The sequence below is a fragment of the Paenibacillus sp. FSL H7-0942 genome, from assembly GCF_045040715.1.
GTDB lineage: Bacteria > Bacillota > Bacilli > Paenibacillales > Paenibacillaceae > Paenibacillus > Paenibacillus amylolyticus.
Genome location: NZ_CP150279.1, coordinates 3,863,983 through 3,921,653, shown reverse-complemented (window position 1 = coordinate 3,921,653; position 57,671 = coordinate 3,863,983). Strand labels below are relative to the sequence as shown.

Below are 57,671 nucleotides of genomic sequence, written 5' to 3'. Positions count from 1 at the left end.
TGTCGACATATGGCGCGGATGCACAGGGCGGCGTTACAAGACTGTTGTATGACTCGGCTTGGTGTGAAGCACAAGGTGCCCTTGCAGCAAAAATGCAGGAGAAAGGGCTGTCTCCCGAATTTGACCAGTCCGGTAATCTGTATGGCACACTCAAGAGTGAGGGTAAGGAATCAGCGACTGGTGCTGAAGAATTGCCGATTGTGACCGGATCACATATTGATACGGTGGTTTATGGCGGCAAATATGATGGTGCTTACGGTGTGGTGGCGGGAGTCCTGGCATTGGAGTATTTGCAGAAGCATTTCGGAGCACCGAAGCGCACACTTCAAGTGGTATCGTTATGCGAAGAAGAAGGAAGTCGATTCCCTTTTGCGTATTGGGGTTCACGCAGTATAACAGGCATAACGGCTCTGGAAGACGTAGAACATTTGAAGGATCAAGACGGCGTTACCTTTACACAAGCGATCCGGGATGCGGGTTTTGGACCCGATAGTGCATATAGACCTGCCGCGAAAAATTACGGTGCCTTTATTGAGCTTCACATTGAGCAAGGTCAGGTTCTGGAACGTCTTGGACATTCGATTGGAGTTGTATCCGATATCGTAGGTCAGAAGCGGTTCAGTATTACCGTAAGCGGGGAAGCGAATCACGCAGGAACGACGCCGATGTCCTGGCGCAAAGACGCACTTGCCGGAGCAGCCGAGATGATTACTGTGGTAAGGAGTGTCGCATTGGATGCAGGAGAACCGCTTGTAGCCACGGTTGGGCGAATCACGGCCGATCCGGGTGTTGGGAATGTAGTTGCAGCACGGGCGGTGTTTTCACTCGATATCCGTCATATCCGGCAGGAGAGTATTGATCGCTGCTGGCAGGATATGCTCCAGGCATTTAGTCGTATCGCAGCCGAGCAGCAGCTTGTACTGGACTGGGAAGAGCATCTATCCGTCACACCTATTCCCATGAACGCACAGATGATCTCAGACATTCAGGATACCTGTGAGCAGGAGCAGTTGTCCTACTGGTTAATGCCAAGCGGCGCGGGACATGATTCGCAGATTTTTCAGCCGGCTTGTCCGACGGCCATGATCTTTGTGCCGAGTCAGGACGGTATTAGTCATAATCCACTTGAATATACAGCTGAAGCAGACCTGATGCACGGTTTTCAGGTTCTGGTCCGGCTACTCTATAAATACGGTTACGGGAGTTGAATGCAGATGTCCAACTATAAAGAGTTATCTCCGTCCTTGCGGACCATTATGACCCCGGGACCCGTTGAGGTTGATCCGCGTGTGCTAAGAGCATTATCCTTTCCGATCCTGGGGCAGTTTGACCCAGAGTTCACATCTTTGATGAATGAGACGATGGCGATGCTACGTGAGCTATATATGACAGATAACGAGTGGTGTTATCCAGTAGATGGCACATCCCGTTCAGGCATTGAAGCTGTGTTGGTCAGTCTAATTCAGCCTGGTGACAAAGTTCTCGTCCCGATCTACGGACGGTTCGGACATCTACTTGTTGAAATCTCGGAACGCTGTGGTGCCGAGGTTGTCTTTTTCGAAACGGAATGGGGAACGGTATTTGATCCGGAAGAGGTGATCAAGGCGATCCATACCCATAAACCAAGTCTGGTTGCGATGGTTCACGGTGAGACTTCTACCGGACAGATGCAGCCCCTTGCCGAGATTGGCAAAGCCTGTCGTGATCTTGATATTTTACTCGTTGTGGATGCTGTGGCTACCATTGGTGGGACTCCGGTGGAGACGGATGCGTGGCATCTGGATGCGGTAATGGGTGGTACGCAGAAATGCCTGTCTGTTCCTTCAGGGATGGCACCTCTCACATACAACAGTCGAGTGGAGCAGAAACTGATGAGCCGCAAAACAGTTGAACGCGGACTGCGAGATGCAACCAGTGCGAGGGCAGAAGGCCGCACGATTGCCAGCAATTATTTTGACCTGAGCCAATTGCAGGATTACTGGAGTTCAGCACGGTTGAACCACCATACAGAAGCTACCTCCATGCTCTACGGTCTTCACGAAGGTTTGCGTATTCTGCTGCAAGAAGGATTGGAGGCAAGGTTCCAGAGACATCTGGTGAATGAACGTGCGTTGGTCGCTGGAATTCAGGGAATGGGACTACAGTTGTATGGGGATATGTCCAGTAAACTTCCGGTAGTCACCTGTATCACGATTCCGGAGGGGATTGATGGTGAATCGGTGCGCAGCATGTTGCTGAACGATTTCAGCATTGAGATAGCCAGTTCATTTGGACCGTTGAAAGGACAGATCTGGCGGATTGGTACAATGGGATTCAGCTGCCAACGCAAAAACGTACTTCATGTGCTCGGAGCGCTGGAAGCTGTTCTATTACGTCATCGTCACATATTACCTGCCGGTGAAGCGGTGCAGGCCGCATTGGATGTGTATGCAGGGAAGGAGGGTGCCTTATGTTAAACCAGATGCCAATCTCCAGAGAGGTTATGGTCACCTCTCCTCATTATCTAGCGAGTGCAGTTGGAAGTTCTATCCTCCAGCAGGGCGGTAATGCTTATGATGCTGCTGTTGCGGTCAGTGCAGCTCTGGGTGTGGTATATCCGCATATGACCGGACTTGGAGGGGACGCCTTCTTCCTGATTCATGATGGAACGAGCGGTGAGATTACCGCTTATAACGGAAGTGGCCGCTCAGCCGCAGGCATTCATGCGGATACGTTCAAAGCGATGGGCATGAATGCCATCCCTCAGCGCGGTGTGCTTAGTGCCATCACGGTTCCGGGAATGGTGGATGCCTGGTGGGAAGTCTGGTCCCGGTACGGTAAGTTACCGTGGGAGCAGTTGCTTGAACCTGCCGCACAGTATGCGGAAAAAGGATGCCCTGTATCCCGGAATCTCCGCCTGTGGATGGAAAGGGATGAAGATTTCATTATGGGCCATACACCGCTGCGAGCGGTATTTGCGCCTTTGGGTACACTTTTGCAGGAAGGTGAACTGCTGATCCAGCCTGATCTTGCTGCCTCCATTCGTCTGATTCAGACGGAAGGGCGAGATACTTTTTATACAGGAGAACTCGCGGATCGTCTGACTTCAGCTATTCGTGAGGATGGGGGCATGCTTGCCCCAGCAGACTTTGCAGGCCATCGGGGCGAGTGGGTGAAACCGGTCAGTACGGGGTATCGTGGCTATGAAGTTCATCAGATGCCGCCCAACTCGCAGGGATTCTCGATGCTGATGATGTTAAATATGCTGGAGCATACGGATCTGTCCTCTGTAGCACGTACCTCACCGGAATTCTATCATCTGATGGCGGAAGTGGTGAAAAAGGCGTTTCGTGATCGTGACCGTTATCTGACGGACCCGGATTTCAGGGACATTCCGCTTGATCTTCTGTTGTCCAAGAGTTACGGAGACCATTTGTGGAATGAGATTCAGTCTGCTCCACCTGTGGCACAGCCTTTTTTGTCCAAAACGATAGGTCAGGACACGGCATATGCAGCGGTGGTTGATAGCGAAGGCAATGCCGTTTCATTCATCCAAAGCCTGTATTTTGACTTCGGTGCAGCCTATGTTCCAGGGGATACGGGGGTTATCATGCAGAACCGGGGGTCGTTTTTCTCCCTAGATCCGAGAGATGCCAACGTACTGGAACCGAACAAACGCTCATTCCATACCCTCATGCCGGGCCTTGTTACACGAGATGGAAAACCATATATGCTCGTGGGTACACAGGGAGGAGAAGGGCAGCCGCAGACACAATTATCGGTGCTTACCGGAGTGATTGATTACGGGCTCAACATTCAGGAAGCGATCAGCCTGCCGCGTTGGGTGTACGGACGTACCTGGGGCGAAGAAGGCGATACGATGCGTGTGGAGAACCGATATCATGATGACGTATGTGCAACCCTTGCCCAGTGGGGACATAACGTTGAAGCCAGAGCGCCGTGGGACGGAATTATGGGACAGTCGCAAGGCATTGTCATTCGTGAGGACGGCATGATTAGCGGCGCGGCAGACCCTAGGGGCGATGGTATGGCTATTGGATGGTAACAGACAGTGAGCGGAAGGTTAATCTGTCATTGGAGTGAAAGTGTAAATATGTATGAGTTGTACTATATAGACAGACACAGATAGGGGAGATTGGCATGGGAACGATCCTGCTGAAAGGCGCACAGCTTGTGACGATGAATGCAGAAGAGGAAGTGTTCATCGGAGATCTGTTGATCGAGGATAACAAAATCAAGGAGATCGCAGCGCACATCGACGTGCAAGCTGACCAAGTCATTGATGCTCGCGGCAAAGTACTGTTACCAGGCTTTATCCAGACGCATATTCATCTATGTCAGACCTTGTTCCGTGGACGTGCGGATGATCTGGAACTGATGGATTGGCTCCGTCAACGCATCTGGCCGCTGGAAGCAGCACATGATGAGGAGTCCGTGTATTATTCGGCAATGCTCGGTTTGGGCGAATTGATCTCCAGCGGAACCACGACCATTTTGGATATGGAGACGGTACATCACACGGACTCGGCGTTTCAGGCGATGGCACAGAGCGGCATCCGGGTCATCTCTGGCAAAGTGATGATGGATCATGGGGACGAGGTTCCGGAACCCCTACGTGAGGATACAGCAACTTCGCTGCAACAGAGTGTGGATCTGCTGGAGAAATGGAACGGGTTTGGCGGAGGTCGCATTCAATATGCTTTCTGTCCACGCTTCGTTGTATCGTGTACCGAAGAATTGCTGGTAGAGGTGCGCGACCTGTCGAATAAATATCATGTCAAAGTCCACACCCATGCCTCCGAGAATCGCGGAGAGATCGAACTGGTAGAACACGAACGCGGGATGCGTAACATCGTATACCTCGATCATATCGGTCTGGCAACCCCTAGACTGGTGCTTGCTCATTGTGTATGGCTGAGTGAGGAAGAGAAGGAGATCATCCGCAAGCGCGGTGTCAAAGTCACTCACTGTCCAGGATCAAATATGAAGCTTTCCTCCGGGGTAGCGGATATTCCTGATCTGCTGAATCGACAGATCGCGGTTGGAATCGGGGCAGATGGCGCCGCATGCAACAACAATCTGGATATGTTTCAGGAGATGCGCCTCACGGCCCTAATGCAGAAGATTCCTCATGGTCCAACGGTGATGGATGCCCGGACCGTATTGCGTATGGCTACCATGGGCGGTGCAGAGGTGCTTGGCTTGTCGAAGGAAATTGGCAGTCTCGAAGTGGGCAAAAAGGCAGATATGTTGCTGCTGGATCTGGATGATTTCCACACGTACCCTTCCTATGAGACGGATGTCTATTCCCGTGTGGTCTATTCTGCAACACGAAGTTGTGTGGACACCGTTATTATCGATGGCAGCATTGTCCTCAAGAATCGTAAGATCCAGACGATTGATCGTGGCATTGTGCTGCGTGAGTCGGATAAGAGTATTTCGAGATTGATGAAACGTATCTGATCGAAGGAAGTTTATGCAATTCCAGAAAGGATGGAGACCGCTATGGAAATGCATGATCTGTGTGCAATTGCAGCCCGTGAAACGCGCTGCGTGCTCGCAACAGCGATTAAGGTAGAGGGTCATGCTTACCGTAAGCAGGGAGTCTCTATGCTGTTGACTGAGGATGGCAAAATGGTTGGCAGTATCAGTCCGGGATGTCTGGAGAGTGATCTTCAGGCCCGGGTGAGCCATGTGCTGGATACGAAGCAGATGGAATTCGCGGAATACGACATGCGTCCCGAGGATGATCTGTCCTGGGGTGAGACGATTGGCTGCGGCGGACTCGTTGTTGTGTTGCTTGAACCCGTGTGTGGTGAACTCCGATATACGTTGCAGAAGATGCAAGAGTGTTTTCAATCCGGCGCTGCAACAGCGTTAACCCGAACGTTCCAAGATGGTTACACAAGGGTTCAATATGGCTGGAAACGGATTGAACCAACGGGTACTCGGCGCCAGCCAATCTTGCGTCCTTCGCTCGTCCCACCTCATGATCGCGTGACGAACAATAATCCAGCTTCATTGCAGGTTGATGTACAACACAGCAGTGGTAATATCAAGCATGAATATATGGCATCAAAACAATATTCTCCCGACATACCTCGCCTTACGCTTGTGCCTGAAGTGGTACCTGTTTTGTCAAACGAATCTCACTCTTCCCATCTATCCGGTGATTCACAACATATCTCTGAGTCTGATGCTGAAATAGCGACAAACAACGCGGTTTCAACGAATCCCTGGGACCTCCCGCAGCAACTTACTTCGCTGTACACGCCTAAACCTCGCCTGATTATCATCGGAGCCGGGAATGATGTTATTCCTGTTGCCAGACTCGCCCAATCCGCAGGATTCCGAGTAGTTGTAGCCGATTGGCGAGAGTCCTTATGCACCTCGGAAAGGTTCCCTGAAGCTGAACTTGTACTTGGTTTCCCACGTGAGATTATGCCTCTGTTAAACGTAAACAACGGAGATTATTTGATTTTAATGAGTCACAATTTTCCCCGCGAACGTGAACTGTTGGAGATGGTAGTGGACTGTGAGTACGCGTATCTTGGCATCATGGGTTCCAAAACACGAACAGCCCGTCTGCTGGATGGCTTACCACCGTTGAAATATGTGCATTCTCCCGTTGGTTTGAGCATCGGAGCAGACGGTCCCGAACAGATCGCCATCAGCATTGCAGCGGAATTGATCGCATGTAAACATAAGGTTTCTTCCTTGAGTTCTGAGGTGCAGAGGGGGAGCGTTGCACATGCGAATGACGGGCATAGTTCTGGCAGCAGGTAAGAGTCGTCGCCTTGGTCGGGATAAACTCTCGGTTGTCATGCCTGACGGAAGGTCACTGGCTGCATGGTCATTGGAAGCTGCGTTGAATTCGGAGTTGGATCAAGTGGTCTGTGTGGTCAAACCGGAAGATTCGCTGGCATGGCTACCTGTAAAATGGTTTGATTCTGCTACGTATGCCTACCATCCCACAGCGAGACTTCGAATTGTGGTCTGTGCTGACTATGCCTGCGGCATGGCCAATTCTCTTCATTCTGGCGTATTGTCGGCCATGCAGTACAAACCGGAGGGCATCCTCATGCTTCTGGGGGATCAGCCTTTATTAAAAACGCAGGATATTAATCGGGTGACTACAGAACTGGCTACCCATAAGTTATGTGACTATGTCACAGCTACCGACGGTGAGGGAGGCAAGCCGCCCGTTGCTTTTCGCTCCCATATGTTCGGTCCTCTGTTGTCCTTGCATGGAGATGAGGGGGCACGTAAGATTATGCGCAGCGCTAACTATTCAGGTGTACATGTGCCACTGTCTGAGACTAGTTTCTGGGATGCAGATACAGAACCGGAATTGGAACGCATTCTGAGTCATGTATATGAATCACAGCAGACAGACTAAATAACAGGAGAAGATTATTAACTATGTATAATTTAATTACATGATCAGGTCAGCCAGGCAGTCTGGTTGGCCTATTTGTCTTCTTTTCAAGTATGGTGAAAGAGAGCCAATGTTAGCTTTCGATAGATCATGATGCATCAAGCACAAATAGAACGCAGGTTTTATACATTTATCCAAAACGATGTAAAGGTAATTGACGTTGCTGCTGAACTCTCATATGATTTGAAGAATTATTTGGATCAGACGATTGAATTTCCTGCCCAAGGAAGAGAGAGAAAGGGGATGCAGCGATGGTAACACCGGCATACGGTTCTGGAGCCATGCCATCGGTATGGCAACCTGAGAACCTGCAAGAACTGCAAACGTTGAGAAGTAGACTCAAGGGGATATGTTGTTTCTCGGCAGGTGGAACATTGCTACGAACCCAGTGGGAGGGTGGCTTGGTTCCAGTGCCTGAACACATGATTAGTCTGGCTCGTATTCCAGGAATGAGCGGTATATCTATTCGTGGAGATGAGATGGTCATTGGCGCGATGACCCGATTAAAGGAATGTGCTGCACAAGCGTTGCTGCATCAACTGCCGATCCTGCAAGAAGCGGTGAATGCAATTGCTGCTCCTTCCATTCGAAATGTGGCAACCATTGGCGGGAACATTGTGTCCGGAGTAGGGGATACGCTGCCTGCTTTGCTTGTATATGATGCGGAGCTGCACTGGTTGACAGACAGCGGCATTGAGATCCGTAGTGTGTCTTCCTGGCTTCAGGGTGGACGGGATGGCAGCCGTAATCCAGGTGATGTATTAATCTCGATTCAAATCCCGATGAGACCGTCATCTATGTTCGATGTGAACAGTGAGCACAGACCTGCTGCACGAGAAGTTTCCTTTTACCGCAAGCTGGGTCGACGGGAGACGTTCAGTGCTTCGCTGGTGACGGTTGCGTTATACGGTGAGATTGATTTGGATAACCGCTGGACCAAGATTGCGATTGCGGCTGGTGGAGGCTCAGGCATGGCGATGCGACTTCTGGAGTCGGAACAACGGCTTTTTGGTAGCGAAGCTTCTGTCATGCAAGCGGCAACTCTTGCAGCTGCTGTGGCAAGCGAATTTACGACTTATGGTGATGCATTTGCAACGGAACATTATCGCAAGCAGACCGCAGCCAACATGCTTGGCGCCGGGCTATGGGAGGCACTTCACGAATAGATTGATGGGATCAAGCAAAGGGGGAGAGGCATCATGCTGCTGAATCGGAAACAGAGCGGGAAACGCTGGCACCTGCGGCCAGATGGAGCACCCAAAGTAACAGGGCAGCTTCAATATCTGACGGATATGACGTTACCTGACATGATCCATGGCAGAGTATTGCGAAGCGAATATCCTTATGCTCGCATATTGTCTATAGATACTTCGGAAGCTGAGGCGTTGGAAGGTGTCTATGCAGTTCTGACCTTCAAAGATGTGCCTGGTCTGAATCGTTTTGGTATTGCGACCCCGGATCAGCCCGTGTTCTGCGAGGATATTGTGCGTTATGTTGGTGACGCCATTGCAGCAGTTGCTGCGGATTCTCCGGAACGTGCGGCACTTGCGCTGGACGCGATTCGCGTAGAGTATGAGGAACTCACTCCGCTGAATAGTACAGACGCTGCATTGGCTCCCGGCGCACCAGAGCTGCATGAGCATGGTCCAGGTAATGTGCTGCATCGGACGGAGATTAAACGCGGAGATGCTGAGCAAGCCTTTGCCACGTGTGATCATATCGTGACAGAGACGTATTATACGCCTCGTCAGATGCATGCGTACATGGAGACAGAAGGTGGCCTGTTTGTCCCGGATGAAGAGGGAAGGCTGAATGTATACGCGGCAACGCAACACGGTTATAAAGACCGGATGCAACTTGCGCGCATTATTGGTTGCTCTGAAGAAGATATCCGGGTGGTGTCTTCACCGATTGGTGGTTCGTTTGGCGGAAAAGATGAACTAAACGTACAGCCCTATGGTGCACTACTGGCCTTGAGATGCGGACGTCCTGTGAAAATGCATAATTCTCGTAAAGAATCCGTGCGTGCAGGACTGAAACGTCACCCAATGAAGATTGAAATGCAGACCGGCATGAGTCGAGAAGGCATCATCCAAGCGCATCGTGTCCGTATAACAGCAGATACCGGAGCGTACGCCACACTTGGTGCACCCGTACTGAACTTCTGTACCGAGCATTGCCTTGGACCGTACGCTATTCCAAATGTGGATGTGGAAGGCGTATCTGTATATACGAATAACGGGCTGTCAGGTGAGTTTCGCGGATTTGGCGGGAATCAGGCGATTTTTGCCATGGAAGGCCAGATGGATCGACTTGCAGCAATCATGAACATGGACCCTTGGGAGTTCCGCAGACGTAATATGAGGGAAAAGAATGATCCTGGACCACTGAATCAACGCATTCTGGTTACGGATGGACTGTCCCAAGTGTGGGAGGCATTGGATCGCTCCGAACTGTGGCAAAAACATCAGAGTCCCCCGGCAGATCCTGCTCTGCCGCCGTGGATCAAACGCGGAGTCGGAGCAGCCATCGCCATGCATGGTGCAGGGCTGGGTTATGGCATTCCAGATCCTGCGGGAGGCCGCCTGTCCCTGAACAACGAAGGCAAGATTGAGGTGGCGTTCAGCTACGAGGAATTTGGTCAGGGGCTCATTGCAACGCTGGAAATTATGTTATGTGATCTGTTCCAATGCAGTACATCGGATCTCAGTATTATCATCGGCGATACGGATCGTGTGCCCCACAGCGGATCAAGTACAGCTTCACGTTCAACAACGATGGCATGGATGGCTCTTCAACGCTTGCAGACTCCATTTCGTTCCCGTGTTCTCGCTGTCGCGTCTGAAATGTCAGGCGTTCCGGCAGATGAACTGTTAACAGGACCTGGTGGTATATGGCGCAAAGGCCAGCTTCCTGCCGAAAGTTCAGAAGTAGAAACAGATGTGCAAAGAACAGGAAAGAGCGAGAAGAAAGTAGCATTGGCGCTGGAAGGCGTAAATCAAACGTCTGAAGAAGCAGGAAAACTAGAGAAGGCTGAAAGAACTAAAGTGGCTGATATCGTTGCTGGAGGGACTGAAAGTGATCAAACTGCTGAAAGTAGTTATTTAGGTGCATCTCAATACCTGGCGAAACAGGGAGTTTCATCAGGCTTAGTGATCTCGTATGCCGAACTCGCGACGCAGGGCGAAGCCGATGAATGGATTTTTGATACAAAGTTTGATTACCCAACTACGCCAGACAACGTGGTAGGCGGGCATTATTTGTATACGTATGCGGCGGTTGCGGCAGAGGTGGAAGTAAATACTTTGACCGGAGAAACCAAGCTTCTTGATACGCGCCATGTTGTAGCGGCAGGCCCGGTTATCAACCCGATGGGTTATATCGGACAGATTGAAGGTGGCAGTGTCATGGCCCTTGGATTCACGTTGACCGAGGATGCGGTCATGCAGGACAGCCGTTATGTAACCACCAACCTCGACACGTATCTGATCCCAACCATTCAGGATATTCATACCAATCTGGAGGTTGAGGCTATTGAAGACTTACCCGAAGGTGATGCGTTTGGTCCTAGGGGGATCGGTGAGATAGGCTCCGTTGCGCTTGCGCCGGCCATAACAGCTGCAATTCACCAGGCGACAAGCGTATGGGTTAACCGTCTTCCTGTACCGAGGGAACAACTGGTCAGACCTTTAAATGTACCTTTGCAGGAAGGAGTGAGTCCATCATGAGTAAACCACTTGAGAATCACTGGACAGCCGTTGTGAATGGCGAACAGAAACATCTGGAGATCGCGCAAACGACCCGACTTGTCGATGTGCTTCGGACTCATTTGCAACTAACGGGTACCAAAGTTTCCTGCGAAGTTGGTCGCTGCGGCGCATGTATGGTTCTGATGGATGGAGAACCCGTGAATTCCTGTCTTGTCATGGCTTATCAATGTGAAGGAAGTGACATTATGACGATTGAAGGTCTGCACGGCGAGGAGAAAGGCACTCTGCATCCAATTCAACAGGCTTTTGTAGAGGAAGGTGGTTTTCAGTGCGGCTACTGTACTCCAGGCATGGTGATCTCAACCAAGGCATTACTGGATGCACATCCTGAGCCTTCTCAAGAACAGATTGAAACAGGATTATGTGGAAATCTGTGTCGTTGTACCGGCTACGGTGGCATTATTCGGGCGGTACGCAAGGCAGGGGAACGCTGTGTGGTAAAAGAAACGTCTGCCGAGGAAACCGTAAGTTGAGGCGGGATCTAGGCCGAAGATATAAGCAAGGACAATTGAAGAAACATACGTGAAAAAGCATCCGAATAGGAATGCTTTTTTTTGTTGTTTATCAGTTTTTCTTTCAAGTACACATCTAATGTGAGATGAAGTTTCATACGCTAAATTGATTGGATTATGAACCGTTTTCGTCAATTATCAAGTCGGAAGAGAGAAAGGAGATATAATGTTCAAAGTACTGGTACAAAAGAATTTCAAACATTCTCATTCACCATATATTTACAAATATTGGTGTGCATGCTATGTTTAAAATGAAAGCGCCATCATGAATGGGTTCATTGACATTTCATTATCATATTTCACTTGGGAAGGAAGATGGAATTGATGAAAAATTTGCTCAAAAAGGCAACCGCAATGATGCTGGCATTGGTCCTACTGCTTGGATTAATGACAGCGCCCGTTCATGCAGACACACCATTGTTCACCATCGAAAGCGAAGATGCGCAGCTCACCCCGGATCTTCAAGTGGTTACTTCAATCTATGGGCAACCCAAGCCCGGATTCTCAGGGGCCGGATTTGTCTGGATGCAGAACTCTGGCACATTAACCTTCACAGTGACTGTCCCGGAAACCGGCATGTACGCGATCTCCACACGATATATGCAGGAGCTCAGTGCAGATGGCAGGTCACAAAATTTAATCGTAAATGGTGTTACGAAAGGGGCGTTCATGCTACCTTACACGACAACATGGTCAGACTTCGATTTTGGGTTTCACAAGCTGAATCAGGGTGCCAACACGATTGAGCTGAAGGCTGGCTGGGGCTTCGCGTATTTTGATACTTTTACAGTGGATCATGCTGATCTGGATCCCCTGAATGTGCAGCCAGTTCTCACTGATCCTGAAGCTACACCGGAAACTCAAATTTTGATGAATTATTTAACGGAGGTATACGGAAACAACATTATTTCTGGTCAGCAAGAGATCTACGGAGGAGGGAATGACGGAGATTCGGAGCTTGAATTCGAGTGGATTCATGATCTGACTGGAAAGTATCCGGCTATCCGTGGCTTTGATCTGATGAACTATAATCCGTTGTATGGTTGGGAGGACGGTACAACTGATCGCATGATTGATTGGGTGAATAACCGTGAAGGTATTGCAACCGCTTCCTGGCATATCAATGTACCTCGTAATTTCAATACGTATGAGCTTGGGGACTTTGTGGATTGGAAAGAGGCGACCTACAAGCCAACAGAAACGAATTTTAATACAGCCAATGCGGTAATTCCCGGTACCAAAGAGTATCAATACGTGATGATGACCATCGAGGATCTGGCAGAACAATTACTGATTTTGCAAGATAACGATGTGCCGGTGCTTTTCCGTCCGTATCATGAAGCAGAAGGCAACGGCGGGCTGAACGGGGAAGGTGCATGGTTCTGGTGGGCTTCGGCAGGCGCAGAAGTGTACAAAGAGCTATGGGATCTGCTGTATACCGAACTGACCGAGACGTATGGCTTGCATAATCTGATCTGGACCTACAACAGCTACGTATACAGCACTTCTCCTGCCTGGTATCCGGGCGATGATCAGGTAGATCTCGTCGGATATGATAAATACAATACGATCTACAACCGTTATGACGGTTTGTCCGGCGTACCGAATGAAGATGCGATTACCTCGATTTTCTATAAGCTTGTTGAGTTGACGAACGGTACCAAAATGGTAGCCATGACGGAGAACGACACGATCCCAAGCGTGAAAAATCTGACCGAGGAGAAATCAGGATGGCTGTACTTCTGTCCTTGGTATGGCGAACATCTGATGAGTTCTGCTTTTAATTACCCGGCAACATTGAAAACGCTTTATCAAAGTGATTATGTCATTACGTTGGATGAGCTGCCAAATCTAAAGGTTAACAATCCCAACCCCAGTGCATCCATCACACCTGGAAACGTTGAATTTGACAAATACACCCCCAATCAAAGCGATAAAACCGTAACCGTGAATGCAAACGGCAATACGCTAACTGCTCTCCGGGCAGGCAATAATGCGTTGACCGCAACGACAGATTATACCTTGAACGGAAGCACATTGCTGTTGAAAAAAGCTTATCTGGCAACCCTGCCAGTTGGTGAGCATTCGATTGTTCTGGATTTTAATCAAGGCCAGGACCCTGTGTTAAAAGTCAAAATTGTGGATTCAACACCGGGTACAAATGCTGTGATTTCTCCTGTGAATGCAACATTTGATAAAGCGACGAATCCCGCACAGGATATTTCCGTATCTCTCACCTTAAACGGCCGTCAGCTTACAGGCATCACAAAGGGGAATGTTACACTTGTATCAGGTCAGAATTATACAGCATCCAGCTCTGCTGTTGTTCTGAACAAATCCTATCTTGCTACACTACCGCTGGGCCAGAACGTATTGACCTTTCACTTCAATGGAGGAAATAACGCTGTGCTAACGGTGAACGTAGTAGACAGTACCGTTACTGTGCCAGCAGGGGATTTGACGATTCAATCTTTTAACGGCAATACAAGTGCATCCACTAACGGCGTCTCACCCAAGTTCAAATTGGTCAACTCAGGCAATTCGGATATTCCGTTAAGTGATGTAAAACTTCGGTATTACTATACAATTGATGGGGAGGAAGCTCAGAGTTTCTGGTCCGACTGGGCCAGTATGGGCAGTGCGAATGTAACGAGCAATTTCGTTAAACTGGCGACTCCAGTTGCCGGAGCGGATCATTATCTTGAAGTGGGTTTTACAAGTGCGGCGGGATCACTGAATGCGGGCCAGAGCGCAGAGATTCAAACACGCTTTTCCAAAAATAATTGGTCGAATTACACTCAGACTAACGATTACTCGTTCAAGGCAACCGGTAGTCAGTTCGCAAACCATGATAAGGTTACCGGGTATGTGAACGGTCAGCTGGTATGGGGAATTGAGCCGTAAAGGTAGATAGCACGTTTAATAGGCTGGATCAGGGGTTGAACCTCTGATTCAGCCTTTTTATGGTGTAGACGGTGTACACCGATTAAACGGAATGTTCTTTTTCATTTTTAGTATGTGACGATGTATCCATGTCTGTTAATATGCGATCTATTATCTTTTTCGTATGGCCCATGATGAATTGAAGAAGTACACCTGCACAACATACGGTTATCAACGTTCCAAGCCCGATTGGCCCACTGAGCAGAAACGCCAGAATTAAAAATACAAGGTAAATGAACGTTCTCGATACAAATAAGGGCGTTTGAGTGATTTCATGCAAGATTAATGTTAAGCGGTCAATCGGAATGGGTGCAAAATTGGTCTGTAAATAAATTGCCGTGCCGATACTTATGATCACTAAACCAATGACAAAAGTCATTAATTTGCTGTACCAAACTTCGGGTGTGATCAAGGAATCAGATACATAAAGCCAGATATCAATCCCGACACCAGTAATGAATGCGGTGACGAGTCCTAAAAACTCGGGTTTTTGCTGCTTCAAAAGCGAATTACATCCAATTAATAGGAAAGCAATGATGACCTCCCAGCTACCTACACTTAGCCCTACATGATGTGACAGCCCTACCAGAAGTGCATCAAACGGTGAGGTGCCCAGTTCAGATTGGATGGTAAGGGAGATGCCAAGTGTTAAGATGAGAATACCTGCGACAAAAAGTACATATTTCAAATTCATTCAACCTCTTTTTCAATATTATGTTGCAAATACAACAAAATTGAGCTAAATTCAATGTAACCCTTTTTTAGTGCATTTGCAACAAACGATTAACTTGTTAAAGGAATGTGAATATAGATGACGATTCGTATAGAGAGATGTACCATTGAACATGTATGTGAACTGCAGGAGATTAGTTATGAGACGTTTAATGAAACGTTTAAAGCGCAAAATTCACCCGAAAACATGAAAGCTTATCTGGAAAAGGCGTTTAATCGGGAGCGATTAGAAACTGAACTGTCCATAGCGGATTCACAATTTCTTTTTATTTATGTCAACCACAAAGTGGCAGGGTACATGAAGGTAAATATCAATGATGCTCAGTCTGAGAATATGGGTGTGGAATCTCTTGAGATCGAGCGTGTGTACATCAAGAAAGAGTTCCAAAAACATGGCTTGGGTAAGGTACTGCTCCATAAAGCCATAGAGATGGCAACAGAACAACACAAAACGAATATCTGGTTAGGCGTGTGGGAGAAAAATGAAAATGCCATTGCATTTTATGAAAAGGTGGGTTTTGTACAGACAGGAGCCCATGCTTTTTACATGGGAGATGAGAAACAGATTGATTTTATAATGACCAAAAAGATATTGTAACTGGATCATCGAGTGAAAAGCTTGGGAGAAAAATGCTATTGAGCAGAATTCTTTCAGGCTTTTTTATGTTTTGTCAGAACCGTTGAATCATAAAATGAAGAAATTGGCCAAGGTTAATACATAACAAATATTATGTAAACTTATTATTTTCGATGACCTTCATAAGCTGCATCTATGGCTTTAGTAAAAGTTAAAGGCCTGATTAATACATAACTGGTAGTTTAATTTTGCTCAATAATCGTGAAGGTAATAGGCTGATCTTAAGAATCATCATTACAATTTATTAGTTTATTTCTACGTTTGGATAGTCAGCCGAAAATCGTTTTCGTTCGTAGTTTGTTAGATAGCTTTACGTTCTTAATAATCAGTATATAAGTTATATATACCTCATGTTAAAAGAACTTTTTGCTCATTAATCAGGCTTGTTAATTCACCATGTTGAACTATTTAGTTTTTTGTGCGGAAAATGGAAAATAAAATTAATATTTCAAGTAAGAAATCAGGAGGATTGGACTCTTAAAACCAGCCGAAAAAAGGAGCGAAATCGATCAATATATTAATTGGATAAATAAGGTATAAATCGTTAAAAAGGCGGTATTACGCCGATTATAGATCAATTTCATATGGATTTTCGATGGATTTAGTACCGCTTTCACGTTATGCTTTTGGAAATTGGAAAGGAAGTGGGAAAAATGGAACGCGAACTGGCGTTGGAAATTGTCAGAGTAACAGAATTGGCTGCGTTAGCTTCAGCACCCTGGATGGGACGAGGCGACAAGAACAGTGCAGATGAAGCGGCTACTTTGGCCATGCGCGCCATGTTCGATTCCGTGTCCATTCGCGGCACGGTGGTAATCGGTGAAGGAGAAATGGATGAAGCACCCATGTTGTACATCGGCGAGGAAGTAGGCAACGCTGAGGGCCCTGAGGTTGACGTGGCTGTAGACCCGCTCGAAGGTACAGAAATCGTGGCCAAAGGACTAAACAACGCTCTATCGGTTATTGCAGTGGCGGGAAAAGGTAACCTGCTCCACGCACCGGACATGTATATGGAGAAACTGGCGGTAGGGCCTGCGCTTGTAGGCAAGGTCAGCATTGAAGACCCGGTTGAAGTCACACTGGAGAAAGCCGCTGCCGCATTGAACAAAAACATCTCGGACCTCACTGTGATGATTCTGGATCGTGTACGACATGAGAATACCATCAAGACGCTACGCAAGGTTGGCGTACGGATCAAGTTTCTCAGTGACGGTGATGTTGCGGGTGCGATGGCACCGGCCTTCCCGGAGGCGGGCATTGATCTGTATGTCGGATCTGGAGGAGCGCCAGAAGGTGTGCTGGCTGCCGCAGCGCTATCTTGCCTTGGGGGTGAGATCCAAGGTCGTCTGATGCCTGCCAACGCAGACGAATTCCAGCGCTGCTTGCAGATGGGGATCGATAATCCCTATAAAGTGTTAACGATGCAGGATATGATCGGCACGGAGGATGTCATTTTTGCCGCAACGGGTGTGACGCCAGGTGAGATCTTGGGAGGGGTACGATATCTTGCGGATGATCGTGCCGAGACGGATTCGATCGTTATGCGTGCCAAAACCAAAACAATTCGGTTTATTCGTTCCCAACACTTCCTGCCGAACAAAGAAGTGTTGCACAAAGTAAGACAGCTCCAATCCACGCCAGAACCCTCGGATCGCATTCCGAGTCATGCGAAAACGATGGAGCAAGCTGAGTTTAGTCAATCCTCCGTTGATCTTGGCGTTACAACGACGTTGTGAGCTGCACTCCCCATAATTGAACAAACAGGATCAACTGAAATCGTTGTATTTAAGGTTGATAAGTAACTTGAACCCCTAAGATTACAGAGCATGAAGTTAATGAAAGTACCATCTCTGGCAAGATAATAATGAGGGCTTGGATTAACCCAAACCCTCATTATTTTTTTGTGTTAAAAGCATTGACAACGGTTACATGGCATGAGAAAATGTACGCGCGTACATAAATATCGATTTTTAATTATTACATCATTAATAGGTGAGCTAGAAGGGGGTGAAATTCATGGCATCTCGTAAAGAAGTGGCTGATCTTGCGGGTGTTTCCGAGGCGACGGTCTCCCGGGTGCTTAATGGGGTAGGTCCTATTAAAGAAGAGACACGCCGCAAGGTTCTTGAAGCTTCCGAACAGTTAGGCTATGTGCCCAGCGCGCTTGCTCGCAGTTTTGCCAGAAGTAAAAGCGGAAACCTTGGCGTGGTATTACCTTATGTTCCGAAGGCGCATCTGTTCTCGGCGTATTTCTTCTCGGAAATGCTGAGTGGGATTGGTAGCAAAGCCAGAGACAATAGCATGGACCTGTTGGTTATGTTCCGAACACCCGGTGAAGTGATGAATTATACGGATCTGTTCCGGCGTCAGAAAGTGGATGCCTGCATTATCCTTGGTGCCAGAGATGATCATGAAGAACTGGCGGCCATGCAGCAACTTCATCAGGAAGGACACCCATTCTGTGTCATGAATCAGCATTTTGAGGGCCAATCGTTCACGGAAGTGGATGCGGATCATGTGGAAGGAAGCAGACTTGCCATACGTCATCTTACGGATCAGGGGTATCGCAAAATCGCTTTTCTCAATGGTCCAGACAGCTATTCCAACAGCCAGGAGCGAATGGAAGGCGTTTGTCTTGGCCTGCAAGAAGCAGGTATGGAGCTGGAGCCGAGTCTATTGCTTAAAGGGAATTATAGTAGAAGAAGTGGCATTGAGGCGGCAGCGATTGTAGCAGATCGCCTACATGAGATTGATGCTGTATTTGCGGCCAATGACCGGATGGCCATTGGTGTCATGCATGGTTTACGTGAGCGGGGAATAGGGCCTGCGGATTTTCCTGCATTTGTGGGTTATGACGACTCCGATGCCGCCGAGATGGCGGTTCCGCCGCTGAGCAGCGTCAGGGTTCCATTTTTTGAGATGGGTGAACTTGCAGTATCGAAGCTTATGCATGGGTCTGTGGGTGATACACATGAAGCGAATAACTCTGTTGTAGCGGTACCCAAATCTGCGAGAGCGTTGTTGCCTACCGAACTGATTATCCGTGCTTCTTCTATCCGTCAATAGTTTATTGGTACACATATTGAAAGACTTTTTATTATTCCAAAGGAGGAAATGATCATGTCAAATCGTCTTCGTGTCGGAATGGTTGGATACAAGTTTATGGGGAAGGCCCACAGTAATGCCTATCGCAGTCTGCCGATGTTTTTCCCGTCTGCTCCGTTGCAGCCTGAGATGTCTGTGATCTGTGGACGTAACGAGCAAGGAGTTCAAGAGGCGGCGAATCAGTTCGGCTGGTCAGAAAGTGTGACTGATTGGCGTGAACTAGTGAAGCGGGATGATATCGATCTGATTGATATTAACGCGCCAAGTGATGCCCATAAGGAAATTGCGTTGGAAGCAGCTCGTCAGGGCAAACATCTGTTTTGTGAGAAACCACTGGCCCTGTCGCTTGCAGATTCGCGCGAGATGCTTCAGGCAGCAGAGGATGCTGGAGTCGCACATATGGTCGGGTTCAACTACCGTTTCTCACCAGCGGTGCAATTAGCGAAGGATCTGGTGGAGAGCGGACGACTGGGTAAGATCTATCATTTCCGTGCTTTTTTCTTGCAGGACTGGATCATGGATCCTTCGTTCCCGCTGGTATGGCGTTTACAAAAAGAAGTGGCTGGCTCCGGTTCCCATGGGGATCTGGGCGCGCACTTAATCGATCTGGCTCGTTTCCTTGTTGGTGAATTTCAGGAAGTCATCGGCATGAGCGAAACCTTCATCAAAGAAAGACCACTTGCAGCAGAGATGACCGGGCTGAGTGCAAAGGGCAGTTCGAATGCGGATGCACCGAAAGGAGAAGTGACCGTCGACGACGCTACGTTGTTCCTGGCAAGATTCGCAGGAGGTGCGCTGGGCAGCTTCGAGGCTACACGTTTTGCAGCGGGGCATCGCAGTACGAACTCGTTTGAGATTAACGGCAGTCTCGGCAGTGTACGATTTGATTTTGAGCGGATGAACGAACTGGAAGTGTATTTCACAAAGGATGAAGAGGACGTACAGGGATTCCGCCGTGTACTGGCAACCGATCCGGCACATAAATATGCTGAAGCTTGGTGGCCTGCTGGACATACGATTGGATTTGAGCACACGTTCACCCATGAAATGCTGGAGCTGGTGACAGCGATCTCTGAAGGACGCCAACCATCACCGAGTTTCCACGATGGGGTCGCTTGTCAGGCTGTACTGGAAGCGGTAGAACGTTCGGTAACAGAACGGCGATGGGTGACGCTTGAAGAGATGTGAGCAAGCAAGACAGTGACGTCAGAAATAAGGTTGAACACATAAAACTAGGCGAAAGCGAGTGAATAAACGATGAGTAAAGCACTGATTGTATGGGGCGGCTGGGATGGACATGAACCGGAGCAGGTAGCAGCGATTTTTGAGCGTATTTTGAAGGAAGAACAGTTTGAGGTTGAGGTCTCAAATACGTTGGAGTCTTATGCGGATGCAGAGAAGCTGCTGGGTCTGGATCTGATTGTGCCTTTGTGGACAATGGGACAGATTGAGCAAGAACTCGTCAATAACGTATCAGCGGCTGTTCAGAGCGGTGTGGGCTTGGCTGGTCTTCATGGCGGGATGTGTGATGCCTTCCGAAATAACGTAGACTGGCAGTTTATGACGGGTGGACAATGGGTTGCTCATCCAGGCAATGATGGTGTGGAGTATATGGTAAACATGAAGCGTGGCTCTAGCCCGTTATTGGATCATATTGAAGATTTTCAGGTGAAAAGTGAACAGTACTACCTGCACGTAGACCCGGCAGTGGAAGTGCTGGCAACAACTCGTTTCCCAGTGGTGGCTGGTCCGCATGCGGCGAATGGTCCTGTAGATATGCCTGTTGTCTGGACGAAACGCTGGGGCGCAGGGCGGGTATTCTACAACTCCCTGGGACACCATGCAGACATTGTAGACATGAAACCCGTGACTGAAATGATGCGCAGTGGTTTTAAATGGACAGCAGCAGGCAAAGAGCTTGCCAAGAGTCGAGTAAGTTCAGCAACCGAAGTGTACACAGGTATGGCGGACAACCAGAACTAATGAGATTATAGTTTGATTGCAAACGTAACTTCAGTGTTAACCATTCATCCTTAATGGATAAACCATTTCTGATCCACGGCGAAGGGAGCCCCAGGTATGAAAACAATGAAAGTAGGCATTATTGGCTGCGGTAAAATCAGCGGTATTTATATGGAAAACTGTCACCGGTTCGAGGTGCTGGAACTTGTTGCTGTTGCGGATCTCGACCGTAAACGTGCCGAGGAGCAGGCAGCAGCCTATAACGTGCCTAACGTATACAGCGTCGACGAAATCTTGGCTGATCCCGAGATTGAGCTGATCATCAACCTGACGATTCCTTCCGTTCATGCGGATGTATGCTTGCGGGCGCTTGAATCTGGCAAACATGTGTATGTAGAAAAACCGCTCGCTGTTACCCGTGAAGAAGGGCAGGCCGTGCTCGAAACAGCGAAGCGTAAAGGATTGCTCGTGGGTTGTGCACCAGAAACGTTCTTTGGTTCAGGTATCCAGACTTCACTTCAATTGGTGGAAGAAGGGGTAATCGGCAAGCCGGTGGCGGCGACCGCATTTATGATGAGCCGTGGTCATGAGCATTGGCACCCAGATCCGGAGTTTTATTACGCGTCAGGCGGTGGGCCAATGTTTGACATGGGTCCGTACTATCTCACCGCATTGGTTCAACTAATGGGACCGATCAAGTCGATCGCAGGTATGACAGGTAAAGCCATGGAAGAACGGACGATTACGAGTGAGAAAAAGAGGGGTCAGACGGTTCCCGTCGAAATTCCAACTCACGTTACCGGTCTGTTACAGTTTGAACAGGGAGCCATTGGCACACTGATTACAAGTTTTGACGTATTTGGCGGAAGTGCATTGCCACCGATTGAGATATATGGCACGCACGGTACATTGCAGGTACCTGACCCCAACACCTTTGGTGGTCCGGTTCGTTATCGCTTGCTGGGTGAACATGAATGGACGGAAGTTCCGCTTCTCCCAGGATATCAGGAAAATACACGCGGCATCGGTGTGGCAGATATGGCCTATGCAGCACATAGTGGACGTGCACACCGTGCGAGTGGGGAACTGGCATACCACGTACTTGAGGCCATGTGGGCATTCCACGATTCATCGGATGAACAGACGTTCTACCAGATGAAAAGTTCATGTCAGCGCCCGGCTGCGTTGCCGGTGGACCTGCCATTGTATACATTGGATAAATAAGATAGCCATTATGCTTTATATCATGACGAACAGCCCTTTTCCTTCGAACAAGGAAAGGGGCTGTTTTTTATTAAATCAAAAAAAATTGGGATAACAGCGATCGGAAGGTTGTTCTGTTATTGGAGTGTCCAGTGTAAATATTCTTTAGTTCAATTTGTATAGCCGATTAAGGCTCAAATCCCGCCTGACTGATCCAGATCTCATCCTCGGCAAAATAGTCTTTCATCCGCTGAACTACAGTCTGATACGCATCTGGATGATACCAATGCTCCATCCCCACTTGCTGATAGAGCGACTCCATGCCGAGTCGCCGGGTTCGCTTGCCCTCGCTGCCATCGCCCATGAAATAATCGTCAATGCATACACGCTGAACCAGAGGTCTCAAGATGGCTGCAAACTGTTCACTGCTGGGTAATACGGGAGCAATCGCAACCTGCGTGGGTATTCCGGCATCCCGCAACTGTTCCAGTGCACGTAATCGGCCTGCAATTGGGGGAGCGGAAGGACTGAAATGCTTGCGCATATCGTCCAGATCCGTCTCTACCGTCATGCTGACCCGAACCCGGTCACCTAACTGCTGTAGCAGATCTATATCCCGGGTAACGAGTGGACTGCGGGTCTGGACTAATACGAAATCTGGAGGATGCTGTACCATCGTTTCAAGTAATGAACGCGTGATACACTCCTTGTATTCGGCGGGTTGATACGGGTCGGTACTGGATGACATGAACAGAGTAACTTTCCCTTTGGTCAGGGCACGCTGCAACTCTTTGGCGAACACCCGGGAGGCCTCTTGTTTCACATCCACCCAGCTCCCCCAATCCTCTTTACGAAATAGGGAGACAGGCATCTGTCTGACATAACAATAAGAACAACCGAAGGCGCAGCCTGTGTAAGGATTCAGTGTATGTGTATATCCATTAAGGAACCCTGTCCCCTTGTTGAGTAACGTTTTGGGGACTTTGTAAGTAAGATTCGTCTTCATAAGTTCTCATGCCTTTCGCGGTAGTGTGCAGGTGTGAGACCTGTGTGTTTGCGAAATACAGTAATGAAATAAGCTGAGTTAGGTATACCGACATGGCGGCCAATATCGGTGACGGTAAGTCCGGTATGTTCAAGCAACTTCCGGGCTTCGGTAATTCGTTTATCCTGAATATATTGAACCGGTGTACGGCCTGTAATCCGCTTGAACACACGATGCAGATGATAAGGACTGCCATGACTTACAGAGGCAAGGACATCCAAGGTTAGAGGTTCGGCGTAATGATGTTCGATGTAATCCGTGATCCCGTATATCCACTCCTGATCAGGTACCCGCTCGCCTGTAGGTTTACAACGTTTGCAGGGTCTGAACTTTCGTGCCAATGCTTCTTCAACATGTTGAAATATCAGCACATTTTCAGCTTTGGGTGCTCTGGACTTACAGGAAGGTCGGCAAAAGATACCCGTTGTCTGCACACCGTAAAAGAACGTTCCATCATAAGAATTATCGTTGTGGATGATGGCGTGCCAGTATTTTTCATCTATAGATTCGGGCAGTATGCGATCTTGATCTCGACTTTCCACGGTGATCACCTCATCTCTAATTATACCCTTGATTCGAAGGGATTGACGAAGTTCTAACTTAAAAAGCAAGATATCAATATTTGGAGATAAAGTACCTTCCTTCAATCTGAACGAAATATGAGCTACAATATACAAGATGGAGTGGTTTAGAACTCAAATGAAATTTATAGATGAAAGAGGTAGGTAGGCATGGTTCGTTTTGGCGTAGTGGGTACCAACTGGATTACAGAAAGGCTTCTGGAAGCTGCAGCACAGGTTGAAGGATTCAAATTAACCGCCGTGTATTCAAGAACTGAAGATAAGGCTAACGCATTTGCAGATAAATATGATGTTGAACACCGCTTCACCGATCTGGAAGAGTTGGCGGCAAGTGATGTGATTGATGCAGTCTACATCGCAACACCGAATACGGTTCATGCGGAGCAGGCTGAGCTTTTTCTGAGAAACGGTAAACATGTATTGTGCGAGAAACCTCTGGCTGCAAATAGCGCCGAAGTTCGGAGTATGATCGATACAGCACGAGAACACGAGGTTCTGCTCATGGAAGCGATGAAATCGACCCTTGTTCCCCAGTTCAAAATAGTGCAGAAGAGCCTGCATAAAATCGGTCCTGTCCGCAAATATGTAGCAGGATACTCTCAGTATTCTTCGCGTTACGACAAGTACAAAGAGGGGATCGTCCTGAATGCGTTCAAGCCTGAACTCGCCAATGGGGCGTTAATGGATCTCGGTGTGTATTGTCTATATCCATTGATTACGTTGTTCGGTGAACCTAACCGGGTTCAATCCCAAGCGATGATGCTGGAATCTGGCGTGGATGGACAAGGTAGTGTGCTGCTGGACTATGATGGGATGGATGCGGTCGTTACATACTCCAAAATCTCCAACTCTCATTTACCAAGCGAAATCATGGGTGAGCTGGGCAGCATCATCATTGACAAGATTGGCTCACCGGAACATGCAGAGATACGTTACAATGACGGTACGGTGGAGCAGCTCACAGTCGAACAAAACCATCCGGCGATGTATTATGAAGTGGAGGAGTTCGTGAATCTGGTTGAGCAGGGCCAAAAGGAGTCTGACATGAACACGTATGAACGCTCTTATGTGACGATGCAGGTTATGGATCAGATTCGGAAGCAGATTGGGCTTGTGTTCCCTAACGATTGATTCAAGCGCAGGAAAGGAAGCTGAGACGAGATGAGCAGAGATGAGCAGAGCAACAGTAGAGAAGAGAAGAATAACAGCAGAGAAGATCAGCACTCCAATGATTCTGGAGGTTTGGAACTGTCACAGATCGTTTTCATAGGAAGAACCTTCGAAGAATATATGAAGATGTTCAACCTGACGGTGGACGAGATTAATGGCAAGTCTATTCTGGATTGTCCGGGTGGAGCGTGTTCGTTCAGTAGCCAGGCGCGCAAGTTGGGTGCTGATCCCGTGGCCGTAGATATTGCCTACGAATACGAGATCGACGAGCTTGAAGTAAAGGGATTTCAGGACATTGAGCATACGATGAAACAGATGGAACCCGTGCAAGGGATATATGTGTGGGATCAATTTGGATCAATCCAGGGGTTAAAGGAAGAACGAACTCGTGCCATCGCAGATATGAGAATGTTTCCTGACCGTTATGTGGCGTCTGTGCTCCCGGATCTACCCTTTGCCGATGAACAATTCGATCTGACGTTATCCGCCCATTTCCTGTTTACGTATGCGGATCGATTGGATGTTGATTTTCATGTTGCAACCATAATGGAGTTGCTGCGTGTGACCAAACAAGAGGTTCGCATTTTTCCAACAGTGGATCTGTCTGGTGAACGTTACAAGCACATGGATGAATTAAAATTAATACTCGAAGAGCGTGGATGCACGGTATCCGAAGAACCAACTTCATATGAGTTTCAACGGAATGCTCACACCATGCTTCAAATTGTTAAACATAATCGAACATGATAGGAGGTTTTTTGGATGAATAAAGTACTTATACTTGGGGGTACACGTTTTTTCGGTAAACGTCTCGTGGATCACTTGCTGTGGGAAGGGAAGTCTCAGATCACAGTCGCAACTCGTGGTAAAACGGATGTTGACTTTGGATCCGAAGTAAACCGAATCAAGATGGATCGTGAAGACCCGGAATCTCTGGCAGAGGTTGCACAGACAGACATGTGGGATGTCGTGTACGACAATATCTGTTATTCCCCAGATGCGGCGAAAGCGGCATGTGAAGCTTTTGCAGGACGCACCAAAAGATACGTTCTGACATCCACACTCTCGGTGTACGGTGATCCCAGACCTGGATTTAAGGAAACGGATTTTGACCCGTATACATATCCATTGCAGTATGGAAGTGCAGAGGATTTTTCGTATGGAGAAGGCAAACGGCTTGCGGAGGCTGTATTTTTCCAGGAAGCGAATTTCCCGGTTGTGGCGATGCGCATTCCCATTGTACTCGGGATTGATGATTATACGAGAAGACTTCATTTTCATATTGAACATGTGCAAAAAGGAAAACCGATCGGCATGCCAAATCCGGATGCAGAGATTGGATTTATCAATTCCACAGAAGCGGCAAGATTTCTCGCTTGGCTTGGACATTCGTCCATTACCGGTCCGGTGAATGCAGCTTCCAAGGGTGCGATTACGCTGTCAGCCATGATACATCTGATCGAGACGGTCACGGGTATGCAGTCCCAGATCCTCACGGAAACGGTGAAAGAGGACATGTCACCCTTCGGAATTGAGCAATCATGGACGATGGAGACGACCAAGGCAGAACAAGCGGGATATACGTTCGAAGCTCTGATGGACTGGTTCCCGGGACTTGTTCGTGAGGTCGCTCTTGCATTACAGTCTGAGCGGTAGAAATATCGGCATGTATGGAACTGAAGGAAACGACGAGCCTGAATGAAACAGACGAACCAAACGGCTCGAACGAAGGATCTTTTCAACGAATGAATGTAAAACAGGGTGCAGCCAGAGCATAATCTCCGGTGCACCCTGTTCATGTTTTATATTTTTCGAATTTGAACAGGACCTAATCTAGATAAGTGGGACTAATCATTTACACGATAATATTTAGTCAACTCACGTGCTTAACTCTATTCTTGCTCACGTGGAGCAGCAGCTGAAGCACGTATGCGCAGTTCTGACGGTAGAATGACGGTTTGGGCTTCGGAAGGGGCTTTTCCCTCAATTCGGTCAATCAGCATCTGTACGCCTTGAAACCCAAAGTCATATGCTGGCTGTGCAGCTACAGTCAGAAAAGGATCAAAAGCAGAAGCCAGATCCAGATCGTCGAAACACACAACAGAAATGTCTTCTGGTACACGCAGTCCCCGTTTGCGCAAAAGCCGAATGACCCCAATCGCCAGCATGTTGTTGGCGGCAAAAATGGCTGTTGGTTGATCCGGTTGAGAGAGCAGTCGATCAAGTCCCTCTTCATCGCTGAAATCCCGGTACCCGGTTCGAAGGACAAGCTCGGGATCGATATCAGCTCCGGCCTCACGCAAACCCGCTACATAACCTTCCTCCCGCAGTCTGGCGGTAGAAACCTCCGAAGAACCATTGACCAGTGCAATGCGCCGGTGCCCCAATTGCACCAGATATCGGATCAGCTCAATCGCGCCTTCCCGGCTATCTCCGGCAATCATATCTGACGTAATGCCAGGTACGGTGCGGTCCAGAAAGACAAACGGAATGTGACGTTCCTGCAGCTGTTTCAGATGAGGAAGAGAACGATCCCCCGCAGGGGCATAGAGTACACCATCCACACGAGTAGACAGAATCGCATCAACGTAATCCTTTTCCTTCTTGTAATCCTCGTCACTATTGCCGAATAAAAGACGGTACCCACGAAGATGGGCTGCATCTTCAGCACCACGCGCCAGTGTTGTATAAAAAGGGTTGGTAATATCCGTAATGAGCAGGGAGAGCATCTGGGTTCGTTGAAGCACAAGGCTGCGCGCATTGGAGTTCGGGATGTAACCCAGTTCGTCGATCACCTGTTGCACACGTTCACGTGTCGCGGAACTTATGCGGCCTGTATGATTAATGACCTTGGAGACCGTCATGGCGGAGACGTTGGCTTTTTTGGCAATATCGTAAATGGTAATCATTGGAATCTAACCTTTCCGCAACATAGTCTTACCATTCTATAGGATAATGTCAATTGACAGCAAGATAGGCTCGTGCTATGTTAGGGTTACCGATAACCCTAAAGGGTTCTGAACGTCTTTACTACATAAACCATTTCGTTGAATTTGCTCATGCACGTTCCATTTTCTTGAATAGAGGAACTACATACATAGCTAATTAATGAAATGGTTTATTGTTATTTTTTAAACATGTAAACGTATTCAAACTAAAATAAGGCTCTTGGCAATCTGTGTATGCAGCTCTTGCGTGCCACCCGGGTATCGGTTGTATTTCCGTCATTATTTCATTCCAATCAATGCATATGGATCAGACAGAAGGCTACTCAATTCAACCCAAATTCTATAAAACGAATTGAAGGAGGACATTCCAGTATGACACATCAGGATTATCGTTATAAACAGGCTTTCCCCAAGATTGGTATTCGTCCCACGATTGATGGAAGACGCAAGGGTGTTCGGGAGTCACTGGAAGAACAAACGATGCGGATGGCGACATCTGTTGCGGAACTGCTTGCAGCAGAACTACGTTATCCTGACGGGTCCGCAGTGGAGTGTGTTGTGGCTGAGACCTGTATTGGCGGAGTGGCTGAAGCGGCCGCAGCATCAGAACTATTCAGCCGTTCCAACGTTGGCGTAACGATCACCGTGACACCATGCTGGTGTTATGGTACGGAAACGATGGATATGTCACCATCCATTCCTACAGCCATCTGGGGTTTTAACGGGACTGAACGTCCGGGTGCAGTATATCTGGCAGCGGTACTCTCTGCCCATGCACAGAAGGGGATTCCGGCCTTTGGGATCTATGGAGAAGATGTGCAGGACGGCGGAGATACAACAATTCCCGATGACGTGCGTGAGAAATTGCTCCGGTTCAGCCGTGCAGGTCTTGCAGCCGCGACCTTGAAAGGGCAAGCCTATCTGTCTATTGGATCAGTATCCATGGGGATTGCAGGTTCGATTGTGAACGATTCATTTTTCCAAGAGTATCTGGGCATGCGTAATGAATACGTGGATATGAGTGAACTCACTCGTCGTATCGAAGAAGAAATCTACGACCCCGAGGAGTATAAGCTCGCACTGGCCTGGGTGAAGGAGAATTGTAGCGAGGGTCCGGACAACAACGCTGCCCATCTGCAAACGGATCGCAAACGCAAAGAGTACGAATGGGAAACCGTTGTGAAAATGACCCAAATTGTGCGTGACTTGATGGCGGGCAACCCAAGATTGGCAGAGCTTGGTTTTACAGAGGAATCGATGGGCCACCACGCGATTGTATCCGGCTTCCAGGGACAACGGCAGTGGACAGATCATTCACCTAACGGAGATTTTCTGGAGTCGATATTAAACTCTTCCTTTGACTGGAATGGCAAACGTGCGCCTTATCTGGTTGCAACGGAGAATGACAGCCTGAACGGGGTATCGATGTTATTCGGTTCGCTGCTGACGCATACGGCGCAGATCTTTGCTGATGTGCGTACGTATTGGAGTCCGGATTCAGTACAGCGTGTGACGGGGCACCAGTTGGAAGGAAACGCAAAGGATGGCATTCTGCATCTAATCAACTCTGGTTCGGCAGCCTTGGATGGCACTGGACAACAGTCCAGAGATGGTAAGCCTGTACTCAAGCCATTCTGGGAAATTACAGATGAGGAAGTTCAGGACTGCCTGAAAGCAACATCATGGAGACCGGCATCCGTAGAGTATTTCCGCGGGGGCGGCTATTCAGCGGATTTTCTGACCAAAGGTGGCATGCCTGTAACGATGACACGTCTGAATCTGGTCAAAGGACTGGGACCAGTGTTGCAAATCGCTCAGGGTTACACGGTCGATCTGCCTGAAGATGTGCATGATACGCTGGATCAGCGGACAGATCCAACCTGGCCATCCACCTGGTTTGCACCTGTTCTAACCGGAGCGGGAGCGTTTACTTCCGTATACGAAGTCATGAATCAATGGGGCGCCAACCATGGCTCCATCTCGTATGGACACATCGGTGCTGATCTGATTACGCTTGCTTCCATGCTTCGCATTCCGGTAAATATGCATAATGTACCTGAAACGGAAATTTTCCGTCCGCGTGCATGGGGATTGTTCGGCACAAGTGAGCCGGAGAGTGCAGACTACCGTGCTTGCAGTGTGTTTGGCCCGTTGTATCGTTAAAATAAAGTTCCATTCCTGTCAAACGCCATGTTCCTTGTGAGATGAGGTAACATGGCTTTCTCTTGAAAGCTGTGCTCAGAACTCGAATACGGCTTATCGCGAAGAGTTAAGGAGGCTTGAAAGAATGGGCAATCAAGCAACACATGTGCTTGCTGCCGATTACGGCGCCGGTAGTGGACGCGTAGTCCGGGGTTCTTTTGATGGAAACAGACTCTCGTTACAAGAAGTGCATCGATTCAACAACGAACCCGTGCAGCTGGGGGACGGATTGTATTGGGATTTCTTGCGACTTTTTCATGAATTAAAACAAGGCATTGTGAAAGGGACGCAAGGCGTCTCTCCATCGGTCCGTTCTATAGCAGTGGATACGTGGGGAGTGGACTATGGTCTGGTGGATGGTGCGGGCAGGTTGTGCTCGAACCCACGTCACTATCGGGAAGCACGCAATGCACAGTGGATGGAAGAAGTTCTGCACATGGTGAAAGATGAAGAACTGTATGCCATGTCCGGCGTTTTGCCGCAGCAGATCAATACAGTATTTCAACTGCTAGGCAGTGTACGAGAGCAGGCCGAAGGTTTGCGTACGGATGTGCGCATGTTATTTATGCCGGATTTATTTCACTATTATCTATCCGGTCAGCAGGCTTGTGAGTATACGATTGCAAGTACTAGCGGGCTGTTGCATGCAGGCGAGGCGCGTTGGAATGAACATCTGATCGGGCGTCTCGGTATACCGGAAACATTATTTCCAAAACTCGTTCAACCGGGTACCGTGCTGGGTGATTTAACAAATGAGTTGTGCGAAGAGTTACGGACTGGACCGATGCAGGTAGTCTCTGTGGGTTCACATGATACGGCATCTGCCTTGGCAGCAATACCTGCGAATGATTCGGATTTCGCTTTTATCAGCTGTGGTACCTGGTCTCTTATGGGGGTGGAGCGTGATACACCTGTATTGGATGACCGAAGTCGTGCATTGGGATTCACCAATGAAGGGACGGTAAGTGGAAAAGTACGCACCCTGAAAAATCGTTCAGGCTTGTGGCTGCTACAGGAATGCAAACGGCAATGGGAGCAGGAGAATCAACTTTTTACACATGAAGAACTGATTCAACTGGCTACCTTGGCAACGCCACATCAAAGTTATGTATCGCCGGGAGATGGCGTATATTTGGCCCCAGGGAATATGGCCGAACGAATACGGCAACAATGCAGTCTCACCGGACAGACTGTGCCTGAAACGACTGGAGCGATTGTACGCTGCATTCTGGAAAGTCTGGCACTGGAATTCAGACAGACGCTGGATGAACTGCAGTTGGTTACAGGTACAAGACCTCGTGTCATTCATATGGTTGGTGGTGGTGTACACAATCGACTATTATGCCAGTTTACAGCTAATGCAGCCGGTGTCCCGGTAGTGGCAGGCCCGGCAGAGGCGACTTCAGCCGGGAATTGCATGCTGCAATTCCTTGCGCATGGAGAAGTGAGTAGCTTGGCCGAGGTACGGGAGGTCATGGCTGCTTCCTTTTCCCCCGAGACCTATGAGCCTGAGGATACAGAGCTGTGGCAGGAAGCTTATGAAAACTACCAAAGTCTGAATCAAATCAAAAGGTAATGAACAGATTCAATGCAATGAGCATTGACGCAAAATGCTAAAAAGAAAAGTATGAGGAGTGGTGAGCAACATGTCTGAACAGCAAGTAAGGGAAGAGTTGACGAAGTATGCACGTAGAGCAGTTGCCCAAGGGTTGGTGGTAGGACCCGGTGGGAATCTGAGCGCTCGCTCTGGGGGAACGATGTTGTTGTCTCCGAGTGGTTATGCACTTGAGGATCTGGAGCCTGACGAATGGATCGCCATTGATATCGAGACAGGAGAGACTCGTGCGGGATCAACACGTCCATCTTCCGAAGTATTGATGCATCTGTACAGTTATCGTGTGAATCCTGATATCCAAGCCATTGTGCATACGCATCCGGCATATACGATCGCACTTAGTCTCGTTTTCGATGAATTGCCACACTTGTTCCCTGATCAGTCCGCTTTGGTAGGTGATATCGGATTTGTTCCATACGTTCTGCCAACGACGAAGCTTCTTGCCGATGCAGTCTCAGCAAAGGTAGAAGAACATACGGCACTCATTCTCGTCAATCACGGATTGGTTACGACCGGTAAAAACCTCCGCGAAGCCTATTACCGCACCCAAGTGGTGGAAGAAAGCGCAAAGGTATATATGATCGCCAAGGCAGCGGGGGAACCCAAAGTGTTAACTGCTGAAGAATATAAGGAAATTCAATCGCTTGAAAGTGAAGCCTACCGTGTGCAGTTACTGCAACAACTCAAGTCCTGATACCTGATTTGAGTATTAATGATTACATTCGTGATCTTAAAAGATTGCTACGTTAAGGGCAGATTGCATCCTCCAGATAAACGCTGGAATAAAGGATGTGAAATGCTCTTTTTTAATTTTAATTTTGAATTGAAAAGGTGCACAGTATAGTTGAGGGAATAATTCGCACTATTTTGATGAGAATTGTTGAAATTGTGATGTCTGCAAGGTATACTAACGTTAATCATCAGTGAGTAACAACTACGAAGAAGATAAAAAAACAATTAAGTATCTAAGAGGGGTGAGATCAGTGGGTCCTGAGCTAAACGAAATGGAGTTGGAATACGAACTGCTAAAGCAGCTTCGAGACGCTAATGCTCCCATCGGGGCCAGTACGTTGGTTCATACTTTGGGCAAAACGTATGGTCTGAGTCAGGCAACCATCGGAAGAAGACTTATGGAGATGGATGTTGAAGGTTTTACAGTTCTGGAAGGTCGCAAGGGAAGAACTTTGACCGAACAGGGTCTGGATCGAATGAAGACATTGGAAAAAGATTTGCAGCAACAAAGCGTGAACTCACAGTTAATTCAGATGCTGAACCATTCCGGGGAAAAGGCTCTGTTAGATGTTCTCGTTGCCAGAAGGGCACTTGAGCGGGAGATCGCTTCCTTGGCAGCACAACGTGCCTCGAAAGAATACATAGTACTGTTGCAAGCATCTATTGCCAACCAGCATGAATTGCTCTCCAAGAATATTATACCATACGAGGAGGACCGGGAGTTTCACAGATTGCTGGCTTATGCTGCGCAAAACCAAATTCTTCTGCATGCGGTTGAACTGGTATGGGAGACAAGCCGCGATTTTCTGGAAACAGCGTATATTCGCCGGAGAGTAGGAAGTGAATTAGTTGTAGATCATCAGCAGATTCTGGATGCTATTGTAGCTGGCTCTCCGGAGCAGGCTGAAGCGGCAATGGTGAATCATATCAACCAAATGATCGATGATGTCAAACGTTATTTCGCCATGCAAAACCAATAACATTCCTTAGAAACAGACCCGGTGATAAAGGAGTTGAGCTTGTGGACACAATCTACCGTTTAGGCATAGATATCGGAGGTACTTTCACGGATGCGCTGGTGATGGACCATCAGGGCAGGGTGATTGCGGCGCTGAAGACGCCATCGATTGCAGTAGCTCCGGAACAGGCGATTTTTAACGCACTTGATCAGTTGAAGGCGAGTGGCGTGAATATTCATGAGATTGATCTGTTTGTGCATGGAACAACGCTTGGCGTCAACACGTTGATTGAGCGAAATGGCGCAGTTACAGGTCTGCTGGTCACTAAAGGATTCCGTGACATTCTTGAAATCCGCCGGTTGCGACTTGAGGATACAACCAATCTGTATGGTGACAAGACCGATGCTCTGGTACCGAGACATCGCGTTAAGGAAGTCGATGAACGGGTCATTGCGAGTGGAGGCATACTCCAGCCACTGAATGAGGAACAACTGTTGCAATCGGTGGATGAGCTGGTGGAGGATGGCGTTACCGCTTTGGCGATTAGTTTTTTACATGCTTATGTGAATCCTGCTCATGAGCAGCTTGCAGAAGATCTGATCAGGGAACGTTATCCGCAACTGTTCATCTGCCGAAGCAGCGCCATCTGGCCACAACAGCGTGAGTTCGAACGAACACTCGCAACGGCCATGAACGCTTATGTAGGTGAACGGATGGGGTCTTACTTCCTGCGTCTGCAAGAAGGGATTCAGGCATACGGCCTCAAAGCCAACTTGCTGTCGACCATGTCCAACGGTGGAATTATGACGGCTGCCAGAGCGGCTAATGAGCCGGTACGTACGCTTCTGTCCGGGCCTGCTTCCGGTGTAATGGCCGCGACCCATATTGCTGAACGAGCGGGCATTCATCAGGTCATCACATTTGACATGGGTGGGACAAGCGTTGATGTCGCCCTTATTGACAAAGAACCGAGTTATTCTTCTGAGAACAAGGTTGGAGATTTTCCTGTCATCATTCCCGCTGTTGATGTAACGGCTATAGGAGCAGGTGGTGGTTCAATTGCTTGGCTTGATTCCGTAGGCGTACTCAAGGTTGGACCGCGCAGCGCGGGAGCCAATCCCGGTCCGGCATGTTATCAGCGCGGGGGAGAAGAGCCGACAACCACAGATGCCTATCTACAGCTCGGTATCCTGCATGCTGACCGTTTCCTTGGCGGACAAATGAGTCTGTATCCAGAACTTGCAGAGCGTACTCTGGGCAATCTGGGAGAGAAGCTTGGACTGAATGCCGAACAGACTGCACAAGCCATTCTTGATGTGGCAACTGCCAATATGTACGCCCAGTTTTCTCCCCTCATGGCTCGCAAGGGCGTTGATCCCCGCGATTTTACGTTGCTCGCATATGGTGGAGCCGGCCCGATGCATGCTTTTCTGATGGCACGTGAGGTAGGTATCGGCAGAGTGCTGATCCCGCCATCTCCGGGAACATTGTGTGCCATGGGCTGCACGGTTGCCAATCTCCGCAATGATTTCGTTCATACGTTACACAAAAGTACCCAGACTCTGGAGTCTGGTGAATTAAGCTCTCTTTTTGCTGAATTGGAAAACCTGGGACGTAGCTGGGTAGATGAGGAAGCCCGTGGTGGTGTCACGCTGGACAATATTTATTGCCTGTACAGTGCGGATATGCGATATGAGGGACAGGCCTTTGATCTTGAGGTCACGCTGACATTGGAAGAAATTGAAGATCCCAAGAAGGCAGGGATTAAATTCCATACGTCTTACCAAAACGTGTTTGGCATTAGTCAGCCAGAGGCAGAGGTCATGTTTGTAAGTCTCAGAGCAACTATTGTTGGTGTTTTACCTACCCATAACACGGTAGATCCGGCAAATTTGCCATTTGATGAGAGTGTAGCGGAAGAAAGGCTCATCACCTTTGACCATGTACAGCAGATTGCCAAGGTACTGAAAAGGGGACAAATTCCATCGGTGGATGCCCCCATCCCCGGGCCCATTATTGTGGAGGAATATGATACAACGATCTTTATTCCGCCAGGATATAAGGTATACCGGGATGTGCATGGGAACGTGATTGGGGAGGTGGAAGCATGATCGGCGACAAGGTCTTTCTTGAGATTTTTAACAACCGAATTCAAGCTGCCGTGGAAGAAATGGCAAATGTTGTTCTGCGCACAGGATTCACCGCTTTTGTCAAAGAAACCGGCGATTTTGGAACCTACCTCTTATCTCCATCCGGGGAAACGTTCGGATCGCCGCTGGAGACGGGTTACAATCTGTCCCTGGGCATCCCTGCTGCTACGACCATTAACAGTATAGAAGACTGGAAAGAAGGGGATCTCGTCATATGTAATGATCCTTATTCCACCAAAGGCATGGTCACACACCTTCCAGACATTCATCTCATCAAGCCTTATTTTCACGAAGGGCGAATCATTGCTTACGGCATGTGCTTTGTCCATTCATCCGATGTGGGCGGCAAGGTACCGGGGAGCGTATCTCCCAGCGCCTACGATATTCATATGGAAGGCATTCGAATTGCACCAGTCAAGCTGTATGAAGCTGGTGTTCTCAACGAGCAGATCCTGCGAATGTTTATGGACAACAGCCGAATTCCGGAGCAAAATCTCGGTGATCTCAAAGCGCTTATGGCTGCATTGAATCGGGGAGAGCAACGGCTTGAGGAACTCATTGCACGATATGGCGTGGGAAAAATCCAGCAGGGCATCGAACATTTGCTGGAATATGCCGAGCTGAAGGCACGTGTTATCGTGCAAGATATCCCGGACGGTTCCTATGACTTCTGGGACTATCTGGAGAAAGGACCAGGGGGATATCCTATTCGGTTGCGTTGCAAGATGACGATTGCAGGTAGTGACATTCATCTGGACTTTAGCGGCACCGATCCTCAGGTTAGGGCTTCATTCAACATTCCTACCCACAACCAACAGGGCCATTACATGCTGGTGCCCGCACTCATTCGTTATTTCCGTACGCTCGATCCGACCATTCCTTGGAATTCGGGCATGATTCGTATGGTGCGAAATTACGCGCCGCCTGCTTCCGTACTAAACCCGGAGCCGATGGCAGCAGTTGGGGCACGTGCTGCGACCTTTATCCGGCTGATGGACGTTATCACGGGAGCACTGGGGAAAGCTCAGGGCAGTATGGTTCCCGCGGCAGGAGCTGGACAAGCCTGCATCGTCATGATGGCGATGACAGATGCATCCGATGGCAAGAAAAAGGTGGGCGTAATTCAGCCGATCTGCGGAGGTTCGGGAGCTAGGCCGATGAAAGACGGCATTGATGGCATGGATTTTGCGGTCGGTCATCTTCGGAATATTCCTGCGGAAACGGTGGAATCCGAGATGCCTGTGTTGATTGAGCATTATGGTCTTCGTGCTGACTCGGCGGGTGCAGGAACCTTCCGTGGCGGAAGCGGAATTGATTTATGTGTCAGAATTCTAACACCGGATACCGTGATGACGGCCAGAAACATGGAGCGTATGGAGTTCCAGCCCTGGGGCAGGCTCGGTGGTGGCGTAGGTTCACATGGAGAAGCGATTCTTAATGCTGGACGTGCAAGTGAGCATCATCTGGGAAGAATTGATGAGCTGCTGCTTCAACCTGGAGAAACGGTTACGTTCCTGTCGCAAGGCGGAGGCGGATATGGTGATCCACTTGAACGTGAACCACGCCTAGTTCTGGAGGATGTAAGAAGTGGGCTGGTATCCCCGGAGAAAGCTCTTGAGTTATATGGTGTTGTGATTGACGGCCTGGAGCTGAACGAGAGCGATACCGAACAAATGCGAGCCAAGCGACCACGGCAGCAGGAGGAATTCGCCTTTGGCAAGGCGCGGGAGCAATTTGAAGACATATGGAGCGATGAGATGCAGGTAACACTGAATCAGGCCTTGCTGAATGCTCCGCTTGCACTAAGAGACTACCTGAAGCGTCAGACCATGGGCGTTGTAGAGGAGAAGTATAAGGATTCCCTATCTGTAGATCCACGGGAGATATCCGACATTATGGAAGGTTTACGCCAGCAAATAGGGTTGCATTGATCAAGTGTATGGAGACTATCTAGTTCTGTCTTATCGGTAAAACCAACTACATGGATGGGGGAATTTGCATGTTCAAATCCAACAAAAAACGCTTTCTCAGCCTCGCCTCTCTGACACTGGCCGGTACATTGGTGCTTTCCGCCTGCGGTGGAGCAGGCAGCTCAAGTAATACTGCCGGAGAGAGCGACTCTTCAGGAGTAAGCGGAGACAAAGTTAAGCTGACGATGTTTATCTGGGCTGGCTCCAATCAGGATGTCGTTCCGAAAGAAGTGGTTGCCGAGTATGTGAAAGAACATCCCAACGTTGAAGTCACCTTTGAGGAATCCTCCAATTCGGTAATGTACCCCAAGATGGTCGCAGGCAAGCAGGCTGATGCCAACAATCCGATTGTTAACTTCGGTTACTTCAATGCAGATGCGACGGCAAAAGGCTTGAATGATGACATGTGGGAGCCACTGGATACCAGCATCGTGACCAATATTAAGGATATTCCCGAGTCCTTCCACAAGCCAGACAATAAAGGTGTGGTCTGGGGCGTTTCGAGCTTCGCCCTGGTATATAACAAAGATCTGGTGAAAACGCCACCTACCAGCTGGAACGATCTATGGGATAACGAGGAGTTCAAAGGAAAAACTGCGCTCTGGGACTACATGTTCTATTCATATATCTCCCCACTTATTGCTACCAAAGGTCAAGAGATTGGCGCATCCTATGAAAATCCCGAGCCAGCCTTCCAGTTCTGGGCAGATCGCAGTGACCAGATTGGCACATTGGTTTCATCCAATGATCAGCTGAAGGCACTGCTGGAGTCAGGTGATGCGCTCATTGCCCCATTCAGTGCACAGGTTGCACAGACATGGATTGATGGTGGTTCTCCACTTGCCGTAGCTTATCCGAGTGAAGGTGCCATCTCCTTCCCGTACACACTTCAGGTAGTGAAGGGCTCAACACCTGAGCAAGCACGTGTTGCAAATGAAATTATTAACGAGTTGTTGAGCGCCGAGGCGCTGTCACAATATGCAGAAGCAACGGGTACGCCGGTAACCAGTACGACAGCTGCAGTTCCGGACAAGTACAAGGATGATCCTTCATTCTCCGTCGAAACGCAAAGTAACGGCATTAATCCAGATTGGGATGTGCTTGCACAGAACAGTTCTTCTTGGAAAGAACTATGGGATCGACTCGTGAAAACAAAGCTTCAATAAAAGGATTGTTGCCAGGTACACTACGATTCCGGGTCTTGTTATGAACCTGGAATGGATGGGAGGGAATCAGAGATGAGCAGCGGACAAGAGACCATATCCATTGAAACAAGGGAAGTCACGAAGACTTATGGTGAGCGAGCCGCCGTTGATCAAGTAACACTCCAAGTGAAAAAGGGCGAATTCGTTTCCTTGCTTGGTCCGAGTGGCTGTGGCAAAACAACACTGCTGCGCATGCTTGGCGGACTTGAGCAACCGGATCAGGGCACCATTATGCTGGGAGGTCGGGATGTTACTGGCATCCCGGCTTATGGACGCAATAGCAATATGATTTTTCAGCAGCTTGCGCTGTTCCCTCATATGGATGTATTCAACAACATTGCCTATGGGCTAAAGGTGAAGAAGTTACCAAAAGCCGATATCCAACGGCAGGTAGGTGAAATGCTTGATCTAGTCCAGCTCGGAGACTATGGCAGACGTGCTGTATCCGAGCTGTCCGGGGGGCAGGCCCAACGCGTCGCCATTGCTCGCGCACTGATCAACAGACCCGAAGTGCTGCTGCTTGATGAACCTCTCTCTGCATTGGACATGCAGCTGCGTCTCGATATGCAGCGTGAACTGAAACGCATCCAGCGTGAATTCGGCGGAACGTTTATCTTTGTAACGCATGATCAGAGCGAAGCCATGAATATGTCTGACCGAATTGGCGTTATGCGCGATGGAAGGCTGCTGCAATACGCAACCCCTGATGAAATCTATGAAAGACCGACCGATAGTTTCGTGGCCAAGTTTATTGGAGATACCAATCTCTTTGAGACGGAAGTACTGGGACATGATGTGAATGGAATTCGGGTGGAATGCTTCGGCAAGCCATTGCTGGTGAAAGTCAGTGATGGCAATGCTGTACCGAAAGCGGGAGCACGACATTCCTTATCAATCCGCAATGAGTATATTCGACTTGGAGAAGATGCAACTCATTGCCTGAACAAGCTGGATGGACACGTGATTGAAGCGGTGTATGGCGGAGCAAATATTCGATACAACGTGCAGATTGCTGAGGGTTTTCTAATTCAGGCCAGTGTGCTGCATCAGCGGGGAACCTCACGTTATAGTCCAGGTGAGCCAATACAGATTGGCTTTGATCCAGAGGACGCGCTCTTGTTATCCGAACCCATTGATGACCGTGTACAGGGGGCAAGAATATGAACCGGATCGCGGAACGGATCGTGAATCTGTATTCCTTTGGAAACCGCACATGGGTAACCCGGTTACTGCTTCTGTTGCCTGCGCTTGCTCTGATGGGCATCGTGTATCTGGGTGGGTTGCTGATCTTTGGCAGATATAGCTTTGATATGTATGAGAATGGAAAGCTTATTCGGGGCTGGGATTTAGGAGCTTATCGTGCGTTTCTGTCCGACCCTTATTATTGGAAGCTGATTGGCACAACGTTTCGCATTGCCTTCAAGGTTACGCTATGGAGTCTTCTGCTTGCCTATCCGCTGGCCTATTGCATTGCGGGTCTAAAGAAGCCTGGCATGAAGCAATTGTTGCTGCTGCTCACGTTTCTTCCGCTACTGGTCAGTGCCGTTGTGCGTTCTTACGGATGGCAGCTTTTGTTGTCCAAACAGGGCTTCATGAACTGGCTGTTCATCCGTCTGGGGCTAACCGAGGAAGGATTCAGCATGATATACAACGAGACAGGTGTTGTCGTGGCCCTTGTCCATATTTTCCTGCCATTTATGGTCTTTCCGATTCTAAATGTACTGTCCCAAAGTGACGCTTCCTTAAAGGCAGCTGCTCAGGATCTGGGGGCGGGCAGCTGGAGAACGTTCCTGACCATTACCCTGCCTTTATCGGCAAGAGGCATTGCAAGCGGGGTGCAGATTGTGTTCACGCTATGTCTCACCGCATTCACCACACCTCAGCTGATCGGCGGGGGAAGAGTCATGACACTTCCGGTATTTATATATCAGCGAACCTTGGACACCAACTGGCCGATGGCTGCGGTTGCCAGCCTGTTTTTACTTGTGTCTTCCATTGTTGTTTCGTTGCTTGTGAATAAAGGAGCAGAAACGTTGATGTTCCGTCGTTCCCGCAAGGGAGGTCAGGCGTATGGTTAAGTCGAACAGGGGCACCAAGCTGTTACTCTACATCTTTGTGGGTGCCGTAGCGATTTATTTGCTGCTGCCACTGCTGATGATTATGTTGACATCTGTAGGCTCAGGTTCAGCCAGCAAATTTCCCCCGGAAGGTCTCACCTTGAAGTGGTATGCCAATCTGAGTGAGCAAACCCAGTTTCTCGATGCATTCAAGAACAGCCTTATTGCTTCTACAGGGGCGGTTCTGCTGGCTTTGATTACAGGTACGCTTGCTGCGTTAGCAATCGTGCAATACCCTTTCCCGGGCTCTGGTATCTTAAGGGCATTTTTTGTATCTCCAATGGTTATGCCAAAAATTACGCTGGGTATTGCATACCTGATTTTATTCTCAAAAATGCATATTGCAGGCGGACTGTTTGCACTTATTTTGGGTGAAGCGGTCATTGTGCTGCCATTTGTGCTCACTATTGTTGGCAGTGCGTTAGCCAATCTGCACCCGGCTCATCGGGAAGCTGCCGCGGACCTTGGTGCTGGGCCGATACGCATTTTTTTCACAATTACGCTGCCACAGCTCCGACTATCCCTGCTTTTGTCAGGGTCAATCGCTTTTGTCTTCACTTTTGATCAGGTAGAGGCTGCTCTGTTGCTGCTCCGTCAGGACAGCTACACGTTGCCAATACAACTATTCCTGTATATGGAGAAATGGCAGGACCCAACGATAGCCGTGGTGTCTGTTGTATTGATCGCGTTTGCGCTGGCTCTGTTTATGACGATTAAACTAGTGTTGCGCTCTGTACCAGGACTTGAAAGTTTGTTTGGTCGCAGGAAAACAAAAGGAGGACTGGATCAAAATGAATAATTCACAGCATCTATCCCATAGCTCAGGTCTTAACTGGGACCGGGCGGAAGAAGTGATGAAAACTCAAGGGCTAAGCGCCCTGATCGCAACAACTCCAGAGAACATTCACTATGTCATCGGGTCCCAGCTACGCGCAAGCAACTGGACCATGCAGATTTATGCGGTTTTACCTGCCGACAGATCTGCAAAGCCTTGTATCGTCATTCCAACGAATCGGTTAGGCGTTGTAGCTCAGTTCGGTATTACGGGGGTAGATATATTTGCCTACAGTGATTTCTTTGTGGAAGGTTCAATTGAAGGCAAACCTTCCACTGACGACATTGATCTCTTTTATTCTCTTCTGCAAACGACGGTTATTCATCCGGGTCCTGTTGAAGCACTCAAGGCAGCATTAGCACAGCTTGAGATCGAAGATCAGCCGATTGGAATCGATGAGATGCGGATCGCTCCCGATATTCTGGCTAGAATCAGGGAGGAGCTTCCTGAAAGGCCGGTGGTTTCCGCATATAAACTGTTCCGACAAATCCGCCTGGTTAAGACACCTTTCGAAATCGAGCAACTGCGCCAGGCTGCTCAATTAAACGAACGGATTGAGCAGGAGCTGATTGACCTGATTGCCGCAGGTGTTCATGAGAAGCAACTTGCGGATCATTATCGTCTGGCTGTGATGCGAGCAGGTGGAACTCCGGCAATGACAGCGGTAGGGGCAGGGCCACGCAGCGCATTACCACTCATCGAAAATTATTTTCATACGATTGAGGTTGGAGATCAGGTCCGTTTCGATCTTTGCCTGCAGCTGGAAGGATACTGGGGAGATACGGGCCGCACGGTTGTTGCAGGGGAGCCTACCGCTTGGATGAAAAAACATTTTGCTGCGGTCAAAAGTGGATGGGAGACGGCACTTGAAACGGTGCGCCCTGGCGTCAAGGCGTCGGAAGTATTCCATGCGGCAGTATCTCGCGTACAGCGTGAAGGGATTCCACATTACCGACGTCAGCATGTCGGACATGCCATCGGGTTGGAACTGTACGACGATATAACCCTCTCCCCTGGGGACCAGCGTATACTGGAGCCCGGTATGGTGTTATGTGTTGAGGTACCATATTACGAGCTAGGTGCTGGTGGATTCCAAATCGAAGATACAATTGTTGTAACGCCAGATGGTTATGATTTTTTAACCCATATGGAGCGGAATTTGTTCACTAAATAACGATAGATGGAAGGCTTCGCTGACCGGCGATCAGACCACAGTCGATCCAAGAAGCTTTCTTACTGGGAAAGTTGGAACATCCATGATTCAGCAGGGAACTAAGACGTTTCGTAACATTAGCCTTGCGCTGTTCGCCGGAGGTTTTGTCACTTTTGCTTTGCTCTACAGCCTCCAGCCCCTGATGCCTGAGATTAGCAACGCATTCTCCATTACGCCGGCACACGCCAGTCTTACGTTATCCGTTACAACGATCGCCATGGCACTGACGATGCTGTTCATCGGGTCCTTGTCTGATTCTGTGGGCCGACGCTTTATAATGACAGCTGCACTGGTGATATCTTCTGTTATTGCTTTGCTCAGCGCATTCAGCCCGGGATATACGGAGCTTCTTCTACTTCGTATTCTCCAGGGTGTGGCACTCGCGGGGTTGCCAGCGATAGCTATGACATATTTGTCAGAAGAAATTGAACCTAGAAGTCTTGGTTATGCTATGGGCCTATATATAAGTGGCAATTCGATAGGAGGCATGGCCGGCCGTTTCATCAGCGGTGTGGTGACAGATTGGTTCAGTTGGCGCGCTGCTGTGGGTTTCATTGGTATTCTTGGACTGTGTGCAGCCGTTATTTTTTGGCTTGTCATCCCGCCATCCCGTCATTTTGTCAAAGCTGCACCCGGATTCAAAAATCCAATACCTCTTTTGTGGTCACAATGTCGCAATCCAAGGCTGTTATGCCTGTATGGACTCGGTTTTCTCCTGATGGGGGGATTCGTGACCCTGTTCAACTATATCGGTTTTGAATTAACGGGTGAACCCTATCATCTTAGCCAGTCTATCGTTGGAAGTCTTTTTGTGGTATATCTGATGGGCACGGTAAGCAGCACCTGGATGGGCAGGCTGGCAGATCGGTACGGCAGGTCACATGTGCTTGGAATCGCGCTGGGAATTATTCTGGCTGGTGCAGTCTGTACCGTTCATCCAGCGCTTTGGGTCAAAATTATCGGACTCGCCCTGTTTGCCTTTGGTTTCTTTGGCGGTCATTCCATCGCAAGCAGCTGGGTTGGACTCGTGGCCAATCAGCACAAATCCCAGGCCAATGCGTTGTATTTATTTTTCTACTATCTTGGTTCAAGCGTAAGTGGAACAGGAGGTGGACTGCTTTACAGTCATCTTGGATGGATAGGCATTGTGGGGATGATCGGTGTGTACGTTTTGATCGGTTTTGTCTTGTGTAATTTGCTTGTTCACAGGTTGAAGGGACAGGCTACATAAATCAACTTTTTCCGACAGCTATTGCATATCCTGAAATACCGAGTATAATACTTGGTAAATAGACGAAAAGGGGATGCAATAAACGATGAAAACACATGCTGAATTGAACTCACTTCTTGTTGACGATTATCTGGATCTCCTGAACATTGCGAAACAGCTAGGTGATGACGAATGGAAAGATGCTATTCTGCAAGCATTGAAGGAAGAAGTCGATGCGAATCATCATCTGGATTCCAAAGAGGTAAGACAGGATTTATGGATTCAATTTGAAGGCATTAATGAACAAATGCATGATCTGTTAATGCAATTGAAGCATGCCGACAGTCCTGAGGAAAAAGAACAGATTATTGAAATGATCTGGGGATTGAAAGTAGACCGTCATGCGATCACACGTAAACTTGAAACCATGAGCCGTGCCAGTGCTGGACATCAGTAAGCTCTAGGTTGATTATACATTGAAAACCCGCGTGTTTCCTGGGATTATCCCCTAGGTCGCACGCGGGTTTTGTTTTTGCTTTATTGTTTACTACACTTTAGTGAGTGTTCAAAAAGGTCGGTTTTCAGTACCGAGAAGATGGGATGAAGCTAGAAATGGAGTAGCGGAGCGTAGGGAAAACTACGTGAGCAACGGACATTTCGGCTGAATTCCATATTCGATGCTGATGATGCCATTAGGCATCCTTCGTAATCAAAAGCGGACTTTTTGAACTACTTCTATTAAAACTGTTTTGCGAAAGTGCGTGCTTGTTCGATAGCCTGTTGCTTGATCTCATCTGCACGATCTTTATATTGATTATGCCCCTCAACAAAAATGCCATCAAGCTTCGGCACACCTAGGAATGACATGATAATGCTTAAGTAACGATGACCGGATTCCATCTGAGCCGCTGGGCCTTCGGAATAAATGCCGCCACGGGCCTGAATATGCAGTGCTTTTTTATCAGACAGCAGTCCGACAGGACCTTGTTCGGTATAACGAAATGTTTTGCCAGCTACGCAGATCGAGTCCACATAAGCCTTCAGAATAGGAGGGAACGAGAAATTCCACATCGGGGTTACAAAAACATATTTATCTGCTGAGGCAAATTGATCCGATAGTTCATTCAAACGGCTTACTTTGGTCTGTTCTTCGGCAGTCAGATCACTGCCCGATTGCAGTTTGCCCCAACCACTGAAGACATCCGCATCGATATGGGGGATATCCGAGCGATACAGATCGAGGTGAACAACCTCATCAGAAGGGTGACTTTCACGATACGCATCAATAAATGCTTTGCCCGTAGCCATGCTGAAGGAGGTTTCATGATCGTGAGGATGGGCAGTAATATACAATAAGGTAGACATGTAATTCTTCCTCTCTGTGCGATTCATGGGGGAACCGATGTTTGTTAGTAATAAAGCGACCGCAGTAGTATGCATCGTTTCCCCATTTTTATACGTCAGAAAGGGATATGAATGAATGGATCGATCATGATACTGAATTGGATGTTATATGGTGACCGGATACTCAATCCATGTATAATATACAGGACGAGTATTTATTTTCCAAAGACAATAGGATGAGTGAGATGAGCGCACATGGGAATGGACCTGGAGAAGCAACGATTAAGCATTGAAGCAGCGAAATTGTATTATCAGTCCGATTATAGCCAGCAGGATATTGCCGCAAGGTTGGGCGTGTCGCGTCCAACCGTATCAAGGTTACTTCAGTACGCCAAAGATCGTGGATATGTCCGGATTGAAATTATGGACCCGCTGGAGGATATCGACATCATTGCCGGAGAACTTAAGTCAAAATATGATCTGGATACGGCACTTGTGTGTTTTACCCCGTTGAAGAGTGATGAGGAAATACAGAAGCATATCAGCAAAAGAGCAGCAGACTACCTTCAAGAGACGGTTCAGGATGCAGATATTATCGGGGTGACTTGGGGAACAACCATGCATGCTGTAGCACGCCAGCTTCGTCCCAAGCAGGTTAAAGGTGTTGAAGTCGTACAATTGAAGGGGGGCGTAAGCCACTCCCATGTCAATACGTATGCCGCTGAGATTGTTCATTTGTTCGCTGAGGCATTCCATACGGTACCAAGGTATCTGCCGCTGCCTGTTATTTTCGACAACATTGAAGTAAAAAACATGGTAGAAGCGGATCGACATATCGGCAGAATCGTGGAACTTGGCAGACAGGCCAACATTGCTTTGTTTACCGTGGGTACTGTGAAAGAAGATGCATTATTGTTCAGGCTCGGTTACTTCAATGAAGAAGAGCAACAATTGCTGATGAACTCCGGTGCAGGTGACATTTGTTCACGCTTTTTCGACGCGGAAGGTCAGTTGATCAGTGAAGAGATTAACAGCAGAACCGTTGGAATTGATCTAGCCGAGTTGAGAAATAAGGAAAAATCAATCCTTGTCGCCGGAGGACAACGCAAAATTGAAGCCATTCACGCCGCGCTCAAAGGTCATTACGCTAATATTCTGGTCACGGATCAGTACACAGCGCAGGCATTACTTCGATTTTAATTTCAAATGGATATGGATGACAACATCTGCCATGCAAAAAGGGCGGATGTTTTGCTTTTTTAGGAAGAAAATATAACGAAGAAGAAATGTAAGTGTAACTGTGAACAAAAGTTCAAGTTGATTTTTACATATGTTCATGTTAGTGTAAGTGTATAGAAAATACTAGTTCAGATAAGGGAGAGATTCAATTGACTACACCACAATTAGCGAAAATGATCGACCATACGTTGCTTCGTGCGGACGCAACGCAAAGTGAAATGGCCAAGTTAACCGAAGAAGCGAAGCAATACCAGTTTGCTTCCGTATGTGTTAATCCAGGCTGGGTTGCTTATGCTGCTGAGCAGTTGCAGGGTACTGGCGTAGATATCTGCACCGTTATTGGTTTCCCTCTGGGAGCATCTACATCGGAGACAAAAGCTTTCGAAACGAAAGATGCGATAGCTAAAGGTGCAACTGAAGTCGATACGGTCATCAACATCAGTGCTTTGAAAGATGGCAATGATGATTACGTTGAACAAGATATTCGTGTTGTCGTTGAAGCGGCTGCGGGTAAAGCTTTGGTGAAAGTTATTATTGAAGCTTGTCTGTTGACGGATGAAGAGAAAGTACGTGCTTGTCAGGCAGCTGTGCGAGCTGGAGCTGATTTTGTTAAAACTTCTACAGGTTTCTCCACAGGTGGAGCAACGCCAGAGGATATCGCTTTGATGCGTCGTACTGTAGGTCCTGATGTTGGCGTTAAAGCTTCCGGTGGCGTACGTAGCCTGGAAGATATGCAAAAAATGATCGAAGCGGGTGCAACTCGTATCGGTGCAAGTTCTGGCGTGAAGATTATGCAGGGTGGTCAGTCTACATCTTCTTATTAAGCAAAAGCATCTTATCAAGAAAAAGCTTAATAAATAAAAGTAATGTTATATTCTCTGTACTTGGGCGTTCGACTCAGGTACAGGGAATACAACTTACACTTATATTTTAATTAACTGAACTTATTGTAAGCGCTTCATAAGTTTTCTGAAAGATTACTGATAAGAATGCTTAAGAGCCCTTTGAGCTGAATTTTCACATCCGGCTTAACTACCTTCAAAGGAGAAATCAAATGAAATTTCTAATTGCCATTATCGGCTTACTCGTTGTTTTTGGACTGGCTTATATCGCAAGCAACGGCAAAAAGCAGATACGTTACCGGCCGCTGGCTATCATGATTGTTTTGCAAGTTATACTAGCTTATGCTCTGTTGAATACAGGAGTGGGTACTTTTTTAATTGGCGGTTTCGCGACCGTATTTAAAAGTTTACTCGACTATGCGAATGAAGGTATCGCATTTGTATTTGGGGGTTTAACTACCGTAGGTGCAGAGAGCGGGGGGGCGCCGTTCTTCCTCAGCGTATTGATGCCGATTGTTGTCATCTCGGCACTCATTGGGATACTGCAGTATATCCGAATCTTGCCTTTTGTTATAAAATATATTGGTCTGGTATTAAGCAAAATCAACGGAATGGGCAGACTGGAATCATATAACGCGGTTGCTTCGGCTGTATTGGGGCAATCTGAAGTGTTCATTTCTGTGAAAAAACAAATTGGGTTGTTGCCAAAACATCGGCTGTACACCTTGTGTGCTTCGGCGATGTCCACGGTATCGATGTCGATTGTTGGTGCTTATATGACCATGATCGAGCCGAAATATGTGGTTACAGCTCTTGTACTGAACCTGTTTGGCGGTTTTATCATTGCTTCTATTGTGAATCCTTATGAGGTTACAGAGGAAGAAGATATATTGGAAGTACAGGAAGAGGAGAAACAGTCCTTCTTCGAAATGCTCGGCGAATACATCCTGGATGGATTCAAAGTTGCTATCATCGTAGCTGCGATGTTAATCGGTTTTGTTGCCTTGATCGCACTTGTTAACGGAATTTTCAGCGCGGTGCTTGGCATTTCGTTCCAGGAGCTACTTGGTTATGTGTTTGCACCATTTGCCTTTATCATGGGTGTTCCATGGAAAGAAGCGATTCAGGCAGGAAGTATTATGGCAACCAAAATGGTGTCCAACGAATTCGTAGCTATGCTTAATTTGAAGGAGACTGCAATGTCTGCCAGAACAACGGGTATCGTATCTGTCTTCCTCGTGTCGTTCGCCAACTTCTCCTCCATCGGTATCATTGCTGGTGCGGTGAAGGGACTCCATGAGAAGCAAGGTAATGTGGTCGCCCGCTTCGGTCTGAAACTGCTTTACGGTGCTTCGCTTGTCAGCGTGCTGTCAGCGATCATTACTGGACTGTTCTTGTAAACCGGATTATTGGAAGGAGTGCTTAGGTTATGTCAACATTCAAAAGAGTACATCTGATCGTTATGGATTCTGTAGGGATCGGCGAAGCGCCGGATGCAGCAGAATTTGATGATTTTGATGTAGATACCTTCGGTCACATTGCACGTGAACGCGAAGGTCTGAAAATGCCTCACATGGCCAGTCTCGGACTGTCCAACATCAAAGAAATCGAGGGTGTCCCTGTAGCGGATGCACCTAAAGCGTATTACACCAAGATGCAGGAAGCATCCAGAGGCAAAGACACAATGACAGGTCACTGGGAGCTGATGGGTCTTTACATTGATACACCTTTCCGTGTGTTCGAGAATGGTTTTCCCGATGAGTTGATTCAGCGCATTGAAGAGAAAACGGGCCGCAAGGTGATCGGTAACAAACCGGCCAGCGGCACGGAAATTCTGGATGAGCTGGGTGCAGAGCATGTTGAAACTGGTGCGCTCATCGTATATACATCCGCGGATTCGGTTCTGCAAATTGCAGCACATGAGGACGTTGTTCCACTGAAAGAACTGTATGAGATCTGTGAGTTTTGTCGTGAAATTACATTTGAAGATCCGTATATGCTCGGCCGCATTATTGCACGTCCATTTGTAGGTGAAGCGGGTAACTGGAAACGTACTGCAAATCGTCATGACTATGCGCTTAAACCTTTTGGTCGTACTGTTATGAATGAACTGCAAGATAGCGGATTTGATGTGATTGCTTTGGGTAAAATCGCAGATATCTATGATGGCGAAGGTGTAACCAAGGCTGTTCGTACCGTCTCTAACATGGATGGCATGGACAAGTTGTCTGAAACAATGGATGAAGAGTTCACTGGACTCAGCTTCCTGAACCTGGTTGATTTTGATGCCCTGTACGGTCACCGTCGTGATCCGCAAGGTTATGCTCAGGCACTTGAAGACTATGATGCACGGCTGCCAGAGATTTTTGCCAAAATGACCAATGATGATCTGTTGCTGATCACAGCTGACCATGGTAACGATCCAACCTACCGCGGTACAGACCATACACGTGAATATGTACCACTGCTTGCCTACTCTCCGCGCTTCAGCGAGGGCAAAAAGCTTGATCTGCGCAGCACATTTGCTGACCTTGGCGCAACCGTAGCCGAGAACTTTGGAGTGAAAATGCCGGAATACGGCACCAGCTTCCTGAAAGATTTGAAATAAGTTTTTCAAAACTGGATAGGGGAGGTCGGAGTAGCTTGCCTGCTCCGGTCCTGCCATCATAATAGACTAATTTGTATAACTGGAGGAGATTCATTCATGAGTACACATATTGGAGCAAAACCCGGGGATATTGCAGAAACGATCCTTTTGCCAGGTGACCCTTTGCGCGCGAAATATATCGCAGATACGTACCTTGAAGATGTTGTATGTTACAACGAGGTTCGTGGAATGCTCGGTTACACAGGTACATATCAAGGACACCGCATTTCGGTGCAAGGTTCAGGGATGGGAATTCCGTCCTTCGCAATCTATGCTAACGAATTGATCAGCGAATATGGCGTGAAAAACCTGATTCGTGTGGGTACTTGTGGCGGTATGCAGGAGCATGTACGTGTACGTGACGTCATCCTTGCACAGGCAGCATGTACAGATTCCAGCATGAACAAACACGTGTTTGGTGGATATGACTTCTCACCAATCGCTACGTTCTCCCTGCTGAAAGAAGCATATGACCGTGCAACAGCTAAAGGTATGAAGATTCACGTCGGTAACGTATTCAGCTCCGATTCTTTCTACCGCGATGACCGTTCCGTAACCGAGAAGTTGATGAAACACGGCGTACTCGGCGTAGAGATGGAAACAACAGCATTGTACACTATCGCTGCCAAGTTTGGTGTTAACGCACTGACCATCCTGACAGTAAGTGACCACTTGCTGACAGGCGAAGAAACATCTGCCGAAGAGCGTCAAAAAACGTTCAACGACATGATGGTAGTTGCCCTGGACACAGCAATCACACTGTAATTGTTGCATTTTATATTCGTAATCATTTGAGTTTAATCGAAACTTTTGTTTTAAGCACAGAGTGAAGGACCCGGAATCGATTCTGAAAAGCAAAGCGTTCGCAGGAACGATCCGGAGCCGGAACGGTCCCAGTACAAAGTGTTCTATACAAATCATTTACCCGAGGAGAGATCATCATGAGAATGGTAGACATTATTGCTAAGAAACGCGACGGAAAAGAACTGACAACAGCTGAGATTGATTTTGTTGTTCAAGGTTACACACAAGGAGAGATCCCAGACTATCAAGTCAGCGCTTGGGCGATGGCGGTATTCTTCAAAGATATGACAGACAAGGAACGCGCCGATCTGACAATGTCGATGGTGAATTCCGGTGAAACGATCGACCTGTCCGCTATCGAAGGCATCAAAGTAGACAAGCACTCCACAGGAGGAGTGGGCGATACAACAACACTGGTACTTGCTCCGCTTGTTGCTGCGCTTGATGTACCTGTTGCCAAAATGTCCGGACGTGGACTTGGTCACACGGGTGGTACAACAGACAAGCTGGAATCCGTTGCTGGTTTCCACGTAGAGCTTGAAAAAGAAGAGTTCATTCGTCTCGTAAACGAACATAAGGTTGCAGTTATCGGACAGAGTGGTAACTTAACGCCTGCAGACAAAAAGCTCTATGCACTGCGTGACGTAACAGCTACCGTTAACTCCATTCCACTGATCGCCAGTTCCATCATGAGCAAGAAAATTGCAGCAGGTGCAGATGCAATCGTTTTGGATGTTAAAACGGGTGCTGGTGCATTCATGAAAACAACAGAAGATGCCAAAGAATTGGCACATGCCATGGTAAGCATCGGTAACAATGTTGGCCGTAAAACGATGGCTGTTATCTCCGATATGTCCCAACCACTGGGTCTGGCGATTGGTAACGCACTTGAAGTGAAAGAAGCCATCCTCACCCTGCAAGGTAAAGGTCCAAAAGATCTGGAAGAACTGTGTCTGGCACTTGGACGTCAGATGGTATTCCTTGCTGGCAAAGCAGATTCATTGGAGCACGCTGAGGAGAAATTGAAAGAAGTGATCCAGAACGGTAAAGCACTGGAGAAATTCAAAGATTTCTTGGCAAACCAAGGCGGAGACGCTTCGGTTGTGGATCATCCAGATCGTTTGCCACAAGCACAATATTTGGTTGAAGTGCCAGCAGACAAAGACGGCTATGTTGCCGGAATCGTTGCTGACGAAATCGGAACTGCAGCAATGCTACTCGGCGCAGGCCGTGCAACAAAAGAGTCTGAGATCGATCTCGCGGTTGGTCTGATGCTGAACAAAAAAGTGGGTGACCCAGTCAAAGCGGGTGAGTCCCTTGTAACGATCCATGCCAATCGTGAAGACGTAGCAGACGTCATCGCGAAGATCAAAGAAAACATTACAATTGCGGATTATGCCGATGCTCCTGTATTGGTTCATGATATCGTAACGGAATAATACAATCAGAGAAGACGAGATGTAATCTCGTATCTGACTGAACATGAAAGCCCCGAAGCGATGTAATCCATAGCTTTGGGGCTTTTTGTCGTTTAAAATTACGCTGTTAGTTATTGCGAGCAACTATGGGCTCTTTATTTTCTCATACGCCATCACCGAATCTGCGTTGGTATAAATATAAGGCGTGGATGGCTCGGCTACAGGTGTCACCTTTGTGGCGCGAATTTCAATCGTATCCTTACCGTTCACCTGTGCAGAGCCAATGCTGCCATCAATTTGCACCCAGCTGTCTGTAGGGAAGCTATCCGCTTCGGGGATGTGAATCATTACGCCGAAGGGAGCCGCATCCGCGGGGCAACACATGACGAGAAATCGTCCTAGTGCAAAATGTGATTCATGATCCATGCTTTTGTTCCGATAAACGAACCCGGTTAAGGAGATATCTTTGCCTGCAAATTGTCGCTGGAACATATCAATCGTGCCGAGGGTTTCAGAGAAAATTTCAGGATAGACTCGAATGACCTGTTCTCCATACAACTTCTCCGCCAGTTCAGCGAATTCACGGCTATACTCGTCTGGGGGAATGAATTGTACTTTGGTAGCCGCAGCAGCCTGAACAGCTGTTGGTTGTTGTGTGAAATCTTGTACTTTCAATTGCGTTGCTGGATCAGGTAAGGGCTCTTTTCGACGAATCTCGGGAGGAGCATAGGTGAGAGACATGCCTTTCTGACTGGCCATGGAGCTGCCGAGAGCCCGGTCAGGTAACAGAAATCCCAGTAACAAGGGGATAGCAATCAGACCATATACCATTAAGCTACGAAGGAACCCCGAGGGTGGTGGATGTTCACAGTTGCAATGAACCTCGTTTCTGCCGAACAGTCCGTGCCATGCCATGATAACGGCAATAAACAATAAGGGAACAGGGCAACATAATAGCAGTTTTTGCATGGTAGGAGCCAAATAATAATGAAGCGAATCACTTGAATTCAACTGAATAATGTACACTGCCACCCCGCCGATCCAGCCTGCACGGATCAGGTTATGCCATTGGATGACGTGTGACCTTGGAACAGGGACTTTTGTCATCGTATAGATAGTGTGGTTCATATATCATCACCTCATCTCTATTAATCGTCGTGATGAAAGTTCATGTGATTAACCATTCAGGCCATGAAGTATGTTGCTCAACCTTTATACCAGTAGGTTAATCAACCACGAGCCGGCAAAGACAAGCGTGATAATGGCTAGACTTAGACCAATAACAAACCGGGTACGGAAGGTGGAGAGCAGCATCAGGGTGCTTTTGAAATCCAGCATTGGACCAAGAACAAGGAAGGATACCAACGGCCCCAGTGCAAACGTATGTGAGAACGCAGAAGCCATAAAAGCATCAGAAGTGGAGCAGAGAGACAGCACATAAGCAAAGCCCATCATGAACACGTAAGAGGCAACAGGACCATTGCCAAGTGAGATCAGATCGCTGCGGCTAATGAATGTCTGGATGCAGGCTGTAATCAAGGCACCGATCACCAGATATTTGCTCATATCGACAAATTCATCTCCGGCGTGAATGAAGAAGCTACGCCAGTTTTTTACATGGTTATGGTCATGAGCGTTTGCGTGTGCATGAGCATGAGGTTGCGCCATTTTAAACCCGGGATGTGTCTTGACCTCTGTCACTGCGATCTTTGGCATCCGAAGGGGATTTCGACGAACAAACACATACACGAGCATGCCTATGGAAGCTGCTACGGCAAAGGCCAGCCCCATACGGGCAATGGTAATCTCAGGATGGGAGGGAAAGGCAAGCAAGGTTGCGGTAAATACGATGGGATTGACTACGGGACCACTCAGGATGAACGTCACTGCAATATAGGCTGGCATGCCTTTGTGCATCAACCTTCTCACTACCGGGATCATGCCGCATTCACAGATGGGAAAAATAATACCGAGTAGCCCTGCGACCAGCACGCCGCCGATCGGATTCTTGGGCGTGAGTTTGCGGACCATTTCTTCGGATACAAACCATTGCATGAGCGAGGATAATAGCACACCCATGAGCAGAAAAGGTGCGGCCTCAAGGAAAATACCTATGAATACGGTTTTCATATTTTGCAAAGCTTCACTGTTCCATGCTTCCTTCAAGTCCGGAGCCATTGTGATCAACACGGGAACAAGAAATGCACAAGGGATCAGGAAGGACAGGAGCTTCAGATTGGCTGCCATTTTCATGAAACAGACCTCCACAACTAGGACTTTGCTAAAATATATGCTTGTACGTGCGGCAACATACATCATTCCTATGTTCTAATCAACATTTTTACGATTAATCAAGATTCTTCATCGATATGTAGAACTGGCGTGAACTGAAAGATCCTTTTCCTGCATGGAGTTGACAAAAGAAAGAGCATCAGCTAATATCATTAAATAGTAATAATTACGATTAAATAAGAGGAGGCAACAATCATGAGAGTCATTGTAACTTTAGCCTGCACCGAGTGCGGGGACCGCAACTACACAACAACCAAGAACAAACGTAACCATCCGGAGAGACTGGAGATGAAGAAGTACTCCCCACGTTTGAAGAAAATGACGATCCACCGGGAAACCAGGTAAATTTTTTTGTTATTTTTAAATCGTAATATTTACGAAAAGAGGGAATGGCATGATACTATCCTCCATGCGTGATGTTGTATTTGGATATGGCAAAGAGCCGGTCATTGATCAACTGTCGCTGGATATCCATGTGGGAGAGTTCATAGGCATCACAGGTCCCAATGGTTCTGCCAAAACGACCCTGTTAAAGCTGCTACTAGGGCTATTAAAGCCCTGGAGCGGCACGATACATATGAATCCGCAGTTGAAACGTGGGAACAAGTCCAATATTGGTTATGTGCCCCAGCAGGTGGCATCGTTCAATAGTGGATTTCCCAGTACGGTGAATGAACTGGTCCGGTCCGGGTGTTACACCAGGCTGGGACTATTCCGAAGCTTCACAGCAGAGCAGGTTGCCATCGTTGAACGCAGTCTGCGTGAAGTTGGCATGTGGGAATATCGGAATACACGCGTCGGTGAGCTGTCTGGTGGACAGAAGCAGCGGATCTGTATTGCAAGAGCTATGGCTGGGCAACCGCAGGTTCTGGTACTGGATGAGCCAACAACGGGAATGGACCGCCACAGCCGTGAAGGATTTTACAATCTGATGCGCCACTATGTTGATGCTCATGGGATAACGATTATTATGGTTACTCATGGACTGGAAGAGATGGGGAATCGATTGGATCGAACGATTACTTTGGAGCAGCAAGAAAGTGAGGAATGGCAGTGTTTGAGTACGAATTCATGCAACGTGCCTTCTGGGCAGGTGGACTGATTGGAGTCATCGCTCCAATTCTGGGGGTCTATCTGATGCTCAGGCGGCAGGTCCTTATGGCAGACACGTTATCCCATGTCTCACTCGCAGGGGTTGCGCTCGGTTCGGTCATGAATCTTAACCCCGTGATCTGCGGATTCATCATTGCAATTATCGGTGCATTACTGGTTGAACAACTACGGCGAAGCTACCGAACCTACAGCGAGGTACCTGTGGCGATCATCATGACTTCAGGACTGGCTCTTGCTGTAGTGTTGATGAGTCTTAAAACCAATCTGTCCAAGACATTCAGCTCATACTTATTCGGATCTATTGTCGCGGTTAGCGATATACAGTTGTGGATGATGGCAGGTGTATGTGTCATTGGTTTACTTTTTTTCATCTTACTCCGGAGACCGCTCTATAGCTTTACCTTTGATGAAGAGACTGCTTCCATTGGGGGCGTTCAGGTAAGAGGTTTATCGTTTGCATTTGCCATTCTGACAGGAATGACTGTAGCTTCAGCCATGCCGATCGTCGGTGTGTTGCTGGTGTCTGCTCTCATTGTATTACCTGCTGCCTTGGCATTGAGAGTGTCTCGCAGTTTCACAGCAGCGATTATTGTCGCGGTAATTACAGGATTAATCGGTATTTTTAGCGGGCTCACAACATCTTACCATCTAAATACACCACCGGGAGGAACAATTGCACTCATCCTGTTGGTTATCCTATTGACTGGAATATCAGCGCAAAAGCTGATTGCACGATATAACCGCAAGCGTCACCGCAAAGAAACGAAATCACAGCACGTCATTCTGGTCAACCATTCTAGGAGGAATACATCACATGAAATTCAGTAAAAAAGCAACGCTCGGATTGTTGTTCAGTCTCACACTTATCGTCGCAGGCTGCGGGCAAAAATCCGCTTCTGATGCAAATACAGCTTCGACAGGCACTTCCGTTCCAGTCAAGACGGAAACCGCAAAATTAAACGTGCAGGTCAGCTTCTACCCGATGTACGAGTTCACCAAAAATGTGGCAGGTGATCTGGCCAATGTGCATACACTCGTTCCAGCAGGAATGGAGCCTCATGATTGGGAGCCCACACCACAAGATATTGCCAGCATTGAAAAAGCGGATGTGCTTGTATACAATGGTGCGGGCATGGAATCTTGGATTGATCAGGTCACCGGAAGTCTGAGCAATGCTTCACTCATTCAAGTGGAAGCGAGCAAAGGAATTAACCTGCTTGAAGGTGGAGAGCATGATCACCATCATGAAGATTCCGATGGAACGGATACGCATGACCATGCCAATGAATCCGCTGGGGAAGCACATGATCACGATCAAGCGGATGAAGCGACTACTGAACAACACGACCATGATCATGACGCAGAGGCAGAAGCAGGACATGATCACGGTGGACTCGACCCCCACGTATGGCTGTCACCTGCATTGGCTGTAAAGGAAGTGCGGAATATTGAAGCAGGTTTGGCGCAGGCTGCCCCGGAACATGCTGAACAGTTCCAGCAGAATGCAGATGCTTACATTACTCAATTGGGGTCACTGGATCAGGACTTCAAGGCGGCTGTGACGGATAGCAAACGCAAGGATTTCATCACACAACACGCTGCATTTGGCTACCTTGCCAAGGAATATGGATTACAACAGGTGCCCATCGCAGGATTGTCTCCTGAGCAAGAACCTTCGGCAGCACAGATGGCATCTGTCATTGATTTTGCAAAAGAGC

50 protein-coding genes (2 of these 50 only partly in view) are annotated in these 57,671 nt (G+C 48.1%); 43 read left to right on the top strand and 7 right to left on the bottom strand.

The features are described from left to right. The 11 genes from MHI48_RS17405 to MHI48_RS17355 all read left to right on the top strand — a co-directional run. Positions 1 to 1,208, top strand: the 3' portion of a protein-coding gene (locus MHI48_RS17405) for a Zn-dependent hydrolase (RefSeq protein ID WP_405141249.1). The gene continues 100 nt to the left of window position 1, outside the view; 1,208 of the gene's 1,308 nt are visible here — the last part of the coding sequence; the start codon falls outside the window, past its left edge; it ends in the stop codon at positions 1,206 to 1,208. A 6-nt stretch (positions 1,209 to 1,214) separates the two neighbouring features. After that, the gene (locus MHI48_RS17400) at positions 1,215 to 2,456 is read left to right on the top strand and encodes an alanine--glyoxylate aminotransferase family protein (protein WP_047843323.1); all 1,242 of its coding nucleotides are present in this window, start codon (positions 1,215 to 1,217) and stop codon (positions 2,454 to 2,456) included. Continuing rightward, a complete protein-coding gene (ggt, locus tag MHI48_RS17395; protein ID WP_405141247.1) occupies positions 2,450 to 4,045 on the top strand; it encodes a gamma-glutamyltransferase in 1,596 nt (531 codons plus the stop codon). Before MHI48_RS17400 ends, ggt begins: the two co-directional genes overlap by 7 nt. Positions 4,046 to 4,140: 95 nt before the next feature. Further along, complete coding sequence (locus tag MHI48_RS17390; protein ID WP_076328577.1) at positions 4,141 to 5,463, top strand: 5'-deoxyadenosine deaminase; 1,323 nt, start codon at positions 4,141 to 4,143, stop codon at positions 5,461 to 5,463. A 30-nt stretch (positions 5,464 to 5,493) separates the two neighbouring features. Further along, positions 5,494 to 6,786, top strand: coding sequence for an XdhC/CoxI family protein (locus tag MHI48_RS17385; protein ID WP_083677442.1), 1,293 nt, complete (start codon positions 5,494 to 5,496; stop codon positions 6,784 to 6,786). Beyond that, positions 6,752 to 7,399 (top strand): NTP transferase domain-containing protein, encoded by a 648-nt coding sequence (locus MHI48_RS17380; protein ID WP_076328579.1) that lies wholly within the window; start codon positions 6,752 to 6,754, stop codon positions 7,397 to 7,399. The genes MHI48_RS17385 and MHI48_RS17380 overlap by 35 nt, the downstream gene beginning before the upstream one ends. 129 nt (positions 7,400 to 7,528) lie before the next feature. Beyond that, positions 7,529 to 7,696 carry a hypothetical protein gene (locus tag MHI48_RS17375; protein ID WP_218640998.1) on the top strand — a complete coding sequence of 56 codons (168 nt, stop codon included), beginning with the start codon at positions 7,529 to 7,531 and terminating at the stop codon, positions 7,694 to 7,696. Continuing rightward, positions 7,690 to 8,604, top strand: coding sequence for a xanthine dehydrogenase family protein subunit M (locus tag MHI48_RS17370; RefSeq protein WP_076328580.1), 915 nt, complete (start codon positions 7,690 to 7,692; stop codon positions 8,602 to 8,604). Before MHI48_RS17375 ends, MHI48_RS17370 begins: the two co-directional genes overlap by 7 nt. Positions 8,605 to 8,637: 33 nt before the next feature. Next, positions 8,638 to 11,166, top strand: a complete 2,529-nt coding sequence (locus tag MHI48_RS17365; protein WP_076328581.1) for a molybdopterin cofactor-binding domain-containing protein — start codon at positions 8,638 to 8,640, stop codon at positions 11,164 to 11,166. Further along, positions 11,163 to 11,681 carry a (2Fe-2S)-binding protein gene (locus MHI48_RS17360; protein WP_036673756.1) on the top strand — a complete coding sequence of 173 codons (519 nt, stop codon included), beginning with the start codon at positions 11,163 to 11,165 and terminating at the stop codon, positions 11,679 to 11,681. The genes MHI48_RS17365 and MHI48_RS17360 overlap by 4 nt, the downstream gene beginning before the upstream one ends. A gap of 363 nt (positions 11,682 to 12,044) precedes the next feature. Next, positions 12,045 to 14,624, top strand: a complete 2,580-nt coding sequence (locus MHI48_RS17355) for a X2-like carbohydrate binding domain-containing protein (protein ID WP_076328582.1) — start codon at positions 12,045 to 12,047, stop codon at positions 14,622 to 14,624. Between the two features lie 82 nt (positions 14,625 to 14,706). Here the strand turns inward: MHI48_RS17355 and MHI48_RS17350 are convergent, their stop codons facing one another. Continuing rightward, positions 14,707 to 15,351, bottom strand: a complete 645-nt coding sequence (locus MHI48_RS17350) for a YitT family protein (RefSeq protein WP_076328663.1) — start codon at positions 15,349 to 15,351, stop codon at positions 14,707 to 14,709. 123 nt (positions 15,352 to 15,474) lie between these two features. Between MHI48_RS17350 and MHI48_RS17345 the strand changes: the two genes are divergently transcribed. The 6 genes from MHI48_RS17345 to MHI48_RS17320 all read left to right on the top strand — a co-directional run bounded on the left by MHI48_RS17345 (position 15,475) and on the right by MHI48_RS17320 (position 22,323). Further along, positions 15,475 to 15,993, top strand: coding sequence for a GNAT family N-acetyltransferase (locus MHI48_RS17345; RefSeq protein WP_076328583.1), 519 nt, complete (start codon positions 15,475 to 15,477; stop codon positions 15,991 to 15,993). 692 nt (positions 15,994 to 16,685) lie between these two features. Further along, positions 16,686 to 17,768, top strand: coding sequence for a class II fructose-bisphosphatase (glpX, locus tag MHI48_RS17340; protein ID WP_076328584.1), 1,083 nt, complete (start codon positions 16,686 to 16,688; stop codon positions 17,766 to 17,768). Between the two features lie 280 nt (positions 17,769 to 18,048). Further along, a complete protein-coding gene (locus tag MHI48_RS17335) occupies positions 18,049 to 19,098 on the top strand; it encodes a LacI family DNA-binding transcriptional regulator (protein WP_036613777.1) in 1,050 nt (349 codons plus the stop codon). Positions 19,099 to 19,152: 54 nt separating this feature from the next. Beyond that, positions 19,153 to 20,325, top strand: coding sequence for a Gfo/Idh/MocA family protein (locus tag MHI48_RS17330; protein ID WP_036613779.1), 1,173 nt, complete (start codon positions 19,153 to 19,155; stop codon positions 20,323 to 20,325). 69 nt (positions 20,326 to 20,394) lie between these two features. After that, positions 20,395 to 21,120, top strand: coding sequence for a ThuA domain-containing protein (locus MHI48_RS17325; protein ID WP_047843313.1), 726 nt, complete (start codon positions 20,395 to 20,397; stop codon positions 21,118 to 21,120). A gap of 96 nt (positions 21,121 to 21,216) precedes the next feature. Next, on the top strand, positions 21,217 to 22,323 hold the full coding sequence (locus tag MHI48_RS17320; RefSeq protein WP_047843312.1) for a Gfo/Idh/MocA family protein: 1,107 nt from the start codon (positions 21,217 to 21,219) through the stop codon (positions 22,321 to 22,323). A gap of 166 nt (positions 22,324 to 22,489) precedes the next feature. On the opposite strand, the gene MHI48_RS17315 is transcribed toward MHI48_RS17320, so the two are convergent. Then, on the bottom strand, positions 22,490 to 23,308 hold the full coding sequence (locus tag MHI48_RS17315) for a radical SAM protein (RefSeq protein WP_076328585.1): 819 nt from the start codon (positions 23,306 to 23,308) through the stop codon (positions 22,490 to 22,492). Further along, on the bottom strand, positions 23,305 to 23,889 hold the full coding sequence (locus MHI48_RS17310; RefSeq protein WP_179086520.1) for a bifunctional transcriptional activator/DNA repair enzyme AdaA: 585 nt from the start codon (positions 23,887 to 23,889) through the stop codon (positions 23,305 to 23,307). Before MHI48_RS17310 ends, MHI48_RS17315 begins: the two co-directional genes overlap by 4 nt. A gap of 189 nt (positions 23,890 to 24,078) precedes the next feature. Between MHI48_RS17310 and MHI48_RS17305 the strand changes: the two genes are divergently transcribed. Genes MHI48_RS17305 through MHI48_RS17295 form a run of 3 tightly spaced genes read left to right on the top strand, consistent with a single transcriptional unit; the run spans position 24,079 to position 26,754 of the window. Beyond that, complete coding sequence (locus MHI48_RS17305; protein ID WP_076328586.1) at positions 24,079 to 25,059, top strand: Gfo/Idh/MocA family protein; 981 nt, start codon at positions 24,079 to 24,081, stop codon at positions 25,057 to 25,059. A 30-nt stretch (positions 25,060 to 25,089) separates the two neighbouring features. Next, a complete protein-coding gene (locus MHI48_RS17300; RefSeq protein WP_083677443.1) occupies positions 25,090 to 25,845 on the top strand; it encodes an SAM-dependent methyltransferase in 756 nt (251 codons plus the stop codon). 15 nt (positions 25,846 to 25,860) lie between these two features. Further along, positions 25,861 to 26,754, top strand: coding sequence for an NAD-dependent epimerase/dehydratase family protein (locus MHI48_RS17295; protein ID WP_036673746.1), 894 nt, complete (start codon positions 25,861 to 25,863; stop codon positions 26,752 to 26,754). Between the two features lie 236 nt (positions 26,755 to 26,990). On the opposite strand, the gene MHI48_RS17290 is transcribed toward MHI48_RS17295, so the two are convergent. Next, positions 26,991 to 28,007: a LacI family DNA-binding transcriptional regulator gene (locus tag MHI48_RS17290; protein ID WP_076328587.1), complete on the bottom strand. Its 1,017-nt coding sequence runs from the start codon at positions 28,005 to 28,007 to the stop codon at positions 26,991 to 26,993. A gap of 411 nt (positions 28,008 to 28,418) precedes the next feature. On the opposite strand from MHI48_RS17290, the gene MHI48_RS17285 reads away from it, so the two are divergent. From MHI48_RS17285 to MHI48_RS17225, 13 genes are all read left to right on the top strand, one after another. Next, on the top strand, positions 28,419 to 30,209 hold the full coding sequence (locus MHI48_RS17285; protein ID WP_036673744.1) for an L-fucose isomerase: 1,791 nt from the start codon (positions 28,419 to 28,421) through the stop codon (positions 30,207 to 30,209). Between the two features lie 124 nt (positions 30,210 to 30,333). Beyond that, a complete protein-coding gene (locus MHI48_RS17280; protein WP_076328588.1) occupies positions 30,334 to 31,824 on the top strand; it encodes a rhamnulokinase family protein in 1,491 nt (496 codons plus the stop codon). A 70-nt stretch (positions 31,825 to 31,894) separates the two neighbouring features. Beyond that, positions 31,895 to 32,557 carry a class II aldolase/adducin family protein gene (locus MHI48_RS17275; protein WP_076328589.1) on the top strand — a complete coding sequence of 221 codons (663 nt, stop codon included), beginning with the start codon at positions 31,895 to 31,897 and terminating at the stop codon, positions 32,555 to 32,557. Between the two features lie 289 nt (positions 32,558 to 32,846). Next, the gene (locus MHI48_RS17270; protein ID WP_245838229.1) at positions 32,847 to 33,575 is read left to right on the top strand and encodes an FCD domain-containing protein; all 729 of its coding nucleotides are present in this window, start codon (positions 32,847 to 32,849) and stop codon (positions 33,573 to 33,575) included. A 41-nt stretch (positions 33,576 to 33,616) separates the two neighbouring features. Continuing rightward, positions 33,617 to 35,665, top strand: a complete 2,049-nt coding sequence (locus MHI48_RS17265; RefSeq protein ID WP_076328590.1) for a hydantoinase/oxoprolinase family protein — start codon at positions 33,617 to 33,619, stop codon at positions 35,663 to 35,665. Next, entirely contained in the window at positions 35,662 to 37,635 is a 1,974-nt protein-coding gene (locus tag MHI48_RS17260; protein WP_076328591.1) for a hydantoinase B/oxoprolinase family protein, read from the top strand. The genes MHI48_RS17265 and MHI48_RS17260 overlap by 4 nt, the downstream gene beginning before the upstream one ends. A gap of 68 nt (positions 37,636 to 37,703) precedes the next feature. After that, positions 37,704 to 38,840: a PotD/PotF family extracellular solute-binding protein gene (locus MHI48_RS17255; RefSeq protein ID WP_076328592.1), complete on the top strand. Its 1,137-nt coding sequence runs from the start codon at positions 37,704 to 37,706 to the stop codon at positions 38,838 to 38,840. Between the two features lie 72 nt (positions 38,841 to 38,912). After that, a complete protein-coding gene (locus tag MHI48_RS17250; RefSeq protein WP_076328593.1) occupies positions 38,913 to 40,043 on the top strand; it encodes an ABC transporter ATP-binding protein in 1,131 nt (376 codons plus the stop codon). Beyond that, positions 40,040 to 40,957 (top strand): ABC transporter permease, encoded by a 918-nt coding sequence (locus tag MHI48_RS17245; protein ID WP_076328594.1) that lies wholly within the window; start codon positions 40,040 to 40,042, stop codon positions 40,955 to 40,957. The genes MHI48_RS17250 and MHI48_RS17245 overlap by 4 nt, the downstream gene beginning before the upstream one ends. After that, positions 40,950 to 41,795, top strand: a complete 846-nt coding sequence (locus MHI48_RS17240) for an ABC transporter permease (RefSeq protein ID WP_036613795.1) — start codon at positions 40,950 to 40,952, stop codon at positions 41,793 to 41,795. The genes MHI48_RS17245 and MHI48_RS17240 overlap by 8 nt, the downstream gene beginning before the upstream one ends. Then, positions 41,788 to 43,005, top strand: coding sequence for a M24 family metallopeptidase (locus MHI48_RS17235; RefSeq protein ID WP_405141235.1), 1,218 nt, complete (start codon positions 41,788 to 41,790; stop codon positions 43,003 to 43,005). The genes MHI48_RS17240 and MHI48_RS17235 overlap by 8 nt, the downstream gene beginning before the upstream one ends. Before the next feature lie 82 nt (positions 43,006 to 43,087). Then, positions 43,088 to 44,275, top strand: coding sequence for an MFS transporter (locus MHI48_RS17230; RefSeq protein WP_315372408.1), 1,188 nt, complete (start codon positions 43,088 to 43,090; stop codon positions 44,273 to 44,275). 85 nt (positions 44,276 to 44,360) lie between these two features. After that, entirely contained in the window at positions 44,361 to 44,711 is a 351-nt protein-coding gene (locus MHI48_RS17225; protein ID WP_036613800.1) for a hypothetical protein, read from the top strand. A gap of 281 nt (positions 44,712 to 44,992) precedes the next feature. On the opposite strand, the gene MHI48_RS17220 is transcribed toward MHI48_RS17225, so the two are convergent. Further along, complete coding sequence (locus MHI48_RS17220; RefSeq protein ID WP_036613802.1) at positions 44,993 to 45,619, bottom strand: FMN-dependent NADH-azoreductase; 627 nt, start codon at positions 45,617 to 45,619, stop codon at positions 44,993 to 44,995. 240 nt (positions 45,620 to 45,859) lie between these two features. Between MHI48_RS17220 and MHI48_RS17215 the strand changes: the two genes are divergently transcribed. The 6 genes from MHI48_RS17215 to MHI48_RS17190 all read left to right on the top strand — a co-directional run bounded on the left by MHI48_RS17215 (position 45,860) and on the right by MHI48_RS17190 (position 52,569). Beyond that, complete coding sequence (locus MHI48_RS17215; protein ID WP_036613997.1) at positions 45,860 to 46,798, top strand: sugar-binding transcriptional regulator; 939 nt, start codon at positions 45,860 to 45,862, stop codon at positions 46,796 to 46,798. A 212-nt stretch (positions 46,799 to 47,010) separates the two neighbouring features. Further along, positions 47,011 to 47,661, top strand: a complete 651-nt coding sequence (gene deoC / locus MHI48_RS17210; RefSeq protein ID WP_127549426.1) for a deoxyribose-phosphate aldolase — start codon at positions 47,011 to 47,013, stop codon at positions 47,659 to 47,661. Positions 47,662 to 47,891: 230 nt separating this feature from the next. After that, positions 47,892 to 49,079 carry a NupC/NupG family nucleoside CNT transporter gene (locus tag MHI48_RS17205; RefSeq protein ID WP_036613804.1) on the top strand — a complete coding sequence of 396 codons (1,188 nt, stop codon included), beginning with the start codon at positions 47,892 to 47,894 and terminating at the stop codon, positions 49,077 to 49,079. 29 nt (positions 49,080 to 49,108) lie between these two features. Beyond that, entirely contained in the window at positions 49,109 to 50,287 is a 1,179-nt protein-coding gene (gene deoB, locus MHI48_RS17200; RefSeq protein ID WP_405141232.1) for a phosphopentomutase, read from the top strand. 96 nt (positions 50,288 to 50,383) lie between these two features. Next, entirely contained in the window at positions 50,384 to 51,091 is a 708-nt protein-coding gene (deoD, locus tag MHI48_RS17195) for a purine-nucleoside phosphorylase (protein WP_017688193.1), read from the top strand. A gap of 176 nt (positions 51,092 to 51,267) precedes the next feature. Next, positions 51,268 to 52,569 (top strand): pyrimidine-nucleoside phosphorylase, encoded by a 1,302-nt coding sequence (locus MHI48_RS17190; RefSeq protein ID WP_405141230.1) that lies wholly within the window; start codon positions 51,268 to 51,270, stop codon positions 52,567 to 52,569. Between the two features lie 123 nt (positions 52,570 to 52,692). On the opposite strand, the gene MHI48_RS17185 is transcribed toward MHI48_RS17190, so the two are convergent. Both MHI48_RS17185 and MHI48_RS17180 read right to left on the bottom strand, forming a co-directional pair. Further along, a complete protein-coding gene (locus MHI48_RS17185) occupies positions 52,693 to 53,676 on the bottom strand; it encodes a TIGR03943 family putative permease subunit (RefSeq protein ID WP_340904985.1) in 984 nt (327 codons plus the stop codon). Between the two features lie 84 nt (positions 53,677 to 53,760). Beyond that, a complete protein-coding gene (locus MHI48_RS17180) occupies positions 53,761 to 54,801 on the bottom strand; it encodes a permease (protein ID WP_405141228.1) in 1,041 nt (346 codons plus the stop codon). A gap of 234 nt (positions 54,802 to 55,035) precedes the next feature. On the opposite strand from MHI48_RS17180, the gene rpmG reads away from it, so the two are divergent. The 4 genes in view from rpmG to MHI48_RS17160 are tightly spaced (at most 49 nt apart) and all read left to right on the top strand, a layout consistent with a single transcriptional unit that may run on beyond the window. Continuing rightward, a complete protein-coding gene (gene rpmG / locus MHI48_RS17175; protein WP_036613813.1) occupies positions 55,036 to 55,185 on the top strand; it encodes a 50S ribosomal protein L33 in 150 nt (49 codons plus the stop codon). A 49-nt stretch (positions 55,186 to 55,234) separates the two neighbouring features. Next, positions 55,235 to 55,942, top strand: coding sequence for a metal ABC transporter ATP-binding protein (locus tag MHI48_RS17170; protein WP_405141226.1), 708 nt, complete (start codon positions 55,235 to 55,237; stop codon positions 55,940 to 55,942). Further along, positions 55,888 to 56,781, top strand: a complete 894-nt coding sequence (locus MHI48_RS17165; RefSeq protein ID WP_340029252.1) for a metal ABC transporter permease — start codon at positions 55,888 to 55,890, stop codon at positions 56,779 to 56,781. The genes MHI48_RS17170 and MHI48_RS17165 overlap by 55 nt, the downstream gene beginning before the upstream one ends. Then, on the top strand, positions 56,768 to 57,671 hold the 5' portion of the coding sequence (locus MHI48_RS17160) for a metal ABC transporter substrate-binding protein (protein ID WP_340029253.1). The gene runs 197 nt beyond the window's last position; only the first 904 of its 1,101 coding nucleotides appear in the window; it begins with the start codon at positions 56,768 to 56,770; the stop codon falls past the right edge of the window. Before MHI48_RS17165 ends, MHI48_RS17160 begins: the two co-directional genes overlap by 14 nt.

What these genes read in the sequence shown, in the direction of transcription:
- MHI48_RS17400 (WP_047843323.1), top strand. Translation starts at nt 1,215, where the DNA reads ATGTCCAACTATAAAGAGTTATCTCCGTCCTTGCGGACCATTATGACC.
- ggt (WP_405141247.1), top strand. Translation starts at nt 2,450, where the DNA reads ATGTTAAACCAGATGCCAATCTCCAGAGAGGTTATGGTCACCTCTCCT.
- MHI48_RS17390 (WP_076328577.1), top strand. Translation starts at nt 4,141, where the DNA reads ATGGGAACGATCCTGCTGAAAGGCGCACAGCTTGTGACGATGAATGCA.
- MHI48_RS17385 (WP_083677442.1), top strand. Translation starts at nt 5,494, where the DNA reads ATGGAGACCGCTATGGAAATGCATGATCTGTGTGCAATTGCAGCCCGT.
- MHI48_RS17380 (WP_076328579.1), top strand. Translation starts at nt 6,752, where the DNA reads ATGCGAATGACGGGCATAGTTCTGGCAGCAGGTAAGAGTCGTCGCCTT.
- MHI48_RS17375 (WP_218640998.1), top strand. Translation starts at nt 7,529, where the DNA reads ATGATGCATCAAGCACAAATAGAACGCAGGTTTTATACATTTATCCAA.
- MHI48_RS17370 (WP_076328580.1), top strand. Translation starts at nt 7,690, where the DNA reads ATGGTAACACCGGCATACGGTTCTGGAGCCATGCCATCGGTATGGCAA.
- MHI48_RS17365 (WP_076328581.1), top strand. Translation starts at nt 8,638, where the DNA reads ATGCTGCTGAATCGGAAACAGAGCGGGAAACGCTGGCACCTGCGGCCA.
- MHI48_RS17360 (WP_036673756.1), top strand. Translation starts at nt 11,163, where the DNA reads ATGAGTAAACCACTTGAGAATCACTGGACAGCCGTTGTGAATGGCGAA.
- MHI48_RS17355 (WP_076328582.1), top strand. Translation starts at nt 12,045, where the DNA reads ATGAAAAATTTGCTCAAAAAGGCAACCGCAATGATGCTGGCATTGGTC.
- MHI48_RS17345 (WP_076328583.1), top strand. Translation starts at nt 15,475, where the DNA reads ATGACGATTCGTATAGAGAGATGTACCATTGAACATGTATGTGAACTG.
- glpX (WP_076328584.1), top strand. Translation starts at nt 16,686, where the DNA reads ATGGAACGCGAACTGGCGTTGGAAATTGTCAGAGTAACAGAATTGGCT.
- MHI48_RS17335 (WP_036613777.1), top strand. Translation starts at nt 18,049, where the DNA reads ATGGCATCTCGTAAAGAAGTGGCTGATCTTGCGGGTGTTTCCGAGGCG.
- MHI48_RS17330 (WP_036613779.1), top strand. Translation starts at nt 19,153, where the DNA reads ATGTCAAATCGTCTTCGTGTCGGAATGGTTGGATACAAGTTTATGGGG.
- MHI48_RS17325 (WP_047843313.1), top strand. Translation starts at nt 20,395, where the DNA reads ATGAGTAAAGCACTGATTGTATGGGGCGGCTGGGATGGACATGAACCG.
- MHI48_RS17320 (WP_047843312.1), top strand. Translation starts at nt 21,217, where the DNA reads ATGAAAACAATGAAAGTAGGCATTATTGGCTGCGGTAAAATCAGCGGT.
- MHI48_RS17315 (WP_076328585.1), bottom strand. Translation starts at nt 23,308, where the DNA reads ATGAAGACGAATCTTACTTACAAAGTCCCCAAAACGTTACTCAACAAG.
- MHI48_RS17305 (WP_076328586.1), top strand. Translation starts at nt 24,079, where the DNA reads ATGGTTCGTTTTGGCGTAGTGGGTACCAACTGGATTACAGAAAGGCTT.
- MHI48_RS17300 (WP_083677443.1), top strand. Translation starts at nt 25,090, where the DNA reads ATGAGCAGAGATGAGCAGAGCAACAGTAGAGAAGAGAAGAATAACAGC.
- MHI48_RS17295 (WP_036673746.1), top strand. Translation starts at nt 25,861, where the DNA reads ATGAATAAAGTACTTATACTTGGGGGTACACGTTTTTTCGGTAAACGT.
- MHI48_RS17290 (WP_076328587.1), bottom strand. Translation starts at nt 28,007, where the DNA reads ATGATTACCATTTACGATATTGCCAAAAAAGCCAACGTCTCCGCCATG.
- MHI48_RS17285 (WP_036673744.1), top strand. Translation starts at nt 28,419, where the DNA reads ATGACACATCAGGATTATCGTTATAAACAGGCTTTCCCCAAGATTGGT.
- MHI48_RS17280 (WP_076328588.1), top strand. Translation starts at nt 30,334, where the DNA reads ATGGGCAATCAAGCAACACATGTGCTTGCTGCCGATTACGGCGCCGGT.
- MHI48_RS17275 (WP_076328589.1), top strand. Translation starts at nt 31,895, where the DNA reads ATGTCTGAACAGCAAGTAAGGGAAGAGTTGACGAAGTATGCACGTAGA.
- MHI48_RS17260 (WP_076328591.1), top strand. Translation starts at nt 35,662, where the DNA reads ATGATCGGCGACAAGGTCTTTCTTGAGATTTTTAACAACCGAATTCAA.
- MHI48_RS17255 (WP_076328592.1), top strand. Translation starts at nt 37,704, where the DNA reads ATGTTCAAATCCAACAAAAAACGCTTTCTCAGCCTCGCCTCTCTGACA.
- MHI48_RS17250 (WP_076328593.1), top strand. Translation starts at nt 38,913, where the DNA reads ATGAGCAGCGGACAAGAGACCATATCCATTGAAACAAGGGAAGTCACG.
- MHI48_RS17245 (WP_076328594.1), top strand. Translation starts at nt 40,040, where the DNA reads ATGAACCGGATCGCGGAACGGATCGTGAATCTGTATTCCTTTGGAAAC.
- MHI48_RS17240 (WP_036613795.1), top strand. Translation starts at nt 40,950, where the DNA reads ATGGTTAAGTCGAACAGGGGCACCAAGCTGTTACTCTACATCTTTGTG.
- MHI48_RS17235 (WP_405141235.1), top strand. Translation starts at nt 41,788, where the DNA reads ATGAATAATTCACAGCATCTATCCCATAGCTCAGGTCTTAACTGGGAC.
- MHI48_RS17230 (WP_315372408.1), top strand. Translation starts at nt 43,088, where the DNA reads ATGATTCAGCAGGGAACTAAGACGTTTCGTAACATTAGCCTTGCGCTG.
- MHI48_RS17225 (WP_036613800.1), top strand. Translation starts at nt 44,361, where the DNA reads ATGAAAACACATGCTGAATTGAACTCACTTCTTGTTGACGATTATCTG.
- MHI48_RS17220 (WP_036613802.1), bottom strand. Translation starts at nt 45,619, where the DNA reads ATGTCTACCTTATTGTATATTACTGCCCATCCTCACGATCATGAAACC.
- MHI48_RS17215 (WP_036613997.1), top strand. Translation starts at nt 45,860, where the DNA reads ATGGACCTGGAGAAGCAACGATTAAGCATTGAAGCAGCGAAATTGTAT.
- deoC (WP_127549426.1), top strand. Translation starts at nt 47,011, where the DNA reads ATGATCGACCATACGTTGCTTCGTGCGGACGCAACGCAAAGTGAAATG.
- MHI48_RS17205 (WP_036613804.1), top strand. Translation starts at nt 47,892, where the DNA reads ATGAAATTTCTAATTGCCATTATCGGCTTACTCGTTGTTTTTGGACTG.
- deoB (WP_405141232.1), top strand. Translation starts at nt 49,109, where the DNA reads ATGTCAACATTCAAAAGAGTACATCTGATCGTTATGGATTCTGTAGGG.
- deoD (WP_017688193.1), top strand. Translation starts at nt 50,384, where the DNA reads ATGAGTACACATATTGGAGCAAAACCCGGGGATATTGCAGAAACGATC.
- MHI48_RS17190 (WP_405141230.1), top strand. Translation starts at nt 51,268, where the DNA reads ATGAGAATGGTAGACATTATTGCTAAGAAACGCGACGGAAAAGAACTG.
- MHI48_RS17185 (WP_340904985.1), bottom strand. Translation starts at nt 53,676, where the DNA reads ATGAACCACACTATCTATACGATGACAAAAGTCCCTGTTCCAAGGTCA.
- MHI48_RS17180 (WP_405141228.1), bottom strand. Translation starts at nt 54,801, where the DNA reads ATGAAAATGGCAGCCAATCTGAAGCTCCTGTCCTTCCTGATCCCTTGT.
- rpmG (WP_036613813.1), top strand. Translation starts at nt 55,036, where the DNA reads ATGAGAGTCATTGTAACTTTAGCCTGCACCGAGTGCGGGGACCGCAAC.
- MHI48_RS17170 (WP_405141226.1), top strand. Translation starts at nt 55,235, where the DNA reads ATGATACTATCCTCCATGCGTGATGTTGTATTTGGATATGGCAAAGAG.
- MHI48_RS17165 (WP_340029252.1), top strand. Translation starts at nt 55,888, where the DNA reads ATGGCAGTGTTTGAGTACGAATTCATGCAACGTGCCTTCTGGGCAGGT.